This is a genomic window from Solirubrum puertoriconensis, from assembly GCF_001483135.1.
Classification (GTDB): Bacteria; Bacteroidota; Bacteroidia; order Cytophagales; family Hymenobacteraceae; genus Solirubrum; species Solirubrum puertoriconensis.
Genome location: NZ_LNAL01000008.1, coordinates 1,088,329 through 1,145,999 on the forward strand (window position 1 = coordinate 1,088,329; position 57,671 = coordinate 1,145,999).

Annotated in this window: 49 protein-coding genes (2 of these 49 only partly in view); 24 read left to right on the forward strand and 25 right to left on the reverse strand. The window is 58.9% G+C overall.

The window, feature by feature from the left end; translation table 11 throughout:
• Positions 1-28 carry the start of a glycosyltransferase family 9 protein gene (locus tag ASU33_RS18930; RefSeq protein ID WP_059072367.1) on the reverse strand. It extends 1,019 nt beyond the left edge of the window, so 28 of the gene's 1,047 nt are visible here — the first part of the coding sequence; the start codon lies at positions 26-28; its stop codon lies off the left edge, out of view.
• 280 nt (positions 29-308) lie between these two features.
• Here ASU33_RS18930 and ASU33_RS18935 point away from each other — a divergent pair, with 280 nt between their 5' ends.
• Together ASU33_RS18935 and ASU33_RS18940 are read left to right on the forward strand one after the other, a co-directional pair.
• On the forward strand, positions 309-1,601 hold the full coding sequence (locus tag ASU33_RS18935; protein ID WP_059072803.1) for an aminopeptidase P N-terminal domain-containing protein: 1,293 nt from the start codon (positions 309-311) through the stop codon (positions 1,599-1,601).
• A gap of 281 nt (positions 1,602-1,882) precedes the next feature.
• Positions 1,883-3,361, forward strand: coding sequence for an OmpA family protein (locus tag ASU33_RS18940; RefSeq protein ID WP_059072368.1), 1,479 nt, complete (start codon positions 1,883-1,885; stop codon positions 3,359-3,361).
• 548 nt (positions 3,362-3,909) lie between these two features.
• On the opposite strand, the gene ASU33_RS18945 is transcribed toward ASU33_RS18940, so the two are convergent.
• The 4 genes from ASU33_RS18945 to ASU33_RS18960 all read right to left on the reverse strand — a co-directional run bounded on the left by ASU33_RS18945 (position 3,910) and on the right by ASU33_RS18960 (position 7,030).
• Positions 3,910-4,473: a DUF4252 domain-containing protein gene (locus tag ASU33_RS18945; protein ID WP_059072369.1), complete on the reverse strand. Its 564-nt coding sequence runs from the start codon at positions 4,471-4,473 to the stop codon at positions 3,910-3,912.
• A 63-nt stretch (positions 4,474-4,536) separates the two neighbouring features.
• Positions 4,537-6,024 carry a hypothetical protein gene (locus ASU33_RS18950; protein ID WP_149867307.1) on the reverse strand — a complete coding sequence of 496 codons (1,488 nt, stop codon included), beginning with the start codon at positions 6,022-6,024 and terminating at the stop codon, positions 4,537-4,539.
• An 81-nt stretch (positions 6,025-6,105) separates the two neighbouring features.
• Positions 6,106-6,513, reverse strand: a complete 408-nt coding sequence (locus tag ASU33_RS18955) for an EVE domain-containing protein (protein ID WP_059072804.1) — start codon at positions 6,511-6,513, stop codon at positions 6,106-6,108.
• A 121-nt stretch (positions 6,514-6,634) separates the two neighbouring features.
• Positions 6,635-7,030 (reverse strand): hypothetical protein, encoded by a 396-nt coding sequence (locus ASU33_RS18960; RefSeq protein WP_059072371.1) that lies wholly within the window; start codon positions 7,028-7,030, stop codon positions 6,635-6,637.
• A gap of 98 nt (positions 7,031-7,128) precedes the next feature.
• On the opposite strand from ASU33_RS18960, the gene polX reads away from it, so the two are divergent.
• The 5 genes from polX to ASU33_RS18990 all read left to right on the forward strand — a co-directional run bounded on the left by polX (position 7,129) and on the right by ASU33_RS18990 (position 12,266).
• Positions 7,129-8,901 (forward strand): DNA polymerase/3'-5' exonuclease PolX, encoded by a 1,773-nt coding sequence (polX, locus tag ASU33_RS18965; RefSeq protein WP_059072372.1) that lies wholly within the window; start codon positions 7,129-7,131, stop codon positions 8,899-8,901.
• 55 nt (positions 8,902-8,956) lie between these two features.
• Positions 8,957-10,024, forward strand: coding sequence for a glycosyltransferase family 9 protein (locus ASU33_RS18970; RefSeq protein WP_059072373.1), 1,068 nt, complete (start codon positions 8,957-8,959; stop codon positions 10,022-10,024).
• A 138-nt stretch (positions 10,025-10,162) separates the two neighbouring features.
• Complete coding sequence (locus tag ASU33_RS18975) at positions 10,163-10,648, forward strand: OsmC family protein (protein ID WP_059072374.1); 486 nt, start codon at positions 10,163-10,165, stop codon at positions 10,646-10,648.
• Positions 10,649-10,875: 227 nt separating this feature from the next.
• A complete protein-coding gene (locus ASU33_RS18980; protein ID WP_059072375.1) occupies positions 10,876-11,532 on the forward strand; it encodes a hypothetical protein in 657 nt (218 codons plus the stop codon).
• 209 nt (positions 11,533-11,741) lie between these two features.
• On the forward strand, positions 11,742-12,266 hold the full coding sequence (locus tag ASU33_RS18990; protein ID WP_059072377.1) for a GNAT family N-acetyltransferase: 525 nt from the start codon (positions 11,742-11,744) through the stop codon (positions 12,264-12,266).
• Positions 12,267-12,346: 80 nt separating this feature from the next.
• Here ASU33_RS18990 and serS read toward each other — a convergent pair whose 3' ends face one another.
• Entirely contained in the window at positions 12,347-13,624 is a 1,278-nt protein-coding gene (gene serS, locus ASU33_RS18995; RefSeq protein WP_059072378.1) for a serine--tRNA ligase, read from the reverse strand.
• A 428-nt stretch (positions 13,625-14,052) separates the two neighbouring features.
• Between serS and rho the strand changes: the two genes are divergently transcribed.
• A complete protein-coding gene (rho, locus tag ASU33_RS19000; protein ID WP_059072379.1) occupies positions 14,053-16,179 on the forward strand; it encodes a transcription termination factor Rho in 2,127 nt (708 codons plus the stop codon).
• Between the two features lie 75 nt (positions 16,180-16,254).
• On the opposite strand, the gene ASU33_RS21530 is transcribed toward rho, so the two are convergent.
• On the reverse strand, positions 16,255-16,899 hold the full coding sequence (locus tag ASU33_RS21530; protein ID WP_160328241.1) for a T9SS type A sorting domain-containing protein: 645 nt from the start codon (positions 16,897-16,899) through the stop codon (positions 16,255-16,257).
• A gap of 869 nt (positions 16,900-17,768) precedes the next feature.
• On the opposite strand from ASU33_RS21530, the gene ASU33_RS19010 reads away from it, so the two are divergent.
• Positions 17,769-18,428, forward strand: a complete 660-nt coding sequence (locus ASU33_RS19010) for a DsbA family protein (RefSeq protein WP_059072381.1) — start codon at positions 17,769-17,771, stop codon at positions 18,426-18,428.
• A gap of 80 nt (positions 18,429-18,508) precedes the next feature.
• On the opposite strand, the gene ASU33_RS19015 is transcribed toward ASU33_RS19010, so the two are convergent.
• From ASU33_RS19015 to ASU33_RS19025, 3 genes are all read right to left on the reverse strand, one after another.
• Positions 18,509-19,114 (reverse strand): hypothetical protein, encoded by a 606-nt coding sequence (locus tag ASU33_RS19015; RefSeq protein WP_059072382.1) that lies wholly within the window; start codon positions 19,112-19,114, stop codon positions 18,509-18,511.
• Between the two features lie 70 nt (positions 19,115-19,184).
• On the reverse strand, positions 19,185-20,093 hold the full coding sequence (locus tag ASU33_RS19020) for a UbiA family prenyltransferase (protein WP_059072383.1): 909 nt from the start codon (positions 20,091-20,093) through the stop codon (positions 19,185-19,187).
• Positions 20,094-20,100: 7 nt separating this feature from the next.
• Positions 20,101-20,889, reverse strand: coding sequence for a hypothetical protein (locus tag ASU33_RS19025; RefSeq protein ID WP_059072384.1), 789 nt, complete (start codon positions 20,887-20,889; stop codon positions 20,101-20,103).
• A 190-nt stretch (positions 20,890-21,079) separates the two neighbouring features.
• Between ASU33_RS19025 and ASU33_RS19030 the strand changes: the two genes are divergently transcribed.
• The 5 genes from ASU33_RS19030 (at position 21,080) to ASU33_RS19050 (ending at position 27,566) form a co-directional block, all read left to right on the forward strand.
• Positions 21,080-21,781 (forward strand): hypothetical protein, encoded by a 702-nt coding sequence (locus ASU33_RS19030; protein WP_059072385.1) that lies wholly within the window; start codon positions 21,080-21,082, stop codon positions 21,779-21,781.
• 87 nt (positions 21,782-21,868) lie between these two features.
• A complete protein-coding gene (locus tag ASU33_RS19035; RefSeq protein ID WP_059072386.1) occupies positions 21,869-22,168 on the forward strand; it encodes a winged helix-turn-helix domain-containing protein in 300 nt (99 codons plus the stop codon).
• 135 nt (positions 22,169-22,303) lie between these two features.
• Positions 22,304-23,866, forward strand: coding sequence for a DUF4153 domain-containing protein (locus ASU33_RS19040; RefSeq protein WP_059072387.1), 1,563 nt, complete (start codon positions 22,304-22,306; stop codon positions 23,864-23,866).
• Positions 23,867-23,977: 111 nt separating this feature from the next.
• Positions 23,978-24,748 (forward strand): ferritin-like domain-containing protein, encoded by a 771-nt coding sequence (locus ASU33_RS19045; RefSeq protein ID WP_059072388.1) that lies wholly within the window; start codon positions 23,978-23,980, stop codon positions 24,746-24,748.
• Positions 24,749-25,259: 511 nt separating this feature from the next.
• Positions 25,260-27,566, forward strand: coding sequence for a transglycosylase domain-containing protein (locus ASU33_RS19050; protein ID WP_059072389.1), 2,307 nt, complete (start codon positions 25,260-25,262; stop codon positions 27,564-27,566).
• 306 nt (positions 27,567-27,872) lie between these two features.
• Here ASU33_RS19050 and ASU33_RS19055 read toward each other — a convergent pair whose 3' ends face one another.
• The 4 genes from ASU33_RS19055 to ASU33_RS19070 form a co-directional block, all read right to left on the reverse strand.
• Positions 27,873-28,814: a hypothetical protein gene (locus ASU33_RS19055; RefSeq protein ID WP_059072390.1), complete on the reverse strand. Its 942-nt coding sequence runs from the start codon at positions 28,812-28,814 to the stop codon at positions 27,873-27,875.
• 117 nt (positions 28,815-28,931) lie between these two features.
• Positions 28,932-29,861: a TIGR01777 family oxidoreductase gene (locus tag ASU33_RS19060; protein ID WP_059072391.1), complete on the reverse strand. Its 930-nt coding sequence runs from the start codon at positions 29,859-29,861 to the stop codon at positions 28,932-28,934.
• A 130-nt stretch (positions 29,862-29,991) separates the two neighbouring features.
• The gene (folE, locus tag ASU33_RS19065) at positions 29,992-30,657 is read right to left on the reverse strand and encodes a GTP cyclohydrolase I FolE (protein WP_059072392.1); all 666 of its coding nucleotides are present in this window, start codon (positions 30,655-30,657) and stop codon (positions 29,992-29,994) included.
• On the reverse strand, positions 30,650-31,057 hold the full coding sequence (locus ASU33_RS19070) for a 6-pyruvoyl trahydropterin synthase family protein (protein ID WP_059072393.1): 408 nt from the start codon (positions 31,055-31,057) through the stop codon (positions 30,650-30,652). The genes folE and ASU33_RS19070 overlap by 8 nt, the downstream gene beginning before the upstream one ends.
• 265 nt (positions 31,058-31,322) lie before the next feature.
• Between ASU33_RS19070 and ASU33_RS19075 the strand changes: the two genes are divergently transcribed.
• Positions 31,323-32,027, forward strand: coding sequence for a hypothetical protein (locus ASU33_RS19075; RefSeq protein ID WP_059072394.1), 705 nt, complete (start codon positions 31,323-31,325; stop codon positions 32,025-32,027).
• 135 nt (positions 32,028-32,162) lie between these two features.
• Here ASU33_RS19075 and ASU33_RS19080 read toward each other — a convergent pair whose 3' ends face one another.
• Together ASU33_RS19080 and ASU33_RS19085 are read right to left on the reverse strand one after the other, a co-directional pair.
• Entirely contained in the window at positions 32,163-32,654 is a 492-nt protein-coding gene (locus ASU33_RS19080; protein WP_059072395.1) for an inorganic diphosphatase, read from the reverse strand.
• Positions 32,655-32,766: 112 nt separating this feature from the next.
• Positions 32,767-35,766 carry a M1 family metallopeptidase gene (locus ASU33_RS19085; protein WP_059072396.1) on the reverse strand — a complete coding sequence of 1,000 codons (3,000 nt, stop codon included), beginning with the start codon at positions 35,764-35,766 and terminating at the stop codon, positions 32,767-32,769.
• A gap of 139 nt (positions 35,767-35,905) precedes the next feature.
• Here ASU33_RS19085 and ASU33_RS19090 point away from each other — a divergent pair, with 139 nt between their 5' ends.
• A complete protein-coding gene (locus ASU33_RS19090) occupies positions 35,906-36,307 on the forward strand; it encodes a hypothetical protein (protein ID WP_059072397.1) in 402 nt (133 codons plus the stop codon).
• Positions 36,308-36,399: 92 nt separating this feature from the next.
• Here ASU33_RS19090 and rplS read toward each other — a convergent pair whose 3' ends face one another.
• The 8 genes from rplS to ASU33_RS19130 all read right to left on the reverse strand — a co-directional run bounded on the left by rplS (position 36,400) and on the right by ASU33_RS19130 (position 44,738).
• Positions 36,400-36,756, reverse strand: a complete 357-nt coding sequence (gene rplS, locus ASU33_RS19095; protein WP_059072398.1) for a 50S ribosomal protein L19 — start codon at positions 36,754-36,756, stop codon at positions 36,400-36,402.
• Positions 36,757-36,848: 92 nt separating this feature from the next.
• Positions 36,849-37,586: a tRNA (guanosine(37)-N1)-methyltransferase TrmD gene (gene trmD / locus ASU33_RS19100; RefSeq protein ID WP_078063257.1), complete on the reverse strand. Its 738-nt coding sequence runs from the start codon at positions 37,584-37,586 to the stop codon at positions 36,849-36,851.
• A gap of 67 nt (positions 37,587-37,653) precedes the next feature.
• Complete coding sequence (gene rimM, locus ASU33_RS19105) at positions 37,654-38,235, reverse strand: ribosome maturation factor RimM (protein WP_059072399.1); 582 nt, start codon at positions 38,233-38,235, stop codon at positions 37,654-37,656.
• A 119-nt stretch (positions 38,236-38,354) separates the two neighbouring features.
• Positions 38,355-38,891, reverse strand: a complete 537-nt coding sequence (locus ASU33_RS19110) for a 30S ribosomal protein S16 (protein WP_059072400.1) — start codon at positions 38,889-38,891, stop codon at positions 38,355-38,357.
• A 233-nt stretch (positions 38,892-39,124) separates the two neighbouring features.
• Positions 39,125-39,886 (reverse strand): acyl-CoA desaturase, encoded by a 762-nt coding sequence (locus ASU33_RS19115; protein ID WP_059072401.1) that lies wholly within the window; start codon positions 39,884-39,886, stop codon positions 39,125-39,127.
• A 173-nt stretch (positions 39,887-40,059) separates the two neighbouring features.
• Positions 40,060-40,773, reverse strand: coding sequence for an RluA family pseudouridine synthase (locus ASU33_RS19120; protein WP_059072402.1), 714 nt, complete (start codon positions 40,771-40,773; stop codon positions 40,060-40,062).
• Between the two features lie 279 nt (positions 40,774-41,052).
• A complete protein-coding gene (gene panB / locus ASU33_RS19125; RefSeq protein WP_059072403.1) occupies positions 41,053-41,868 on the reverse strand; it encodes a 3-methyl-2-oxobutanoate hydroxymethyltransferase in 816 nt (271 codons plus the stop codon).
• Between the two features lie 158 nt (positions 41,869-42,026).
• Positions 42,027-44,738: a putative LPS assembly protein LptD gene (locus ASU33_RS19130; protein WP_149867309.1), complete on the reverse strand. Its 2,712-nt coding sequence runs from the start codon at positions 44,736-44,738 to the stop codon at positions 42,027-42,029.
• A gap of 158 nt (positions 44,739-44,896) precedes the next feature.
• Here ASU33_RS19130 and ASU33_RS19135 point away from each other — a divergent pair, with 158 nt between their 5' ends.
• From ASU33_RS19135 to ASU33_RS19165, 8 genes are all read left to right on the forward strand, one after another.
• Entirely contained in the window at positions 44,897-45,730 is an 834-nt protein-coding gene (locus ASU33_RS19135) for an N-acetylmuramoyl-L-alanine amidase family protein (RefSeq protein WP_078063258.1), read from the forward strand.
• Positions 45,731-45,805: 75 nt separating this feature from the next.
• Complete coding sequence (locus ASU33_RS19140; RefSeq protein WP_059072405.1) at positions 45,806-46,846, forward strand: MlaD family protein; 1,041 nt, start codon at positions 45,806-45,808, stop codon at positions 46,844-46,846.
• A gap of 141 nt (positions 46,847-46,987) precedes the next feature.
• The gene (locus ASU33_RS19145; RefSeq protein ID WP_059072406.1) at positions 46,988-48,652 is read left to right on the forward strand and encodes an acyl-CoA carboxylase subunit beta; all 1,665 of its coding nucleotides are present in this window, start codon (positions 46,988-46,990) and stop codon (positions 48,650-48,652) included.
• A gap of 3 nt (positions 48,653-48,655) precedes the next feature.
• Positions 48,656-49,090, forward strand: coding sequence for an FEKKY domain-containing protein (locus tag ASU33_RS21350; RefSeq protein ID WP_160328243.1), 435 nt, complete (start codon positions 48,656-48,658; stop codon positions 49,088-49,090).
• 143 nt (positions 49,091-49,233) lie between these two features.
• Positions 49,234-50,958, forward strand: a complete 1,725-nt coding sequence (gene poxB, locus ASU33_RS19150) for a ubiquinone-dependent pyruvate dehydrogenase (RefSeq protein ID WP_059072806.1) — start codon at positions 49,234-49,236, stop codon at positions 50,956-50,958.
• A 213-nt stretch (positions 50,959-51,171) separates the two neighbouring features.
• Entirely contained in the window at positions 51,172-54,330 is a 3,159-nt protein-coding gene (locus tag ASU33_RS19155) for a beta strand repeat-containing protein (RefSeq protein WP_059072407.1), read from the forward strand.
• A 36-nt stretch (positions 54,331-54,366) separates the two neighbouring features.
• The gene (locus tag ASU33_RS19160; RefSeq protein ID WP_059072408.1) at positions 54,367-55,806 is read left to right on the forward strand and encodes a T9SS type A sorting domain-containing protein; all 1,440 of its coding nucleotides are present in this window, start codon (positions 54,367-54,369) and stop codon (positions 55,804-55,806) included.
• A gap of 344 nt (positions 55,807-56,150) precedes the next feature.
• Positions 56,151-57,041: a transglutaminase-like domain-containing protein gene (locus ASU33_RS19165; RefSeq protein WP_059072409.1), complete on the forward strand. Its 891-nt coding sequence runs from the start codon at positions 56,151-56,153 to the stop codon at positions 57,039-57,041.
• 91 nt (positions 57,042-57,132) lie between these two features.
• On the opposite strand, the gene ASU33_RS19170 is transcribed toward ASU33_RS19165, so the two are convergent.
• A protein-coding gene (locus ASU33_RS19170) for a redoxin domain-containing protein (protein ID WP_059072410.1) crosses the window boundary here: on the reverse strand, positions 57,133-57,671 show its 3' portion. 70 nt of this gene lie beyond the right edge of the window; the window shows 539 of its 609 coding nt (coding positions 71-609); its start codon lies beyond the right edge, outside the window — the gene reads right to left on this strand; the stop codon is at positions 57,133-57,135.

Here is a 57,671-nt window from a genome sequence, read left to right on the forward strand (position 1 = left end):
TGGCTCGGTTGGCAGCGGGGCTTTGCATAGGATAAAGCAAGGATACAAATATACCCGCAGGCTGCTTTGCTGCAACTGATTTTGTACAATCTGTGCAAACAGGGTAATGCAGCAAGGCGTATCCTCTATGGCTATAACACGCTTACGAAGCCAATTAGCTCCCGGCTGCCTCTGTTTGCTCACGTTGCCCTAGGTGCTGCCAACTTCCAACATGTGCCTTGGTACCTAGGCCCAAAACCTACCGCCTAAAACCTAACTTGCAACCGGCCGCGCAGGCGGCCGTTATTCCGCACGCTAATACCCACTACATGCGCTACGGCTCAATCTCACCCGAACTCTTTATCCACAACCGCCGCAACTTCGAGCGGCAGCTGCTGCCCGGCTCGTTGGCCATATTTCACTCCAACGACATCATGCCCACCAACGCCGATGGCACCATGGCGTTCCGGCAAAACAACGACCTGTTCTACCTCTCGGGCGTCGATCAGGAAGAAAGCATCTTGCTCATTTTCCCCGATGCCAAGCTGCCGCAGTATCGCGAAATCTTGTTTCTGAAGGAAACCAGCGAGCATATCCTCGTGTGGGAGGGCTACAAGCTCACCAAAGAGCAGGCGCGCGAGCAGTCGGGCATCAAAACCATCCTGTGGCTCGACTCTTTCAAGCAGGTGCTGCACGCCCTCATGAACGAGGCCGAGCACGTGTACCTGAACACCAACGAGCACATTCGCTCGGTGGTGGAGGTGCAAACCCGCGACGCCCGGTTTATCCGGGAAATCCGGGAGAAGTACCCGCTGCACAACTACAAGCGCGCCGCGCCCATTATGCACCAGCTGCGCGCTATCAAGAGCCAGGAGGAAATCCGGCTGATGCGCCGCGCCTGCGAAATCACGGGCAACGCCTTCCGTCGCTTGCTGGGCTTTGTAAAGCCCGGCGTGATGGAGTACGAAATTGAGGCCGAAATTTTTCACGAGTTCTTGAAAAGCGGCTCGCGCGGCCCGGCCTACGGCAGCATTATCGCCTCGGGTGCCAATGCCTGCATTCTGCACTACGTAAGCAACGACCGCGAATGCAACGACGGCGACGTGCTGCTGCTCGATTTTGGGGCGGAGTATGCCAACTACGCCGCCGACCTTTCGCGCTCCATCCCCGTCAACGGCAAGTTCACGCCGCGCCAGCGCGAGGTGTACGACGCCGTGTTGCGCGTAATGAAGTTTGCCAAATCGCAGCTGGTGGCCGGCAACAACATCGAGGATTACCACGCCGCTGTGGGCCGCACCATGGAGCAGGAGCTCATTGGCTTGGGCTTGCTGAGCCAAGGCGACGTGAACAACCAGGACCCCGCCGCGCCGCTGTACAAGAAGTACTTCATGCACGGCACCTCGCACTACCTAGGCCTCGATGTGCACGACGTAGGCGCCAAGTACCGCACCTTCGAGCCGGGCATGGTGTACACCGTGGAGCCGGGCATCTACATCCGCGAGGAGGGCTTGGGTATTCGTCTCGAAAACGACGTGGTAATTACCCGCTCGCAGTGCGAAGACCTGATGGCCGACATTCCGCTCGAAGCCGACGACATCGAGCGCATCATGGCTCAACGCTAGCACCACTTCATCTTGAAGTAATACAAAACGCCGCTCTGCACGAGAGCGGCGTTTTGTTTTTTTATCGGCGCAAGTAAATAAGCGTTTGGGCTTGGCTAATGATGTTGCCAACTGCTGTGAATGAGAGGCTAACGAAACTTGATGGCACGGCTGGACTGCAAGAATATGCCCGAAAACACAACTAAGTAGGGCTTTGAAAAGTATAGTGTGGCGTTAATGTATGGGATGCAATTACGTATTTCGCGCCCCAAACTGCTTTTCCTCACTTAAGCGTTTCGCACATGAAACATCTTATAACCACATCTGTCCTGGGTCTGGCGCTGCTGGCGGCGGCCCCGCGCGGACAAGCTCAAAATGCCGACCGGCGCTGGGGTATTGGCCTCAACGTAAGCGCCTACCAGTACAAGGGCAACTTCGGCTCGGAGTACTGGAAGCTCGACCAAGCCGAGTACGGCCCCGGTCTCAGCATCAATCGTTACATCTCACCGGGCCTCGACATGGGCCTGCACCTGAGCTACGTGGAGCTGAAGCACACCACGGCGCAGGGCAACCCATACTACGGCTCAAGCTTCGAGACCAACGTAGTAAACGCCAACTTGGGCTTTAAGCTGAAGCTGAACAACGGTTGGGCCCTGAAAGAGGACGCCGTGGTGCAGCCTTACCTGCTGGTTTCGCCGGGCCTGGCCTTTGCCAGCGCTGGTGGTACCCTCAACCGCGACAACCAGTCGCGCAACTTCGACGAGAGCAAGACTTACTTCGATGTGCACGGTGCGGCGGGCATCAACTTCCGCCTGGGCGACGCCGTGGGCCTGTTCGTTCAAACGGGCCAGCACTTCCCGCTAGGTGCTAACCTCGACAACCAGCCCAACCGCGACGACAACAGCATCGACGACCGGTACCTGCAACACACCGTGGGCCTGAACATCGGCCTGGGCAAAGCCAAGGATACCGACGGCGACGGCGTACGCGACAAAAAAGACAAGTGCCCCGATACCCCCGCCGGTGTGCAGGTTGACGAAAACGGCTGCCCGCTCGACGGCGACAAGGACGGTGTACCGGATTACCAGGATCAGTGCCCCACCGAAGCCGGCAAAGCTGAGCTGCAAGGCTGCCCCGATAAGGACAACGACGGCGTACGCGACAAAGACGACGACTGCCCCGACCAGGCTGGTACGGCTGCCCTGCGCGGCTGCCCCGATGCCGACGGCGACGGCGTAGCGGATAAGAACGACAAGTGCCCCGACACGCCGAAAGGTGTGCAGGTAGATGCCAACGGCTGCCCGGTTGATGCCGACGGCGACGGTGTGCCCGACAGCGCCGACCGCTGCCCCAACACCCCCGCTGGTGCCAAGGTAGATGCCAACGGCTGCCCCGAAATCCCGCAGGAAATCCGCAAGCTGGAGCAGCCCATCCGCTTCCGCACCAACAGCACGCAAATCCTGCCCTCGTCGTACCCGACGCTGGATAAGATGGTACGTGCCCTGCAGGAGCACCCCGAGTACAGCATCCGCATCGTAGGCCACGCCGACTCGCGCGGTACCGACGAGTACAACCAAGGCCTCTCGGAGCGCCGTGCTATTTCGGCCAAGAACTACTTCACCCAGAAGGGTGTAGATCCGAGCCGCATCCCGACACTGGGCATGGGCGAAAGCGCACCCGCCGCGCCCAACACCTCGGCCAAGAACATGTCGCAGAACCGTCGCGTTGAATTCCGCTTCGAGTTCTTCATCCCCGACCAGCAGCCGGCTCCCCAGCCCTAAGCCCTAGGTGGTGATTTGATAAAAAGCGGCGGCTCGGCAACGAGTCGCCGCTTTTTTTGTGCTCCCAGCAGTGCATTTGTCATCCTCATGCGCCAGCCGAAGGCCCTTGTCACGCACGAACGACCTAGGCAAAGACCTTCATATCGAGGTTATCGAGGCACCTCGCTTGATAGTACTGTCATTCTGACGAAGGAAGGACCTTACCACGTTGAAACCTCACGGGACTCCTCGGGGCAAGCTTTTCTTCAAAAGACGGGCGGTTAGTATCTAACGTTAGCACGCGGGATGTCTCGACTTGCTGCCCTATGTGCAACATGCTCGAAATAACGACCCAGGGAGTGCCGTGCAGGCGAGATAAGGGCTTTTGCTTAGATCAGGATGACAGAAAAACCCAGGAGGACCAAAACTGCTGTGAGCTTACTCGGCGCGCCCTGGCTCTGCCCATTAGGATGATGTACCTAGGGCGTGCTGCTCAGGTGCAGGGCGCCTTAACAAAAAGGCCGGGGCAGCACTGCTGCCCCGGCCTTTTTTGGGTATGGCTACCTAGGCTATTTGGTGATTTCGCCCGTCATGCCTGGCAAAATTTTGGTTAGCTGATCTAGCTGCGCTTGCGTGAAGTCGCCGCTGATGGCGAGTAGGATAAATGAGTCTGGGACATCCTGCACGCGGCTGGTGGCTACTACCTCGCGCACACGGTCGCCGGTGCGGCGCACGGAGTAGCGGTAGGTGTTGCCGGCTGCGCCCTCGGCGGCTTGCGTGTTCAGGGGCTCGTACCGTTCGTTGCGAAGCAGGCCATCTACCTCGTTCAGCAAGCCTCGCTCGGTGAGGTTGCGGGCACCGGCCGACGTAGGCGTGAAGGTGAGGGCCCGAATGCTGCGCACCGCGGTAAGCGCCTGCACGGCATCGGCATCCGACATGCGGCTTACACGGCCCAGCACTATCCGCGTCAGGAAGTTGGGCTCGTAGGTAGTGGCCCGAAAGCCGGGGCGGTTTTCGTATTTGTTGAAGAACTCAGCAACAGTGCGAGCCGGGTTTTCGGGGCCGGCTGCCCGGCAGGCACCTAACCAAAGCAGGACCAGCAGGGGCCAAAGGCGAAGCAGTGAATGTCTCATGAAAGCGAAGTAAGGCGTTTAGCGAAATATGCACGCCTGTACGCACCCCGCAAGCCACAAGATTTATTCGAAAGCCACCACGTTCAGGAAAAATACCTCGCGGCTGCTGCCGTGCTCGGGGCGCACGCGCTGGTAGCCGTAGGCCAGAAAGCGGCTGCCGTACCAAGGCAAAATGCCGGTGCGGTTCGTCGAAACGGATTTTTCGCGCAAGCCCTGGGTATTGGTGGCCAAGGGTACGTGCAGGTCGTTAGGCGAGGGCGTGGTGCGGTCCACGATTTTGTACCGAATCTTTTCCTCATCCACGTACGCCAAGGCCAAGCGGCGGCCATCGGGGAGGGGGCGGGCCCGCACGGTTTCGGTGAGGGTAGGCCGCTCGGCGTTTTTCAGCACAAAGGTGTTGTCCCAAAGCAGGGTGCCGTTGCGGTCGAAGCCACACACGATGGCGTGCGACGAACGGTAGCCATCGAAGGTGCGGTTGGGCGAAAACAGCACGAAGCCGTACGAATCGTAGCGGTAGCGCGGGTAGTAGATTTCCGCCATCAGCACATAGCCATCATCAAAGGGCAGCATGCGGTGGGTAAGAATGCGGTAGCGCAGGCGCAGGTCGCGGCCGGCGGCCCGGCGTTGGGCACTGCGGGCCCGCAGGCGCTCGGCCCGGCGGGGCTTCATAAAATCGAAGAAGTGCTTGAGCACCGTGAAATCGTAGAAGCGCAGCGGCGGGCGGGCCGTGGGTCCTCCCGAAAGGTCGGTAGCAAACAGGCCTTGCGAGTACCTAGGGTCGCGCAGGGTATAGGTGCCCGTGAGCAGGCGCCGGATACTGTCGCCGGGGCTAAGCTCGGCCGTAACCAGCCCGCGGCCACTTTCGGCCTGTATAAACTGCGAAGCCAGCAGCTGCCCCCGCGCCGAAAGCTGCTTTACCTGCAGGCGCGACAAGCGGCCGTTGGTTTGGCTGAGCACGTAGCCTACGCGCTCGGTGGCCGAATCAGCCAAGAAAGTAAGCTGCGTGGGCAGCGGCTCGTACACCGAGGGCAGCAGCCGGAACTCCTCGCCGTCCATATCTACGTGCATCACGGTGAGGTGCTGCGCTACCTGCACCGTGGCAAACAGCTTGCCGTTGAGCACCTCCAGGTCGTAAATGTCGTTGACGACTTTGGTATCGAAGGCAAAGCCCTGGGTTTCGCCGGTGCGCAAATCGAGCCGGAACACTTGGAACCGCGCGCCTATGTAGCCCGACTGGAACAGCGCGTAGGCGTAGGGCGCTTCGGCGCAGGCAAACTGCAAGTTGAACTCGGTGGGCACTTCAACCTTGGCCTCGCGCGCCAGTTGCAAGTCGCGGTTGAAGTGTAGAAAACGGTAATCGAGCTTAAAGGAACCGTTGGCCTCGTTCTCGACAAACAAGACCACTGTGCTATCGGGCAGCGGCACTACCTGCACATCGCTGTAGCTGGGCTCAAGCTTAAGCTCCAGCCGCTTGGGCTGCGTGGGTGCGGGCTGAGCACACAGGCCCAGGGGCAGCCACAGCAGCAGCAACAACAGTAAAGCGCGAGGCATAAGCGGAGGAGTAGGGGTACGATTGATGCAGCTTTCTAAAAATACAACAAAGCCATGCCAAAAGACATACCCCTAGGTGGCTTAATGCGCCAACTCCAGCAGCACGTCGAACTCGGCCGGTTGCAAAGGCATTACGGACAAACGCGACTGGCGGAGTAGGCTAATTTGCCGCAGGCGCTCATCGGCCTTAATAGCAGCCAACGATACGGCGCGCGGCAGGCGTTGCTGCGGGCGCAAATCAACGGCTACCCACGGCGTGTTGGGCTCGGCGGTGCGGTCGGGGTAGGCGGCGCGGGCTACTTCGGCAATGCCCACTACTTCTTTGTCGGTAACACTGTGGTACACCAGTACTAGGTCGCCGGGCTGCATTTGGGCCAGGAAATTGCGGGCTTGGTGGTTGCGTACGCCGGTCCAGTCGGTTTGGCCGTCGCGCTCGAGGTCGGAAAAGCTGTACGCGGCAGGTTCGGATTTAACGAGCCAGTAGTTCAAAGCAGGGAACAGGTAACAAGTGACAAGTAGCACGTTGCAGGCAAGCAGCACGTGCAAGTCAAAAGTAGCACGAGCAGCGCAACTCAACCTAGCCAGATGAGTTTCGACCTGTCACCTAGGACTATTTCTGCCGCACCTTTAGCACGTCGTTTTCGAGCGACACGATTTCGAGCTGATAGTCGGGGTCTTTCTTGTCTTCGAGGCTGATGCGCAGGGTGTTGTCATTTACCGGCGTCCAAGTGCCTTTGCGGCCCTCTATGCCATCGGTAGGCGCAATGTCGTACTGCGTAAATAAGCCGTTTTGCTCGAAAGCAAAGCCCGTGCGGCCGCGCGAGGGCGGAAAGTTGTAAGTGTTGGGGCGGTACACGCGAATGTCGCCTTGGTCTTCTTCGTGGGCGTGCAGCCAGGTACGATACAGCATCTTCATCTTGAGCTCGGTGGCACTGCCCGAGTCGTTACGGCAGGTGCTGGAAAGCAGCAGCACACAAAGGGAGAAAAGCAAGGCAGAGAGTCGCATAGCGGCTAACATACGTAACCTAGGTGGCTTTTGCCGTAACCCAACTACGTTGCCCTGCGGTTTTGCGTATAGCTTTACTGCTTCAAACGATACTTGCCTTGGAAAACCGCGCCCTCATTCGCGCCTTTCGGCTGATGGCCCAGCTGCTGGAGCTGCACGACGAAAATCCTTTTAAGGTGCGCGCCTACGAAAGCGCCGCCGCTGCCATCGACCGCCTTGAGCAGCCTCTGGCCAACCTCGAACCCAGCGAGTTTACCACCGTGGCGGGCCTAGGTAAAGGCGCTGCCCTGGCCGCGCAAGAGCTGCTGCGCACGGGCACTTTCCCCGAACTGGCGCGCCTGCAAGAGGCCACCCCGCCGGGTGTGGTGAGCATGCTAGGCATCAAAGGCTTCGGGCCGAAGAAGATACGGGCCCTGTGGCGCGAGCTAGGCGTTGAAACCATTGATGCCTTGCGCGAAGCTGCCGAGCAAAACCGCGTGGCTAGCCTTAAGGGCTTTGGCGCCAAAACCCAGGAGGCGCTGCTGCAGGCTTTGGAGTTCACGGCCCAAAGCCAAGGCAAGCTGCTCATCAACCAGGCGCAAAACCTGGCCGCGCAGTTAGTGGCCTTGCTGCAGGAAGCCCTGCGCACCGAGCAAGTGGCTGTGGCCGGCGAAGTGCGCCGCGCCCTGCCAGTGGTCGAAACCATTCGGGTAGTGGTGGGCACCAACCAAGCTTGGGCCGTGCATGAGGCCCTAGGTGCCATTGAGGCCTTGGTTGCCGATGAGGCCAACTCGGGCCCATTTGTATGGCGCGGCGCAGCGCAGGAGTCGGGCGTAAAGGTAGAGGTGCAGATTGCTCCCCCCGAGAATTATACCAACTGCTTATTTCTGCAAACCGGCTCCGATGCCCACCTTGCGGCGCCTCTAGGTGCCAAAGCGCCGGCGGCTACCCTGCGCCAGTTGGTGCGGCAAACCAAGTTTTTCAGCGAAGCCGCCATTTACGAAAAGGCTGGCCTGCAGTACGTCGAGCCCGAAATGCGCGAGGGCGCCGGCGAGGTTGAGGAAGCCGCTGCGCACAAATTGCCCGCGCTGCTCACCGAGGCTGATTTGCGCGGCTCGCTGCACAACCACAGCACATACTCCGACGGCGCCCACTCGCTGCGCCAGATGGCCGAGTTCTTGCGCGACAACGGCTACCAGTACCTAGGCATTTGCGACCATTCGCGCGCCGCGCACTACGCCAACGGCCTCAGCATCGAGCGGGTGGAGCAGCAACACCAGGAAATTGAGCGCCTCAACCGCGAGCTGGCGCCCTTCCGCATTTTCAAAGGCATCGAGTCAGATATCCTTTCCGATGGCTCGCTCGACTACCCCGACGACGTGCTGGCGTCCTTCGACTTTGTGGTGGCCTCGGTGCACTCGGGGCTGAAGATGGACAAAGAGCGCGCCACCGAGCGCCTGCTGCGCGCCATTGCCAACCCGTACTGCACCATGCTGGGCCACCCCACCGGCCGCTTGCTGCTGCGCCGCGAGGGCTACCCGCTCGATTACGAGGCCATCATCGACGCCTGCGCCGAGCACAACGTGGCCATCGAAATCAACTCGAACCCCTGGCGCCTCGACCTCGACTGGCAGTGGGTGCGCTACGCCCTAGGTAAGGGCGTGCGCCTGAGCATCAATCCCGATGCCCACCACACCGATGGCTACGCCGATATGCGCTACGGCGTGCTGCAGGGCCGCAAAGGTGGCCTCACGGCTGCCATGACGCTGAACGCGCTGACGGTGGATGAGCTGGCTGCGTATTTCGAGCAGCGCCGCGCCCAGGCCGTCAAATTTTCGGGGCCCAAAGCCGCTGCCAAGAAACCTGCCGACTTCGGCCCGCTGTTCGGATAAGGCAACCTAGACCGCCGTGGCCTGGGTGCTGGCATCAGAGAAATAACCTTAATCAGTGAAGATTTTAGTCTTGCGCTTTTCCTCCATCGGCGATATTGTGCTGACTACGCCGGTGGTGCGCTGCCTTAAGCAGCAAGTGCCCGATGCGCAGGTGCACTACTGCACCAAACCTGCGTACCGGGGCATGCTCGAGGCCAACCCCTACGTGGATAAAGTGCATTGCCTTACCGGTTCGCTCAAAGAGTTGGTGCGCGAGCTGCAGCAGGAGCGGTTCGACTTCATCGTTGATCTGCACAACAACCTGCGCACCTTCCTGATCAAGCTGCAGCTGGGGCGGCCGAGTGCCAGCTTCAACAAGCTGAACTTCCGGAAGTGGCTGCGCGTGAACCTAAAGTGGGATGTGCTGCCGCGCGTGCACATTGTGCAGCGCTACCTGGCCGCTGCCGCGCCCCTCGGCGTGCACGACGATGGCCGCGGCCTCGATTACTTCATCCCGGCCGACCAACGCATCAACGCCGAACAAACCCTGCCCGCCGATTTCCACAACGGCTACGTAGCGTTTGCAATTGGTGCCCAGCACGCCACCAAACGCCTGCCCGTGGAGCGCATTATTGAGCTGTGCGGGCAGTTGCGCCGTCCCGTGGTGCTCCTAGGTGGCCCCGAAGACGAAAGCACCGGCCACGTGGTGGAGCTGCACTTCGAGCAGCACCAACCCCGGGAGCAGGCGAGTGCGCTGCCGCGTACCATTCCGGCTTCGCCCTACTATTTCGATAAAACCGCGCTGCCGCCTTCGCGCACTACCATTTACAATGCCTGCGGGCGGTTTTCGCTGCACCAGTCGGCTTCGTTGGTGAAGCAGGCGCAGCTGGTCATCAGCCACGACACAGGCCTGATGCACATTGCAGCCGCTTTCCGCAAGGAAATATTTAGTGTGTGGGGCAATACGGTGCCCGAGTTTGGTATGTACCCCTACCGCACCGAGTTTAAGGTGCTGGAGGTGGAGGGGCTTGCTTGCCGGCCGTGCTCCAAAATCGGATACGCAAAGTGCCCGCAAGGCCATTTCCGCTGCATGCGCGATATCCGCTTCGACCTCGACCTGCCGCCCGCTCGCGACGCCCGTTAGGCATCACCTGCATGGCAATCCAAGCCCACCTGCTAATCTGGGTGGGCTTTTTCGTGCCGGGCTGCAGCGGGTTTGTGCCAAGCAACGTAATTAAGCCAGCAAGCACTTGCCCAAGCGCGTTGCACAACCCGTTGCCGCATGACTGAAACCACACCCGTTACCAACCCGCCGCAACCCGCCGCCCACACCGTGCTGGTGCGCGTAGCCGCCGATGCGCTGCTTGCCGATGTGCAAGCCGGCCGCCATACCTTCATCATCGACGAGCCCGTAGCGGTAGGCGGCCACGACCGCGGCCCCACGCCCTACGATATGCTGCTCTCGGCCCTAGGTGCTTGCACGGCTATTACGCTACGCCTGTATGCCAACCAAAAACAATGGCCGCTTGAGGGCGTGGAGGTGCGCCTTTCGCATGGCCGTGAGCACAAGCTCGATTGCGAACAATGCGAACAGGAGGGGGCCGGGTCGTTGGAAGTAGTGCGCAAAGAGCTGCGCCTGCTAGGGCCCCTAACCGCCGAGCAGCGCCAACGGCTGGAGGTAATTTCGGCCAAGTGCCCCGTGCAGAAAACCCTGGGCAAAAGCTTACGCATCGAAACCACCTTGGTGCCGGCCGACGCTTGGGTGTAGCCCTAGGTAGCTGCCCAGCGAAGCCACACTGGAACACCTGTTGAACTAGCGTAGCAGCAGTTTTCCTTGCGAAGCCGCGCGTATACGTGCGACCTGGGGATAATGTTGCTAATGCGGGCTGATTTTTTTGTGTTTTACAGCAAAGTTTGGATTGTGCAGGTTAGTTTTGTTGCCAGTGCGTGCCACAAAACAGGCCATCTATTTTCTTCTTTTCCTCTCTTTGCTCTATGCGTAATTCTACTCTCAAGCTGCTGGCGTTCTTGATGCTGGCGGTGTTCTTTACGGCCTGTGGTCCTTCGATTTACCTGGCTAAGGATTTTCGCGCCTATGCACCTAAGCACAAAACCGTAGCCATTCTGCCGGCTAGCGTAACCATGCAACTGCGCCCCAACGAGGCAAAGCGCATCAGCGCCGACCAACACCGCGACATGGAGCAGAAAAGCGGCGTTGATTTTCAAGGCAAGATTTACTCGTGGCTGCTGCGCCGCGGGCAGCAGCGCGGTTACACCGTGGAGTTCCAGGACGTAGCTCAAACCAACGCGTTGCTGGCCAAGCAAAACGTTAACTACGCCGACCTAGCCAAACACTCGCCGCAAGAGCTGGCCAAAATGCTCGGCGTTGACGCAGTACTGACCACCAGCGTACGCACCACCAAGCCGATGAGCGACGGTGCTGCCGTAGCGGTTGGTTTGCTGGTAGGCGCCTGGGGTGCTACCAACCAAGCGAACATCACCGTGAATATCCACGAGAACGAAGGTGGTAAACTGCTTTGGAAGTACGACTATGTAGCTGCCGGCTCGGTTTTCTCTTCCACCGAAACCATCGTGGATGCTCTGATGCGCAACGCTTCCAAGAAATTCCCCTACACGCCGGTTAAAGGTTAATTACCTAGGCTTGTAGCTGGCACACTAGCAACACGGCCGCTGCTCGTTCGGGCAGCGGCCGTGTTGTTGTTGCCTAAAGCCAAATTGCCAAGTACGCAGCGCAGCAGCTGCGGCAATACCAGGCAGAATGCCTCATAGGGCTTGCAGGGCGAGGTTTTTACGACACCTTTGCGGCGCATTTTCGCAGGCCCTTTGTGGGCAACACATGTATGCCGATTACCTCCATTGCCTACGCGGAGCTGCCCGCCGCTACGCAAAGTACCCTAGGGCAACTAACACACGCCGAGTTCGGGCACGTGCCTATTGTGCAACAGTACCAGTGGGCCACGCCCGATTGGTCGATGCTGCTGCACGACGACCAAGGCCAGCTGATGGCCTTTTATAACCTAGTGCTGCGCACCGTCACCTTCGATGGGCACCCGGTGCAGCTTGCGGGCCTCAACAACGTAATTACGCCGCCCGCCTTACGTGGCCACGGCTACGCCAAGCAACTGTTGCTGGCGACCGAGCCGCAGTGGTGGGAGCCGCTGGGCGCTCAGCACGGCCTGCTGGTGTGCGCCGACCACATGATGCCGTATTACCGCAAGCTGGGCTGGTATCCGGTAGAGGCCGCCCTGTACTTCAGCCAGCCCGATGGCCAGCACCACCGCTTCGAGTCGAACGTGATGCTGCGCAGCCCCAGTGCCCTGCAAGTGCATCCTGCCGAAATCGACCTAGGCGGTTTGCCTTGGTAGTTGGCAGGCACAAAACCCGCAAACAAAAAGCCCGGCTGCTCGGCAGCCGGGCTTTTTGTTTACCTAGGACGCGTGCTGGGCTAGCCCAGTTGCGCGAAGCCGCAGTAGCGGTGCAGCACCTCGGGCAGGCGAATGGTACCGTCGGCTTGCTGGTTGTTCTCGAGCAACGCGGCCACGATGCGCGGCAAGGCCAAGGCCGAGCCGTTGAGCGTGTGCAGCAGCTGCGTTTTATTGTTTTCGTCGCGGTAGCGCAGCTTCAGGCGGTTAGCCTGGTAGGTTTCGAAGTTCGAACACGACGATACTTCCAGCCAACGCTGCTGCGCCGCCGACCACACCTCCAGGTCATAGGTAAGGGCCGACGTAAAGCCCATATCGCCGCCGCACAGGCGCAGCACGCGGTAGGGCAGCTCCAGCTTTTGCAGCAACTGCTCGATGTGGCCTAGCATGTGCTCCAGCGTTTGGTAGGAGCGCTCCGGCAGGTCGATTTCAACAATCTCAACCTTATCGAATTGGTGCAGGCGGTTAAGGCCGCGCACGTGCGCACCCCACGAGCCAGCCTCGCGGCGGAAGCAAGGCGTGTAGCCGGCATTGCGAATGGGCAGACGCTCCGCCGCTATGATTTCGTCGCGGTAGAGGTTGGTGATGGGCACCTCCGCTGTCGGAATCAGGTACAGGTCGTCGGCGGTGGCGTGGTACATCTGGCCCTCCTTGTCGGGCAGCTGACCCGTGCCGTAGCCCGAAGCCTCGTTGATGAGAATGGGCGGCTGCATTTCGGTGTAGCCCGCGGCCATGGCTTCATCAAGGAAGAAGTTGATGAGCGCACGCTGCAAGCGGGCCCCCTGGCCTTTGTACACCGGAAAACCGGCACCCGTAATCTTATTACCCAGCTCGAAATCAATGATGTCGAGCTTTTTGATCAAATCCCAGTGGGGGAGGGCGCCACCGGGCAGCTCGGGTTTGTTACCTACTTCGCGCACTACCTCGTTGTCGTCGGCCGAGCGGCCGGCCGGCACGCTATCGTGCGGCACGTTCGGAATGCGGTAGAGCGCATCCTGCAGCTCCTTCTCCACGCCGGTTAGCTCCTCGGCAGCGGTTTTGGTTTGCTGCTTAAGGGTTGCGGTGCGGGTTTTTAGCTCCTCAGCACCGGCCTTGTCGCCGCTTTTCATCAGCGCGCCAATTTGCTGGGCAAGCTTGTTGGCTTCGGCCTGGGCCGAGTCGTGCTCGGTTTGCAGCTGGCGGCGGCGCTGGTCGAGTTCGAGCACGCGCTGCACCTCGGCCTCGGCGTTGGGGAAATTCCTTTTGGTGAGCCCGGCCAATACCCGGTCGGTTTGTTCTTTCAGGACGGAAACTTGCAGCATACTTCGGCGACAAAACGCGTGGAAACGCGGCAAAAGTAGCGGTTTTCGGGCGCCGCTGGCAGTTCTTTTGTTGAGCTGGCCCGGGCAGGCACCTAGGAAAGCAGGAAGAAATAGCTAGGTCGGAACTTCGTTAATCTGCGAAAAGTTAAATTCTCAGGCACTACTCATAAAATCAGTGCATCCTATTGGCCCTTTTGGCCGTATTGCGTAACATTGCGAAAGCAAGCCGGCGTGTGATGCCGGGCCCAGCCCTAGGTGGTTTCCGGCCCGATTGGTTCCAGCGCCCAGAGTCTCTAGCTTTTCTGACATCCTGCCCGCGCTTTTGCGCTGCTTATCTGTAGGGTTTGTGCCGTGGCAGCTCGCCAAAGGGCCGCGGCGGCATTTGCCGGGCATCTCCACCCCGATTTCTCTCCCTCCCGTACCCATTTATGTACACTATTGACGAGCTCAAGGACCGGTTGTTGTCCGAGCTGAAGGAAATAGCCGAATCCCTTAACGTGGGCAATTTCCGCCGCCTGAGCAAACAGGACCTTATCTATAAGATTCTGGATCAGCAAGCTATTACGCCGCCCGATAAAATGCCCACCAAACGGGCTCCGCTGGCCGAAACCATCGATGCTGCTCCCGCACCTGCCGTTAACGGCAACGCCGCCCCCGCTGTGGTGGCCCCAGCAGGCCGCCCCGAGCGCCGCGGAGGCCGCAATGCTGCGGCACCTGCGCCGGTTGTGGCCGAGGCACCTGTTGCCGATGCCGAGGTAGCGGTAGCCGAAGCACCCGCTGTTGAGGCACCCGCGCCGGCCGCTAACGGTCGCCAGCCGCGTGGTAACCAACGAGGTGGCCGTGGTCGGCGTAACGAAGCCCAGCCAGCAGTAACTGTTGAGCCCGGCGAAGACGGCAATACCACCGCTGCACCGCTGCCCCCCGTGGAAGCTCCGGCGCCCGATGCGCCTGTTATTACGCAGCCCGTACCCGAGATTCCGCAGCCTGCTGAGGCACCCCGCCCAACCGAGGAGCAGCCCCGCGAGCAACGCCCGGTGCGCTTTGTGGTACCGCAACCCGGCCGCGAGCCGCGCGAAATTCGCCCAGCCGATTACCGCCGCGATGCGCCGCGCCCCAACCGCAACGAGCCCCGCGAGCCGCGCCCGATGCCAGCCGCACCTGAGCAGGCACCGCAAGCACCGCGCCCCCTAGGTGAGCAGCCGCGTCCGCTCAATGGGCAGGCCCAACCGCTGCGCGACGAACGCGAAGTGCGCGAGCCACGTGAGCCCCGCGAAATGCGAGATGGCCGCGAGGGACGCGAACCCCGCGACCGAGACCAGCGCCGGGAGGACCGCTTCAACCGCGACAACCGCGAAGGTCGTCAACCGCAGCAAGGTCAGCGCCCCGCCGGCGAGCAGCCCCAGCAGCGTCAGCCGCAGTTGCCCCGCGTCGAGTCGCTTGACATTACCATTCCGAGCGAAGGTGCTCTGGAAATGATGCCCGACGGCGGCTATGGTTTCCTTCGTTCGCCGTACTACAACTACCTGGCCTCACCCGACGACATTTATGTGTCGCCGCAGCAAGTCAAGCAGTACTCGCTGAAAGCCGGCGACACCGTGAAATGCACCGTGCGTCCTCCGAAAGAAGGCGAGAAGTACTACGCGCTGGTAACGGTAGAAAGCGTAAACGGCCGCTCGGTAGAAGACGTGCGCGACCGGATTTCCTTCTCGCACCTTACGCCGCTGTTTGCCGAGGAACGCCTGAAGCTGAGCACTTCGCCCTCGCAGTACAGCACCCGCATTCTGGATTTGTTTGCCCCCATTGGCAAAGGCCAACGCGGCCTGATTGTGGCGCAGCCGAAGGTAGGTAAGACGGTGTTGCTGCAGGAAATTGCCAACTCCATTGCCGAAAACCACCCCGAGGTGTACCTGATGATTCTGCTCATCGACGAACGCCCCGAGGAAGTAACCGAGATGCAGCGCACGGTGAAAGCCGAAGTGCTCAGCTCAACCTTCGACGAAACGGCCGACCGCCACGTAAAAATCGCCGGCATGGCGCTCGATAAGGCCAAGCGCCTCGTGGAGTGTGGCCACGATGTCGTAATCCTGCTTGACTCGATTACGCGCCTGGCCCGCGCCTACAACACGGTGCAGCCTTCGTCGAGCCGCATCCTGTCGGGTGGTATCGATGCCGGTGCCCTGCAAAAGCCCAAGCGCTTCTTCGGTGCAGCTCGCAACGTGGAAAACGGCGGTTCGCTTACCATCATTGCCACGGCCCTGACGGACACCGGCTCGAAGATGGATGAAGTAATCTTCGAAGAGTTCAAGGGTACGGGCAACATGGAACTGCAGCTCGACCGCAAACTGGCCAACAAGCGCATCTTCCCGGCCATCGACGTGCCGGCTTCGGGCACCCGCCGCGAAGACCTGCTGATGGGCAAGGAAGAGCTCAGCCGCGTGTGGGTTCTGCGCAAGTTCATGTCCGACATGACCTCGACCGAGGCCATGGAGTTCCTGAAGGACCGCATGAAAGGCACCCGCGACAACATGGAGTTCCTGGTGTCGATGAATGGCTAAGCGCCAGCAGCAATGCCAACAAAAAAGCCCCGCCGTGCTGGCGGGGCTTTTTTGTTAGCTTCTACCTAGGGCAGGTTAGTCCTGCTTGAAGAACTTCTGCACCGAGCGCTGACCACCCGTGCTAACTTCGAAGAAGTACACGCCGGCACGCAGCGAAGACACGTCGACCGACGAGCTGACCTGTGCCGAGCCTTGCTTCATCAGCTGACCCACCGAGTTCACAATGCGCCATTGCAGCTCGCCGCCGGCATATTCAAAGCCAAGTTGGCTGGTGGCGGGGTTCGGCGTCAGGTATACTTGTTGGGTGCTGTTGCGAACTACTGCAACTTGCGAGTAGGTAGCAGTACCATCAAAATCAACCTGGCGCAGGCGGTAGTAGCTGGTACCTGCCAGCGGCTTAGCATCGGTGGCAGTGTAGCTGGAAGCAGTGGAGGTGTTGCCCTTGCCTCGTACGGTTGCCACAAGCTCATACCGCGTACCATCGGTACTGCGCTCAACCTCGAACCGGTCGTTGTTCTTCTCTTGAGCAGTAGTCCAGGTTAGCTGAACATTTTGGCCGTTGGCTGCAGCAGCGAAGCTGGTTAGGGTTACGGGAAGTACCGAGCGGCAGGTAGGGTCGTTGTTAGCACCTGCTGGCGGAGTTTGCTCGGCTTCAGGAGTAGTGCTGCCAGGAACAGTACAGCCTGATACAGTTCGGTTAAGCTGAGAGCACGTTACCAAGGTACCGGTGTATACGTTGTTTGTACCACCGCCAACACCTCTAAACAACCCTATTACACGAATACCGGCTGGTTCGCCAGTTGCCGGGCCATTTACTAGACCGTTGCCATTGGTAACTGTCAAGTCACGGGCTACGTTGATCAACGCGTTGTTGCCTAGAGTAACAGCTCCTTGGTTGTCCAGGGTGAAGCATCCAACCTGAATAGCAGAGTTGGCACCAATGGTTGCAGTATTGCGTGCAAGTATCAACTGCGAGACAGTCAACCTAGGTACTGTACGATCAGCCACTGCTGCTATGGAGAGTGTGCCTCGGTCAATAGTCAGAGTCTGAGCAACGGAGCCCTCTATAAGCGAACCTGTTGCGTTAATGGTGAGAGTACCGCCGTTGCCAACTGTAAAGCTGGTATTCAATGTAACCTGGTGATTGATAATAATCGTGGAAGAGGAAGAAGGAATAGTTGGGCAGCCGCCCGTCCCTGTTGGCCCTGTTCCGCCCGTTCTCACATAAATGTTAGGATCATTGAAGTTGCCGGCGCTTATCGTGGTGAAAGTGCACTGAGCCCAGGATAACTGCGCCATTCCCACCAGGAAGACGAGCAGAAATGTAAATTGCTTCAGCATAGTTGAAGGTTGTAAGCGTGTTGCATAGGCGTGTGCAACAAATATATTAAAATAGAAATTACACCAAAGAAGATTGGACCAATGCAGCTTATTTGTTTACCTATGTTAGGTATAATACACTGTCCAGCTGGTTTGTGCATGGGTCATAGTTTATCATAAGTTTCTCGTGTATTGCATTATGTTGAGCTTTCAAGGCGGTATTCATGTATTAATATGAGCACAAGCCTACGTTCGCCAACTTTGCACGCATGCAACAGCAACTTCCCGATACCCAACTGCTCTACATCTTCGATCCGCTGTGTGGCTGGTGCTACGGCATGAGCCCATTAATCAAACGCTTGGCCGAAGAATACGCCGAACGAGTGCCTTTCACGGTGCTGAGCGGCGGTATGGTTACGGGTGATGATGTAGAACCCATCGGCAAGAGATGGGACTACATCAGCCAAGCCCTTAAGCAAGTAGAGCAGGTGACTGGCGTTGAGTTCGGTGCCGCGTTTCACGCGTTGGGCGCAGAAGGCAGCTACGTGAATAACTCCGAGCCGCCCAGCCGCGCCCTGATGGTTTTCAAGCAGCTCGACCCGCTTAACCGCGAGGTTGCCTTTGCACACGATATACAGCGGGCACACTTCGCCGAAGGCCGCGACCTCAACGCCCCCGACACTTACGAGCAACTGGCCAAAGCCTACAGCCTCGATGCCGGCGAATTCAGGAGATGGTGGGAAAGTGATGCTACCCGCGAAGCCACCCAGCACGAGTTTGATATGGTGCGCCAACTGGGCGTGCAGGGCTTCCCTACCTTGGTGTTTGTGCACGGGCACCAAGGCTATGTGCTCACGCGCGGCTACCAACCCTACGAAGAACTGAAGGCGGGCCTTGAGCAGCTGCTAAACGAAACGGCCCATCAGTAAACCGCCGATAAACCCCAACGCGAAGGCCGGCCCTAGGTATCTAGGACCGGCCTTCGCGTTGGGGCAGAGCAGGAGCTTGATTACCCGCCAAACGAAGCGTAGCGCACTACTTGCTTTTTGAGCGGCGACCATGCAATGCGGCGGCCGTCTTCTTTGCCCACCTTGTACTCGAAGCCGATGGCGTCGGGGCGGCGGCGCAGGTCATCCCAGGTGGCGCGGTCGGTGGTGTTGGGCTGAAATGTATCGTTGGGCCGAACGGCGGGCTTGCGGAAGTTGCGCTCGGCAAAGAACTCATCCATGCGGCGGCGCAAGTACGCTTCGCGCTCTTGGCGGGTAGCGCCGGGTGTTTTCATTTCGTACACCATGGCGGCTTCGAGGTCGGCTGAGCTCAGCGACTCGCGGAAGATGACGGTGCCATCGGCAGCAGTGATGCTGAAGGTGGCTTCGCTGCTCAGGAGCGAATCGCCGCGCAGCACCAGCTGAAACAGATCGGGCGACGAGGGCGAGGAAAACAGGTGCCGCACACGTACGGCCTTCAGCGTATCGGATTGGGCATCGGCCACGGAGGCAGCCGTGGTATCCATGGGTTCCAGTGCGGGGCTGTCGGTGGTGTCGGCCGAGGCGGGGCCGGGCGGTGCGGCGGCGCGGTCGGCGGGGGCAGAGCAGGCCAGGGGCAGTGCCACCACTAATGAGAGTAGAAATGGGCGCGTCAACATACCCTCGCCTACGAAAGCCGCTGCGGGCAAGTTGGGGCAGCTAGCGCGGCCAATGGCGCAGTACCAACATCAGCACAAACGCCACGCTCAGGCACACCGACGATACCTGATTCATGCGCATGGTGCGCCGGAAGTCGGCCGCAACGGGATTGTGCCACACCTGCCAAACCCAGCGGCCGAACAACGCTACGATGGGCAGCGTGGCCAGTGCAAATACCAGCAGAAATTGGAGCTCATCGCGCCCTAGGTAGGCAGCACCCAGCACCACCGCACCAGCCAGCAGACCTAGGGCTGCAAACACAAACGTGCCGCGTACGCCCAGCAGCAGGCTTAGGGTACGGTCGCCGCGGCGGGCGTCTTCCTGGTGCTGGTACACCTGCGTTAACGGGTAGGAGCCGCACAAAAACAAGCTGCTCACCAGCGCAATAAGTAGGTTGTCGGGGGCAAATACCTCGCGCTGCGCTGCCCCAACGCCAATTTGCGTCATTAGGAAAGTGTAGGCGCCCTGAAACAGTACCACCACAAGCGTGCTGACGATGGGGTATTTTTTGAGCCGGATTCGATCGTAGCTGTAGGCTTTGGAAACAAGCAGGTAACCCGCGAGGAGCACGGCAAATAGGGGCGAAATAAGCAGGGCACCTGCTACGGCCAGCACATCAAAAGCCACTACCAAATGCCACAGCTCGGAGGTTACCTGTGGCGGCCGCTCCAAGCCGCCAATGCTGCCCTCGTCGCGGTCGAACCAGGAGTTGTAGCCATTGGAGGCCGGGTAGGCCAGCAAGTGCAGCACCACAAACACCCCTAGGGCTCGGCCCACCGAAAAAGGCTCGCGCAGTGTGCTCAGGCCAAACCAGTACACGGGCATCAGGTACACCGAAAACGGAATGCGCAGGAGCGGCAGCGCCCGGCGATAAGCGGCCAGTGTGGGAGTTGAGGAGGCGTGTTCCATAGCAGCGTTAGGGTTTGGGCCAGCCCACCAAGTACGTAACCTCGGGGCCCCAAGCGTGGCGCACTTTGCCCGCTTGCCAATGGTAGCGCTCGTGCGGGTCGGCCGCCCGACCGAGGGCCATCAGCTGCTCGGGTGGGTACATACGCAAAATAGAAATCACGCCATCCCAGATGGTGCAGAGTGGGATAAGCGGTACTAGGTACGTAAACAGCAACCGATTTAAGCTGAAAGGCCGGATAAACGGCGTGATGATTAATTGCGCTACCGGCAGCACCGTAAGCGCCAGCAATATTTCCCACCAGTGCTTGCCCGCGCCCTCAAACACGCCAACGCCGGTTTGGGCTTGCACGGCATCGCGCAACAAGCTTTGGCCCATAGCCGGGCTGAAGTGGTGAAACGCCGAAAACACCGCCCGAAAACCTGGTAGTTGCTCGGGTACCTGCAGCGCATTTACGGACGTGGGCTCGTAGCCAATGGCGCCGCGCGTTTGCTCGCTGATGTGCTGCCACGCGGCCGGTTGGGGGTACAAGTCGGTAAGGGTGAAACGTGCGTTCGGCAAGTTTTCGGCGTGCAATGCCTGCAGTACATCCTCGGTGCCGCCGCCCGCCCCGGCGCAAAGCTCCAGTACTTGTTGCTGGCCGGTACGGCGCAAGGCTTCGGCCAACAGCGGGGCAATGGGCCGGTAGGTGTGCAGGTGGGTAATCATGAAGCGGAGGTAGTCCATCATGCCTGCCCGCACCACGGCCGGAAACCACGGCTGATCTTCGAACTCAAACAGCTGCAAACGAAGCTTCATGCTGTTTGTGGCTCTTCGTGACTGGTATTGATGTAATCATGTGCTGGAGGTGTGCTGAATGCCCGAGTGTGGAGAGAAGTCGGTTGACAAATTGCTGTGCGGATTAGGAGCAGAACGAAGAAAAATTACAACGGTTGAATACAAGTCCGGAAACTCTTGGTAGCTTTGCTCTACAAAGTGCTCTGAATACATGAAGCCTGCTGTCGACCCCTTAGCCCAATTAGCCGAAATTCGCTCGATCATGGAGCGCTCCTCGCGGTTCATCTCACTGAGTGGTTTGTCGGGGATAGGAGCTGGGGTGGTAGCGCTGGCCGGTGCAGGCCTAGGGCATTGGTACTTGCATCGGCTGCTGGGCGGCTCGCTTGGCACGAGCCAGTACGGCAGTTCGTTCGGCAGCGCATCGGGCCTTATTTCGTTGCTCGAAGAATCGCCCACGGTGCGGTTTGCCGTACTGCCTTTTTTGCTGGTTTTGTGCCTAGGTATCATTGTGCTGGCAGGCGGCGTGGCGGTGTTCTTTACGCGCCGGCGTACGCGCCACGTGGGCGGTTCGCTGTGGGATGGTGTAGCGCGCCGCTTGTTCTGGAGCATGGCCTTGCCGCTGGTGGCCGGCGGGCTGTTTTGCCTGCAGTTGTACCTGCGCGGCGCGGCTGGGCTGGTGGTACCGGGCATGCTCATCTTCTACGGCGTGGCCTTGCTCAACGCCAGCAAGTACACCCTGCCCGAAATAAAGCTGCTGGGTATCTCGCAGATAGTGCTGGGCTTGGTGGCCAGTTTGGCCGTCAACTGGGCCTTTCTGTTCTTTGCAGCGGGTTTCGGGTTGTGCCATATCGGTTACGGGTTACTGATGTACAACCGCTACGAGCGCGAGAGCAACGTGGCGCCAAGCAAGTAATTCCTGCCTTACCCGAACCTGCAGCTCCGTCCCTAGGTTCTTCAACCTTCCGCGGCGCAAGCAGCGCCAGCGTTTTTCAACTCATCCGTGAAGCACGTCATCCATCAGCTCAACAAAGCCTTCGACCACCGCGTGCGGCTGGGCGTTATGGCCGTGCTCATGGCCAACGACGAGGTGAGCTTTAATGAGTTAAAAGAAACCCTCGACCTCACCGATGGCAACCTCGCCAGCCACGCCGCCGCCCTCGAGAAAGCCGGCTATGTGCAGGTAAACAAGCAGTTCGTTGGCAAAAAGCCCAACACCACTTTCACGGCTACCAAAGAAGGCCGCCAAGCCTTTCAAGAGCATCTTGATACGCTTGAAAAGCTGCTGAAAGGGGCGGAGTAAATTTTTTTTTGGACTTAAACTTTGAAACACAAAGTACTTTAAAACATCATGAATGTACTTCCTTTGTTTTCAACTGCTACAGCCCGAAGCACTGCCAAGCAGCCCCACGCGTCTGCTTGGTATCCTGTAACGCTAGTGCTCAATACTACCCAAAAATGGCTTTTGCCGGTAGGGCTGGTGTTGTTTGATGTATTGTTCTGGGAGCAGCACATCGGCCTCAACTTGGCGCTGTACACGCTAATGGCTGTAGCCGTACTGCTGGCCAGTAGGCCGCAAAGCGCGTGGCGTTCCGGGTACTTTCGGCTGGTATTGTTGGGCACTGTGGTATCGGCAGGGGCGGTGGCCTGGTACGGCTCGGGGGCGGCGGCACTTGCCTGCACGGCTTCGTTGCTGATGTTGTGGGGCTACGCCAACCAGCCGCCGCTAAAGCAGGCGGGCTTGGCTTTGCTTACGGGCCTAGGTGCTGCAGCCGAGGTATTAGCTGGCTTGCCCAACCTGCTGGTACGCGCACTGCCCAGCCGGCAAACCAAAGTAGGCCGCTTGGGCTGGTACGTGCGGCTGCTGGCAATGCCACTGCTGGTGCTGGGTATTTTTCATGTGCTCTTTGCTTTGGCAAACCCGCGCTACCGCACGCTGGCCGATAAGGTGTGGGCAAGCGTTGCGGCGTGGCTGGCGAAGTATTTCGAGCTGTTGTCGTGGGGGCACTTGCTGTTTTTGCTGGTGGGGCTGGCCAGCACAGCCGTAATGTTGTTGCGGGTGCCGCTGCCCGGCTTGGCGCAGTGGGAGGCGCGTTTTGCCGAGGTGGTGCTGCGCCGCCGCGACGGGGTGGCTTCGTTTGCGGTGCGCCACCCCGATTTTCGCCGGCGCACGTTCCGCTCATCCGATTTACGAAAGGAGTACCTAGGTGCTTTGGCCGTGTTTGGGTTGGTTAACCTGTTGTTGCTGGCCGTAAATGCCATCGATATTCAGTGGTTGTGGTTTGGGTTTAGCCCCGAGCCCAGCTTCAACCTAGCGCAGTTTGTACACGAGGGTACCTACGTGCTCATCTTCAGCATTTTGCTGGCCATGGGCATTGTGCTGTGGTTTTTCCGCCGCAACCTCAACTTTTATCAGCCGGGCTTGCCCTTGCTGCGCTGGGGTGCTACGGTGTGGGTGGTGCAAAATGCAATACTGGCGGTGTCGGTGGGGCTGCGCAACTACTACTACATCTCGCACATGGGCTTGGCTTACAAGCGCATTGGGGTGTGCTTTTTCCTGCTGCTTACACTGTTTGGCCTGGTCACCATCTTGCTGAAAATCTGGCAGCGGCGCTCGGCATTTGCATTGGTGCGCCTGAATAGCGTAGCGGTCTATCTGGTGCTACTGTCCCTGGCATTGGGCAACTGGGAAATCTGGATTGCGCGCTACAACCTTACTTCGGGGTTCCGGCAAATCGATTACGGTTTTCTGCTGAACATGCCCGGCCGCGTGCTGCTCGAACTCGTGCGGCACCGCGCTGCTCTGGCAAGCACGCTCAGCATAACCACGGAGAAGACTTACAGCAGCTACGGCACGCAAACAATAAAAGCCGACGCGGCCCAACGCATGCTGGATACACGCATAGCCAACTGGCGTGCTTACTACCAAGCCACGGCCAGCTGGCAGGATTGGACTTACGCCGATTGGCAGGCTTACCGTCAGCTCAGCCAGCGCCGCTAACTCCTGCGGCCCTAGGTGCTGCCGTGCTTGTGCGGCACCTAGAGCCAGCTAAGCAACGATTTATCACCCCTAAAACCCGCGTGCTCTGCTGCTGAGCGCGCACCCACCGCCATGACGTTTGCTGACTGGGCCGAGTACTTCCGCGCCAACCAAAACCACCTGGCCGAGTTGAGTTGGGACGATACCCACCGCCTCACCGACCGCGAACGACGCGCGGCAGGCCGCTCGCTGCAGCATTTTCAGCGCGGCGAAAGTTCGGAGGGGCATCACCTCTACCACCACGCCCAAGCCAGCCACGACGCCGATTATCTCGCGGCTATGCGCTTGTTTATTGCCGAAGAGCAAGGGCATGCGCAAGTGCTAGGTCGTTTTTTGGATATGCAAGGCCTGCCCCGCCTGCGCGCTTGCTTTACCGATGATGTGTTTCGTTGGCTGCGGCGCTTCAGCGGTTGGGAGCACACCATCCGGTTGCTGCTCACGGCCGAGATTATTGCCGCGGTGTACTACCGGGCTTTGTACTACGCTACCTACTCGGGGCTGCTGCAGCAAATTTGCCTGCGCATCATGCGCGATGAGCAACAACACATTGCCTTTCAGTGCAGTACCCTGCGCTATCTGCGCCCGCGCCGTAGCGGCCTCGGGTGGTGGCTAAGCCAGCAGTTGCACTGTGCGCTGATGATTGGGACCACGGCGGTAGTGTGGGTATGCTACAACCGTACATTGTGGGCTGGCGGCATGGGGCCCGTAGGCTTTGCAGCCAGCGTGGCGCAGGAGTGGGGTCGGGCCCAAGCATTGCTGCGCGCTTCGGCTGCCGCCGTTACGGGGCCCCGGAATGGATTTGCACACCTAGGGGGCACCAACCTGCCCGCGCTTGGGCAATGATTAGCTTGTTGGTGAAAGGCGTAAAAGCAGCGCCACCAACTATGTGGTGGGGTTTGCTCGCGTCAGTATTCGCTCTGCTAAACTTAGTAGGGCAGGAGGAGCTATGGCCTAATACGCCCGCTGCCGTGCCGGCTTGCCAGGCGCTGCTTGCAATAGGAGCAGGTTGCATGGTGGCTTCGGCGCCAATTACGGCGTGGCGGTGGGCCGCTGAGTTGCCTGGCTCGGTGCTGCCGGCCACTATGCGGGTGCTGGCAATAGTGGCAGGGGTAGTTGCCTTTCCGGTAATAACAGCACTGCTGTGCGGCTTTGTTTGGTGTTGCGTTGAGGCAATTAGCCGTTATTGAACCTTCGGCCGGCTGGCAACTGGTATATTTGTATTTCAGCCGGAGCGTTTACGTGCCAGCTCCCCGGTTTTTTCTGCCCGATGCCCTCGACTGAAGCTCAGCATATTAACGCCGCTACTTCTCCCAAACCCCGGCCTAAGCGTTCTTGGCCCAATCGCCTTTCGCGAATGGCATGGGCTGCGTTTGCGGCCGCGGCTGGTTTTTTCCTGCTGCTGCCCATTCTGGTAGCTTCCAACTTCTTGTTCCTATTTGGCAAATCGCCGAGCCTGGAGGAACTGGAAGACCCCAAAGTGGAGCAACCCTCCGAGGTGTATACTTCCGATGGAGTGCTGCTGGGCCGCTACTACCGCGAAAACCGTTACCCCGTGCCGCTCGATAGCATGTCGCCGTGGCTGGTAAAGGCGCTGGTCGCTACCGAAGACATTCGCTATCAGGAGCACTCCGGCATCGATCCGCAGGCACTGGTGGGCTCGGTGGTGGCAGCGGCGCGCGGGCAAAAGCGCGGGGGCTCTACCATCACGCAGCAACTGGCCAAAAACCTCTACAAAACCCGCCGCGGCGAGCAGGGCCTCCTAGGTCATGTGCCCGTGGTGAGCACCATCATAGCCAAATTAAAGGAGTGGCTAACGGCCGTAGAGCTGGAGCGCCGCTACACCAAGGATGAAATCCTGCGCATGTACCTCAACACCGTCGACTACGGCTCGCAGTCGTACGGCATTAAGGTGGCAGCCAAAACCTTCTTCAGCACCACGCCCGATAGTCTCCGGCCCGAGCAGGCGGCTGTGTTGGTAGGAGCACTTAACAACCCTACCGCGTTCAATGCCCGCTTTCACCCCGAGGCTGCTACGCGGCGGCGCAACCTGGTGCTGGAGCGCATGGGGCAAGCAGGCGTGCTGCCGGCCGAGCAGGTGAAATTGCTGCAAAGCCAGCCCATCGTGCTGAACTACCAAGTGGAAAAGCACGTCGATGGCCCTGAGAATTATTTCCGTTCGGCCATCAGCCAATTCGTAAACGATTGGTGCGAGAAGAACGGCTACGACATGTACCGCGACGGGCTGCGCATCTACACCACCATCGATTCGCGCATGCAGGAGCACGCCGAAGAGGCCGTGCAGAAGCGGATGAAAACGCTGCAACGCACGTTCGATAACTTCTGGCGCAACCGCGGCAAAAATCCGTGGGTGGACGAAGACGGTAATGAAATTCCGAACTTCATCGAGACGCAGATTAAGCGCACGGAGCTGTACAAGGAGTTGGCTGCGCGCTACAAAGGTAACCCTGCCGGCCTCGATTCGGCCCTGAACACCAAGCGCCCCATGAAGGTATTTACCTGGAAGGGCGACGGTGACACTACGTTGCTGCTTTCGCCGCTCGATTCGCTGGCGTACTACAAGCACTTCCTACACGCCGGCATGATGTCGATGGATCCGTACACCGGGCACATCAAAGCATGGGTGGGTGGTCTGAATTATCGATTCTTCCAGTACGACCACGTGAAGCAGGGCAAGCGCCAAGCCGGCTCTACCTTCAAGCCGTTCGTGTACCTCACTGCCATAGACAAAGGCTACGCGCCCTGCGACCGGATTCGGGACGAACGCGTGACCATAAACTACGTGGAGAACGGCAAGCCCATGGAGTGGAAGCCCGACAACGTAACGCGCGAGTACACCGGCATCAACATGACGCTGCGCCATGCCATGGCCCGCTCGGTAAACTCCGTAACGGCCCAGCTAACCGAGCGCGTGGGCTGGAACGAGGTAGTCAAGTATGCCAACAAAGTAGGCATTCGGAGCAAGCTGCTGGGCGTGCCGAGCATCGGCCTGGGTTCGGCCGGCGACGTGAGCGTGTACGAAATGGTGAATGCCTACAGCACGTTCGTGAACGGTGGCTTCCGGCCCGAGCCGCTTATTGTAACGCGCATTGAAGACCGCAACGGCAACGTTATTAAACAGTTCGATCCGCAGCAGAAGCGCGTGATTCCGGCCGAAACCGCTTGGCTGATGGTATACATGCTGCGCGGCGGTATGGAGGAGCCAGGCGGCACCTCGCAAGGCCTGTGGGACTACGACCTCTTTAAGAAAAACAACCAGATCGGCGGCAAAACCGGCACCACCTCCAACTACTCTGATGGTTGGTACATGGGCATCACAAAGGACCTAGTAACCGGGGTATGGGTTGGTGGCGAAGACCGTTCCATTCACTTCTTCCGCTCGGAGCAGGGCGAAGGCGGCCGCATGGCACTACCAATCTTCGGTATGTACATGGAGCGTGTCTATAAGGACAAGGAATTGGGCATCACGCCCGGGCCGTTCCCGAAGTACCCCGGCAAAATCAACCGGAAGTACATCTGCTATTCCGAAGACTCACGCCCGCGCCGTAAGAAAGTAGAAGTGGACTCGATTGTGGTAGATAACCTCCTCGATCGTATTAACGAAGGAACTATCGAAGTGCCCGACAGCCTGAAGGCGCAATAGCTTAGGCTAGCTGTTGGCTTCCGGCGCTAGGTCCATTGCGCCACAGCCAAAACAACACACCTAGGAGCATTGCGGCGCCTGCCAACGAGTACGCTTGAAACTCAAGGGGCCAGCCCGAAGGAGAAATCAACGGGGTATGTGGTTGCCAAGAGTTACTCCAGGCAATAAAGGCATCGGCAATTGGCAGCGTACCAAACAAGTAGCACTTTTGCCCCCGGCTTGCCCAAGGTATTCCGAAGGCCTCGATGCTATTACGCAGGCGAACGGCCAAAAGCGTATCGCCATATTGTTCCGCCGCCCGACGTCCTACAATCGAAGCAGCGCCTCCGATACCCACACAACAGGGCCGGAGTCGATGTCGCTTGCGCCGTCAACGCCGTGCGGATGCTCTCGAAACCCTGGCAAACCCAACCGCTCATCAGCAAAGTGCTGTTTATACAGCATGTAATGCGGCCGGGCATACGCCGGATCAATCTCGTAGAGCATGCTTAGTAATAAGCTTTGCGAAGAGCCACGGGCACTTTCAAGCACTTTGCCCGACTGGGCTTCTACCGAGTGTGGAATCATCCCGCGCATATCAGTGTGAGTGGCTACCCGTTGTAGCCAAACTTGCAGCAACTCTTGGTATAGGGGAGTGAACACCCGATCGTGCGTGGCTAACGCTGCGGCGCATACTGCTGCATCGGCTGGCCAAGCACCTCTGGCGTAGGACTCCGGAAAAGGTGTGCCTGCATCCGCAAGTACGGCGGCAATTTGCTGGCATGTGCGCCGAAACAACTCCACATCGCCAGGCCTACGCTTAGCCGCTGGCTGACTCAGCAGCAACTTACCTAGGGAGTAACCCAACCAACCGTTGTAAAAAGCGCCATGTGGCAGCGGCAGCGTGGCATCAAACACCTGCTGGCCAGCAGGCGAAGCAATTTCCTTCACTGCCCAACTACTTTCGGCGGTTGCTTCTTGGTGCAACATTGTTTGTGGAGAAGCGGCGGCGGCTACCTCACTCCAACAAAGGCTGTAAAAGGCGTTCAGGAATACATGTCCTTCGGGATATATTTCTTGCATGTCATGTGCAGCACCGGCATGCAACTGTGCTTTCAAATGGCGCAGTTGAGCTAGCAAATCAGCATTCATGGAGTTCGTTCCACCATCTGTGTTTGGCTGATGATACAGCCGAACATTGAGGGTGATTATGTACAGAAGTATGCTCCCTAACAACAAGCTGGCTGTTAGCCGTAATAGCTTTATCATGATGATTGTATCTGTTAAGCAAACCAGCTAATAAGTAAATATGGAAACAGCAGGGCCCGCATATGAAGGTATGCGGGCCCTGCTGTTTGGTATGCTTGTTAAAAACAAATAGCTCAGCTACTCTTCTTCACGTTGGTAGAAGGACTCCAACGCTTCGCGTAAGTCGGGGTGCTCGAACCGGAAACCTTGCTCCAGCACTTTTTGTGCACTAACGCGCTGCGAGGCCAGTACTATCTCGCTCATTTCGCCCATAAGCAACTTCAGGCCAAACTCTGGCACTTTGGGTAATACCAGCGGGCGGTGAAGTACTTCGGCCAGCGTAGAAGTAAACTCTTTATTAGTGACAGGGTGCGGCGACACCGCGTTGTATGTACCCTGCCACTCGGGCTCTTCCATCATCTGGATAAGCAAGCGGCAAAGGTCGTCGATGTGCACCCACGACATGTACTGGCGTCCGCTACCTAGGGCCGCACCAGCCATCAGCTTTACCGGACGGGCAATGCTGGGCAGTGCGCCGCCTTCGTCGCTGAGCACAATACCGATGCGGGTAATCACAGTACGAACGCCTAGGTTTTGCACCTGCTGCGCAGCACGCTCCCACTGTGTAGCCACGTCGGCCAAGAAATCATCGGCCGGGGCAGGAGGGGTATCCTCGGTTAACACTCGGTCGTCGGCGTCGCCGTAGATGCCGATAGCCGAAGCCGAGATGAATGCTTTCACGTGGTGCGGCCGTTCGCGCAACTCGCGCGCGAGCAGGTTAGTGCCTCCCACGCGGCTCGACATGATTTCGTGCTTCCGCTCCTCCGACCATTTTTCATCGGAAACGCTGGCGCCAGCGAGGTTCACAATAAAATCGGCATACCCAATAGCGGCCTCGTCGATCTGATCGGCAGCGGGGTCCCAGCGGAAACTGCAGTAGCGTCCACGTCCGGTTTGCCGGCTGAGGTGGGCAACTTCGTATCCGGCATCAATCAGCATTTCGGAGAGGCGCATACCAATAAGGCCGCGTCCTCCCGAAATCAACACTTTGCGCAACGATGGTTTCATTGTATAAGCACTACGAAGAGCCCGTATACTGCCGATAAGCTCAAAAGGGGCTGCAAGTTAAGGGGCTGGCTTCACATCCACCTTTCAGGAACGATTGGGGTGGCAATTAGGTGCGTTATGCCGATGGGAGTTACTTCCCAATCAGTCGCAAAAACTCGCGTCGCAATTGTTCGTCGCGCCCAAATGCGCCGCCGTACTCCGCTGTAATGGTAGAGCTGCTGGTATCGTTTACGCCGCGGCTCATTACGCACAGGTGGTCGGCTTCGATGAGTACGGCCACGTCGTCGGTACGGAGGCTCTGCTTTAGCTCCTCGGCAATTTGGCGGGTCAGGCGTTCCTGCACTTGGGGGCGGCGGGCATAGTATTGCACTACGCGGTTCAGCTTCGAGAGGCCTACTACATGCTCGCCGGGTAGGTAAGCTACGTGCGCCTTACCTATAATAGGTACGAAGTGATGCTCGCAGCACGAAAACAGCGTAATGTCGCGCTCAACCAATATGTGATTATACTGGTAACGATTCTCGAACAGGCGCACTTCGGGCCGATGCTGCGGATCGAGGCCGCGGAACCATTCGTTCACGAACATTTTGGCCACCCGGCGCGGAGTACCGTTCAGGCTGTCGTCGGTGAGGTCGAGACCGAGCAGGTGCATGATCTCGCGGAAGTGCGCCGTGATGCCGGCAATTTTGTCTTCTTCGCTAAGGGCGAAAGCATCGGGCCGCAAAGGGGTGCGCAGCTCGGCATCCAGGCGGTCGTCGGCTCCTGGAAGGGCTGCTGGGTCGGGCTGTTTAGCCATGGTATTCTACAAAGTTGCGGTCCGTTTCGTGAAGCGTGACCGATAAGGCCAGGTTGTTGGCCAGGTGAGGCCGCAGCCGCTGCCAGCACACGCGGGCAATATTCTCGGCCGTGGGGTTGAGCTGGCGAAAATCCTCGGTGTCGAGGTTCAGGTTGCGGTGGTCAAAGGTATTTAGAATCTCGCGTTTGATTAGGTCGCTCAGCTCCTTCAGGTCATACACATAGCCCGTATCGGGGTTAGGTTCGCCCGTCAGACGCACCGTTAGCACATAGTTGTGTCCGTGGTAGTTAGGGTTGTTGCAGAGGCCAAATACCCGGTCGTTCTCCTCGTCCGACCAGGATGGGTTGAAGAGGCGATGCGCCGCGTTGAAATGCTCAGTGCGTCCTACGGTTACTTTCATGAGGTGCTTAACTGCTAGTTTGGGCGGTTTGTTTCGGTATTTGCATCCTACTCAATAACAGCACTTTATCAAGTATATATTTTTTGAATCTTGAACTTAACAAATATTTCAAAGGATATATCTAATAAAAATTATATGGAGTAAAAAAAATCTAGGTCCTACTCTGGCGCTTTGTGTAGGGGTGGTTAAATTTGGTGAGTTGTTACCCGCAAATAGCGAGCGGCTGCACCTCACACTTCGTTTTCACACACTTATTTCACACTCTATGAAATCAGGCGTACTCCTCTCTCTGTTGCTGTTCGTCCTGACGACTGCAGGCTTCGCTCAACGCTCGCCGGTAGACGAAACGGAAATGGCAGTAAAAGGCATCCCTCGTAAAGGTCAGCGCGTGACTATCCAGCTGGATAGCAAGCGGGTTGAAGATTCGTGGGTAAAGCTCATCAACGAAAAAATCGGCAAAGTTAAAGCCGATAAAGGTGTGTACTCGATGGATGGTGTAGTGGTTGAGTCGATTTCTAAGACTCCGATCCGCATCATCTCGAAAGTTGACGCCGTACCGACCGGTACTACCGTTTGGTGGTCGATCGACTTGGGTAACGCTTACCTGAGCAAAGACGCTACTCCGCAGCAGTGGAAGTCGGCCGAAAACTACCTGAAGGATTTCGCTCGCCAACTGTACCGCGAAGACATTGCCCTGCAGGTACAAGAAGCTGAGCGTGCTCTGATTAACTCGCAAAACAACCACATGGCTGTAATTGCGAAGCAGGATGCCATCAAGAAGGACATCGAGCGCAACAAGCAGAAGAAAATTGAAATTCAGCAGCAGCTGGCCGAAAACGCTGCCGAACTGGTGAAGCTCAACAACATGGTTGACTCGAACCTGAAGGAGCAAGAAGCCGCTCGCGCCGACATTGTTAACATGCGCGTGCAGCTGGAGTCGGTTAAGGAGCGCATGAACAAGATCGAGTAGTTCTGTTCGCGGCTTTCTAATACAAAAAAGCCCCGCCACATTGCTGGCGGGGCTTTTTTCTTTTGTAGTGCTTCAGAAGTTGTGCATAGTATGGCCCCCTTTCGGGACTGAGTGCACCGCTGACCTAGGTCGTAGCTACGGCTTAAGCACGGCGCGTATTTGCTGCTCAGCGGCTTCGGGGCCGCGCCACCCAACCACGCGTATCTGCCCCGGTTCGCCGGTGTGCTGGTACCAAAGGCGCAAGGTTTCGCGTGCGGCCGGGTAGCGCGTGACCAACTCTTGCCACGTGGTAACGGGCAAGTTGCGCAGGCTGGGCCGAGCCGGAACTGTGAGCACCACCGATTCCATTTCGCCGCCGTTGTCGAGGAGTAGCAGGGCCAGCGGCAACACCTCGAGCACGGTGCCCGATGGCTGACCCTCTGCCAGCACAATAGCTGGTTGCGGCCGCCCTAGGGAATAGCGTTTGGAGGCAGGGAGGTGCGTGGAAGGAATAAAGCCTGCATTTACTGGGAAAGGCAGGAAATCGATGCGGCGCTCAATGCCCGCGTGCATCTCCGGCTTGAAATCGTTGCTGCGAGGTTCGTAGCGTAGCACACGGTTTGAGCCGGCGGGCGTTTCTACCACCACTTGCAGCAGGCGGCGCTCTTCGGAATAGGCAGGCAGTTTATCAAAACGCTCCTGACAACTGGTAAGCCCAGCCGCCAGGAGCGCGAATGATACAGTAACTGCAGAACCTGAATTACCGAAGTGCCTGATCGATGAGGCGCAGCGGGTTGGCTTTTTGCAAATTGAGAACAAAGCGAATGTTGTCGGTGAAGTTCTTGCGGCTGCTAGGGAAACCGTTGTCGTACTGCGAGCCTGCTATCGGCAAATAAAGCCGGAATGCATCATTCAGTAAAGGCAAAGCCAGGCCGGCATCGTAAAACAGCCGTTGGTTTCCGCCGCCGGGCAGCGTAAAGCGACGGTTGGCTGCGCCTAGGTCGGCAAATACTACGAAGGCCGTTTTGGGCAAATCGGCTTCTAAATTGAGGGTGGTAAGCCACTTATCAGCATACACTGGCAGAAATGCTTTGAAAGCGCCGTCGCGGTCGTCGGTTTGGTGCACCTGAGCCGTAAGGGCATCGGAGATTTGCCGGCGGTCCAAGAAGGGAGTTTGCCGGCGGTAATCGGGGCTGCCGCTCAGGCCAATAACATACGGCGACTCGGCTGCCTGCGACAGGAACCGACCACCAAACAGGCGCACTCGGAAGCTACGCTTCTCGGCGTAATGCTGCTCGTAGCGCAAAGCGGCACGCAGCAACTGAGGCGAATCGTAAGTAGTGCCTGCGCTCCGTGGCGTAAAGGCGTTGAGCTCCACATCGGCTCCGTAGCTGCGGGCGGCATCGCCACCTAGGAGCTCGTAACGGAGAGTAGGAATGATGTTGCCCGTCGAGGAAGGGTCTTGCTCGGTGCGTACGATGGTGTAAGCCAGCTGCACTTGCTGGCGCAGGTTGCCCCACTGCGTGCGGCGCAGCTCCAACGACAAGCTCGGCTCGAGCTTAGTATACCGTTCAAAGCTCGACATGTGGAAGGAGGTAGTAACACGCTGCAGGTAGCGGCTGCTCGGCAGCGCGGTCAGGTTTAGCTGGCCAATGCCTTTCAGGTCGCGGCGGTTAAAGCTGAACATCGGCATGGCCACGTAGCTCAGCTTGTTCAGCACCAACGGGTTGTTGTAGAAAGCAGCACCTAGCATAAACTTATCGTAGGTGTTGGCGCCTACAACTGGTAGCCAGTAGAAGTCGGTACGGTCCCAACGCTCTACGCCTGCCAGCGGCCGGAGACGCAGTGGCTCAAGGGTAGGAAAAGTGCCCTCGAGCAGGCGCTGCTCGTCGCGGCGGTTGAGCTGCGGCGTAATGTACTCGGGGTCCACAACGACGGCTGCCACCTCGGGCGTGCGGCGGAAGTTGAGCTGCGTTACGTCGGTGTCTTCGTCGCCGGTAGTGCGGTCTTCGGCTTCGCGGCCGCCAAATACGGGCGTCCACTGCAACTCTAGTACTTTGCCTTGGGCATCTACCGTTGCTACCGGCACCGACCAAGGGGCCGTCGATTCGTTACGGACCAGCACTTTCACCTGGTCACCAGCCTTCAGCAGGTTCGACACGGTAGCGTTGTAGCGCGTAGTGGTGCCAAGCATCTGCTGGAAGAACCAGTCGAGTTTCTGACCGGTTGCTTCTTCAAATGCCACTTGCATATCGGCCGGCGAGGGGTGGCGGAACTTCCAACGGTCGTAGTAGAAGTGCATGGCTTTGTCGAACCTTTCCTGCCCTAGGTACCCAGCGAGGTAGCGGAGCAGGGCAGCGGTTTTCACGTACACCACTGCGCCGTAGTTGTAGCTGGTATACTGGCCGGCAGCTAATCCAGCATTGGGCTGATCGTAGCCACGGCTGGCAGCTGCCTGCCACTGAGCTTGGGCTACTGCCGCGGGTGGTACGCCCGTCAGGCCAAGTTTCTGGGCTACGGTTGGGTTGTTGGCGGCCTTCGCCAAGGGGTCGGAAGGGGTCTGATGAAACGCCTCGAGTACCCGGTTCTCTAAATACGAATTCACCCCTTCGTCCTGCCAAGGATGCTCGCGCTCGTTGGAGGCCAAAATACCGTAGAACCAGTTGTGGCCAACTTCGTGCACGATGGCAAACGGATCGGTAACCGTAACCATCGGATACTCCATGCCCGAGCCGGCACTCAGCGCGCCATCAACGGCGGTTGCGGCCGAATAGGGGTATTCGCCAACCCAGCGCGAGTAGCCCTCCAGCGCATACCGAATGTCGTTGCGATGCTTCAGCCAATCGGCGGCGTTGCGGTTGGTAAAGAGCATCCACGCGGTTACGCTCCGGCCTGAGTTGGGCAGTTGCACTACGTCTTTCAGCACGTTAAAGCGCTTATCGGCAAACCACGCAAAATCGTGTACGCGGTCTTGGGTGTAGCGCAGCGTTTTGCTGTTCGACGACGAAGCTGGAAATTCCTCGCTGGTGCCAAACTCCTCGGGCTTGGTTTTGCCCGCCGAAGAAGTCGCCAGTTGGTTGAGACGCTGTAGCTCGTCGGGGTTCTGCAGCTCGCCCGTCGCTCCTACCACGTAGTTGTCGGGCAGGGTAATGCGCACATCAAACGAGCCGAACTCCGAGTAGAATTCGCCCTGATCGAGGTAGGGCATAGGGTGCCAGCCGGTGCGGTCGTACACGGCGGGCTTGGGATACCACTGGGTTATTTGGTAGCTCTGCCCTACGTGGCCCATGCGCGAAAAAGAATCGGGCAGCTTTACACGGAAGGGCGTGCTAATGGTAATGCGCTGCCCCGGCTGCACCGGTTGCGGCAACACAAGCTTGGCAATGTCGGGGTTTTGCGCATCGAGCTCGAAGCGCGCCGATTGCCCATCGACTTTAAAGTCGAGCTGATCGATGTATCCGCGTGCTTCGGGCTTTGCAAACTCAAACTTCAGCTTACCCACTTGGCGCTGTTGCCGCGCAAAAGCCGTGGAGTTGTCGCGGTATGCGTTGGGCCATAAATGGATGTAGATAAAAGGCAGCGCGTCGGGCGAGTTGTTGACGTACTGCATTTCCTCGCGGCCTGTCAGCACGTGCTGCTTGTCGTCGAGGGCAACGTCGATGGAGTAGTTAACCTCCTGTTGCCAATACGGGCGCTCGGTTTGGGCAAGGGCTGCCAGCGGCAGCACTACCAGCGCAAGGCTGGCTATTAATTTTTGCATAGAGTAAAGGCGAATGCGTGGCGAAAGTACGTGTTCGGCACGTATGGCGGTTGCCTTGCCATAACCTAGGTACTACCGCGGCCGTTAGCCTGTGCACGGTGCCGCTTGGCGCCAATGCTTAACCATACACCTAAGCCCGATGGAAAAGAAGTATGTACAGCACGAGGTGCACCTCGATGCAGCCGCTAAGCTACTCAGCGGCGACTTGCAGGAAGAAGCTAACCGCGCTGGCCTCGACAACCAATTGCAGCGCTGGATTGAAGACCTAAAGGATGGCGGCCACCAAGATTTCCACGAACTCATCGTGGATCTGCAGGCGCTAAAAGCCCACTTCGGCGGCGGGGCCATCGATGGCAAGTTGGTGGGGCAGTTGCTGCACCGCCTAGGTGAGAACACCGCTAAGGTGGCGCACCTGGCCGAAGGCAACGTTAAGCCCCGGGTTGAGAATTTAAGCCAAGCCTTGCTGGAGGCTGCACGCCAAGTAGCGGGTGGCCGCACCAGCCCCGATGAAGATTTGCGGCAAGACTCAGCTCAGCGCTAAGTCTAATACAACAGCCGCATCAACGTGTATGAAACAAAACAGGGCCTCTACCGCTAGGTAGAGGCCCTGTTTGTAATAGGGAGCTAAATGCCTTAGGCGCGCTTCTCCTTGATACGAGCTGCTTTGCCCGACAGGCCGCGCAGGTAGAACAGGCGGGCACGACGAACTTTACCGCGACGGATCAGTTCGATCTTGTCAATGTTCGGCGAGATAATCGGGAAGATGCGCTCCGTACCGATCTGGTTCGACACCTTACGTACAGTGAAAGTTTCACCGTTCGTGTTAGCATTCCGGCGCTGAATAACTACGCCTTGGAACTGCTGGATGCGCTCCTTGTTGCCTTCGCGAATCTTAACGTGTACGTTAACGGTATCGCCGGGTGCAAACTCGGGGAAGCTGGCGCGGCGCTCTTTGGCTTCCTGGTTGATGAGGTCGAGAAGTTGGCTCATGACAGCAAAAAATCTTGAAAGGACGGCGCCGCCGCCCAAGTGGTTTCGGTAAGGAGGCGCAAATATAGCTGTTGTAAAGCTTAGCTACAATACTAAGCGTTAGGTTTTTTGCGACGCCGCTTGGGTTGCGGCGCCTCAAAGGCTTCGGCAGGCAAATCGGACAACAAATCCGGGCGGCGCTGGCGGGTACGCTCCAGTGCTTTTTCCTGCCGCCATTCGTCTACTTTGGGCGTATCGCCCGATACCAGAATGCTCGGAACCTCGCGGCCGCGCCACTCCGCGGGGCGGGTGTATACGGGCGGGGCTAGCAAACCATCCTGAAAAGAGTCGCTTAGCGCCGACTCCTCGTTGCCCAACACACCCGGCAGCAGACGTATTACGGCATCTACCACCACGGCTGCGCCTAGCTCGCCACCGCTTAGCACAAAATCGCCGATGCTGATTTCCTCGGTGACATACTCTTCCCGGATGCGCTCGTCGATGCCCTTGTAGTGGCCGCAAAGCAGAATGATGTTCTGCGTTAACGAGAGACGGTTAGCCGCTGCCTGCCGAAAGGTTGGCCCATCGGGCGTGAGGTAGATGACAGCGTCGTAGGTGCGCTCTGCCAATAACCCATCGAGGCAAGCAGCAATGGGCTCGGGGCGCAATACCATGCCGGCTCCGCCACCAAAGGCATAGTCGTCGATCTGGCCGTGCTTGTTGATGGCAAACCGACGCAAATCGTGCAGATGAATTTCGGCCAAGCCTTTGTCCTGTGCCCGGCGAACAATAGAGTGCGCGAAGGGGCTGGAGAGCAACTCGGGCTGACAGGTTACGATATCGAAGCGCATGGGGAATACTAGTGGCGCAGGGCGTGGGGCCTAGGTGGGCAAACGCTCCGCAGCAAACGGCAGCTGATTACGGCTCGTCGAATTCGTCGGGCTCGTCACGCTCGCGCGACGTGGGGCTGAGGTAGACATCGAGCAAACCCTCGGGCAGCGTTACGTGCAGCTCGCGAGCTTCCTCGTCGGCGTGCTGTATCAACTCATCTACCACCGGAATCAGTACTTCCTTGCCTTGATAACTCATGGCGAGTAAGTCCTGCTCGGGCATTTCGTAGAAGCTTTCCACAATGCCCAGCTTGCCTAGGTTGGCATCAATCACGGTGTAACCAACAACCTCATGGAAGTAAAACTGATCTTCTTCCAGTTCCGGCAAATCGGCAAGCGGACGGTAGAGTTTCAGGCCCCGAAACAGCTCGGCATCTTCTAGCCGGTCCACGTTTTTAAGCTTGAGGAGCACGCGCGTACCCGCCTGCACCGACAGGCGCTGCACCTCGAAGCGGTACAGTTTACCCGAGCCCACGGGGCGCTCTACGTACACTTCTTCCACATCAAGATACTCCTCGATGTTGTCTACGTCGAACTCGGCCACCAGCTGGCCTTTCAGGCCGTGGGCTTTCACCACAAAGCCCAGTTCGTAGCATTCGTCGGTAGTCATGGCTGTTTGTGAAGTAAAAAGTTTAGGAGTTTTTGAGCTTGCGGCTCGAGAATTTCCGGGGGAAACTCCCAAGCTGCGCAACTCAAAAACTCCTAAACAGAGAAGACTCCTAAAATGAATTAGGCGTTGGCTTCTTCAGCGTTTTCGGCCGGAGCCTCAGCACCTTCGGCTTCAGCTTCGGCAGCCGGAGCGGTTGCAACGGCTTGCTTCTGACGCAGAGCTTCGGCGCGGGCTTCGCGAACTTTGGTTTCAGCAGCAAGCTGCTGCTTGCGAGCCTCGTCCTTGGCGCTGCCTACGTTGGTGCGCTTGCTCTCGATCTTGGCGTTTTTCTCGTCGAGCCACTGGGTGAAGCGTTGGTCGGCTACATCCTGCGTGATAGCGCCCTTGATAACGCCGAGTTGCAGGTGCTTGCGGAACAGCACACCGCGGTACGACAGCATAGCACGCACCGTGTCGGTCGGCTGAGCGCCTTTCATCAGCCAATCGAAAGCCTTGTCGGCATCGAAGTTGATGGTAGCCGGGTTGGTGAGCGGGTTGTAGGTGCCGAGCTTCTCGATGAAGCGGCCGTCGCGAGGCGAGCGGGAGTCAGCAACTACGATGTCGTACATAGCGGCCTTCTTGCGGCCGCGACGGGCGAGGCGGATTTTAACTGCCATAAACCGTGTCGGTTAGGTGACGGAACTCGTCCGTCGGATGAAAAATGATTTGGAGGCGCAAAGGTAAGGGAAATCTGCCACTTTGCGGAATGCCGCTGCCGATTTATCGATGCTTGCTAACCGACCTGCAACCTATTTCCTAGGTGACAACTGGCGCAAGAGGTTAAAGCTTGATAAAAGCACAAGGCCATTCCGCAGCTGCGGAATGGCCTTGTGTGATGATGCGAATGGACTTAGGCTGCAAGGCGCTCGGGCTCTTGGGCCGCTACTTTGCGCTTCAGCTTGATAATACCTACTTTATCCAGCGTCCAGATGACGGGGTAGGTGGGGTCAACTTCCCACCACTTCACGCCGAAGTTGACGCGCATGGGCAGCTTGTGGTGGTTGTTCTGGAATAGCTCGCCGCCGGTGAGGAAATCGAAGAACAGAGAGTTGCGCGACTTGTCGTTGTTGTCGAAGTTCTGGTAGCCGTACTTGTGCCCGCTCCAGTTGACGATGGCGCCGTGGATGGGGCCCATTAGGAAGTGCAGGGGCAATAGCAGAAACTGCCACCACGCTGTGGCAAACGCCACGTAGAACAGCACATAAGCGGTGCCCCAGCCCACGCGCGACATCCAATTGTCGCCAATGCGCTCCAGCACATTCCAAGTGGGGTAGTCGCCCTCGAAGCGTTTGGCCAGCTCGTAATCGTTGTTCAGTACCGAGTTGTAGATGTTTTTCGTCTTCCACATCATCGTAAAGGCATTAGACGAGAAGTGGGGCGAGTGCGGATCCTTTTCCGTATCGGAGTAGGCGTGGTGCATGCGGTGCAACAGCGCGTACGCCCGCGGCGACAAGTACGAGGAACCTTGCGCTACGTAGGTTAGCGCAAAGAAGAACTGCTCCCAAAATCGGTTCATGGTGTACATTTTGTGCGCTGCGTAGCGGTGCAGATAGAACGTCTGCACGAACAGCGACAAGTACCAGTGCCCGACGAAAAACAACAGAATCGGCATGGATGATATTGAAAAAGATGTGGAAAAGCCTTGAACGCCTAAACACGCTCAAGGCCGTTTGGTTCAAGCCAGTGCGCAAACGTACGACAGCTTTAGCGGCTAATAAAAAGTGACTTTTGTCAGAATTCGCTACTGCTTGTTCGGGCGTTGGCTGCCTAAGATTTTGTGCTGCTTTAGGCAAACGCAAGCTCGCGCGCGGGGTCCCACACCTCGGCATCGGGGAGTGGAGCCATCACGTCCATCTCCTGCTGCGTAACGGGGTGCTTGAAGCGCAGCCGGCGAGCATGCAAGGCAATGCTGAGGTCGGGGAGAGGAGCCATGGCCCCGTACTTTACGTCGCCGGTAATGGGCGTACCCAGGCCGGTAGAAAGCTGTACCCGGATTTGGTGCGGGCGCCCGGTTATGGGGTTTACCTCGAGTAAGTAGCGGTGGCCTACTTGGGCCAGCACTTTGTAGTGTAGCTCGGCGCGCTGGCCCTGTGTGTGCTTCTGCGCATAGGCCTTGGTTACGTTGCGCATGGGGTCTTTCACCAGCCAATGCACCAGTGTGCCTTCGGTTTGCTGGGGTGCCTTGCCCACCAATGCCCAATAGGTTTTGTGCATGTGGTTGTCGCGGAACATCTCGTTCAGGCGGCTTAGGGCTTTGCTGGTTTTGGCCAGCACCACCACGCCCGTAACGGGCCGATCGAGGCGGTGGCACACGCCCACAAAAGCATTGCCGGGCTTCTTATACTTCAGGCGCAGGTATTCGGCCGCCTTCGACGAGAGCGGTTCGTCGCCGGTTTCGTCGCCTTGTACCAAGGTACCAGCGGTTTTGTTGAGCACCAGCAGGTGGTTGTCTTCGAACAGAATTTCCTTCTGCTCCGACCAGATAGCAGGTCTATTCACAAGTGGAATCCAGAAAAGGTATGTAAGCGTTGGGGGCGGGCTCGGAATAATTCAACACGCTGCAAATACCGCTCCGCAAAACAGAAGCCGGCTGCCGTGCCTACCAACGATCTGCACAAATAAACGACAGAGTTTGGAAACTGATGCGGAATTGCGAATTAAAAGCGGATTAGGGCCTTGCTACGCGGCGGGCTAGATAGCAGCTGCCGCGGCACGCACTAGTAATGCCTAGGTGGCAGTAGCTAGTGCGTGCCGCGGCAGCAATGGGTAAGCTTAGGCTTAGTAAGCCTCTTTTTCGTTCGGAAAGTCGCGGCCCTTTACGTCTTCAATGTACTGCGTTACGGCTTGGTGCATCAGGTCGCCGAGTTCGGCGTAGCGGCGCAAGAAGCGGGGTTTGAACTCTTGCGTAATGCCCAGCATGTCGTGTACTACCAGCACCTGGCCATCTACATCGGGGCCGGCGCCAATGCCGATAACCGGAATGGTGAGCTGCTCGGCCACTTGTTTGGCCAAGGCCGACGGAATTTTCTCGAGCACCAACGCAAAGCAGCCCAGTTCCTCCAGCAGCTTGGCATCTTCGATCAGCTTCTGCGCTTCGGCTTCTTCTTTGGCCCGCACGGTGTAGGTGCCAAACTTATAAATGCTTTGCGGCGTGAGGCCTAGGTGCCCCATCACCGGAATGCCGGCTGTGAGGATGCGGATAATGCTGTCTTTGATTTCGGCGCCGCCTTCGAGCTTTACCCCGTGCCCGCCCGATTCCTTCATGATGCGGATGGCCGAACGCAAAGCCTCCGACGAGTTGCCTTGGTACGAGCCAAACGGCATATCAACCACCACAAACGCCCGGCCTACCGCGCGCACTACCGAGGCGGCGTGGTAAATCATTTGATCCAAGGTGATGGGCAGCGTGGTTTCGTGGCCGGCCATTACGTTGGAGGCCGAGTCGCCGACGAGCAGCACATCGATGCCGGCGCCGTCGAGGATTTTGGCCATCGAGTAATCGTATGCGGTGAGCATCGAGATTCGCTCGCCGCGCTGCTTCATGGCCAGCAGTTGGTGCGTGGTTACCCGTTTGATTTCCCTGTGCTGCGACATCGGAAGAAAGCTTGTAGGCTGATGGTGGTTGATTGCGGAACAGCGGCAAAGCTGCAGGTTTTTTGGCACATCGGCCACCTGTTTACAAAGCAAAACCGCTCCTTGGCAACGTGGCTGCCGAGGAGCGGTTTTGGTACCTAGGGCTACCCGCGGAGGCGCTAGCGGTTAAGGAAGGTACGGTTGCGATTGAGCTTCAAATCCTGCAGCAGCGCCGATTTAGCCCCGATGGTTACGCTAAACCCTTGAATTTGGCCGACGGGCGTCCAGCTACCGGTAATCTGCCAGCAGTGCAAGTCGCGGAAGAAGTTGAGCTGCGTGATGGTTATGCGGTTCGCCACGAAGTCGTAGCCCGAGGTGTAGCTCAAACGCATTTTATCCGTCAGCTTCACCTCGCCGCTTACGTTGAGCGCCACGGTTGGCCACGAGCGTTGCCGCTCAAAGCCTGGGCGCGGAGCCCTAGGTCCGGGGTCTTGGTAGAGGGCGCCCAGCGAGGCGTTCAGCGTCCACGGAATGGTGAAGTCGAGGTAATCTACGTAGGAGTCGGGCTGGTTGGGGTTGCCCAGCACGGGGTCGTTGGTGGGCGCTACCCGCTGTTGGCGGTTGCCCGGCTGGCCTGGGCGCCTGTTGCTGTCGAACTGGTACGTCAGCTGCACCGAGGCGTTATCGAGGCGAGCTAAGCGCTTGGCTTCAAACAGGTAGCGGTCGATTAGTCGGCCCGTGGAGTCGCGCTGGTAAAAGTTGAGCGAGGAAGACACCAGGAAATTCAACTTCTGGGCTACTTGGGTGCGGAAGCTAACCGACAGTGGCGCGAGGCGCAGCGAGTCGGCCGCAAAGTTGTAGCCCGAGCTCAGATCAAAGCCGTCGATCAGGCTAACCTTTTTGTAGGGCTGAGTGCCGGTGGTGTCCTGCTTGTTGCGCACCTTCATTTCTACCTGGTTTTGCAGGCCAAAACTAACTTGGCTTACGCGCCCACCTGCCGGAATGGCAAACGGGAAACCAGCATAGCGCGAGAAGGCACGAGTATCATTCAGTGGCGTTAATAATTGGCCGGAGGTGTTGCGCAAATCACCTAGCCGTAGCTGATCATACAGTCGGCGGCTCCCTTGGTAGTTCGGCGAGCCGGTAAAGTTGATACTCGGCGCGAGACGGTGGCGGATGGCCTGAATTTTACCACCTGGCTTAAAGTTGACAGTGCCGTAGAGGTTTGTAGATAGCGAGGCACCGTACGATACATTGTGTACAATGTTGAATCCGCGAACGGTGTCGATACGCACCGCCCGAGCGGCCGGTACATAGGTGTAGTTGAGTTGCTTGTTATACCACGTTTGTCCGTAGTTGACCGTTGGCGTAAGCGAGAAGTGTCGGAAGAGATTGTACTGACCTAGGGTGATATCGAAGCGGTTCTGAACGGCGGTTTGGGCGTTGCGCAAGAACGGGCGCAGGTTATCGAAGCGCACTGGAATGGTACGCGACTGCGCTTGGCCACCGAGTAGCGGAATGCCGGCTTCAAGCACCCGCGCCTGCTCCACGTTGGTCAGGCGGTTTTGGCCCGTTAGCTGGTAGGCTACCGCAAACTGCTCGTACCAGGCGCCGCGCGTGGGCAGGCCCAGCAAACGGTAGAAGTTTTGGCGCTGCACGCCCACCGTTACGTCGGGCAGGGTTAGGTTCACGGTGCCGGTAATGGTGTTCAAATCCTGCGCGGCCTGAACCGAGTAGTTGATGGGCAGGTTGCGCAGCTGCTTCTGGTAGCTGATCGTAGAGTTGAACGCCGGCGTGAGGTAGTTGCGCACATCCAGCGTGTTCTGCTGGTTGAACTCGGGGCTACCCGTGCGCACGTTGGCCGAGAAACGGCCACCACCAGGCCGCGGCGTGGGGTTGTGGCTCCACGACAGCCAGAAAGTGCGCGGCTTGAAATTGCGCCGCACGTTGGGGTCGGTATTTACCGCCTCGGAGCGCAGCAGCTGCCCAGCCGGGCGGCGCGAATAGCTAAAGTCGAGGCGGCCATCGTAGCGGTAGCGCTTGCGGTAGGTAAGGTCGGTATTTACGCCGAAGCCGCCGAACGACACGCCGGCACCTGAATACACGCTGCCCGTTACCCGTAGCCCTAGGTACTGGTTGATGGCCCAGTAATAGCCACCGTTGGTGAGGTAAAAGCCGCGGTCGACGGCTTGCCCGAACGTAGGAATAATCACGCCCGAGGCGCGGCTTTTGCCGGGGCTGGGAAAGTAACCGAATAAGAAACCTAGGGGCGTCGGAATGTCGCCAATAACCAGGTTAAAGGGCCCGGTAACTACCTGCTTGCGGGGTACCACCTTCATCTTGCTGGCGTTGATGAAGAAGTGCGGGTGCTCGAGGTTACACGTGGTGTAGCGGCCGCGCAGGCCGTAAATCTCGTTCAGCTCGTTTTTCTTCACCACCTCGGCATGGATGTAGCCTTCGCCCTGCTGGGTTATGGCCTCCGAAATCTTGCCTTTGCGGGTTTTGAAGTTGTAAGCAATGCGACCGGCCTGGTAGGTTTCGGCAGCGTCCTTAAACACCGGCTTGTCGCGCACGCGGCCCGTCGAGTCTTTCAGCCCCTCGGCCGTCAGCACGTTTTGGTTGTAATCGACGGTGATAACGCCCGCTTTCAGCGACATTTCGCCGTAGTCGACGTTGGCTTTGTCGTAGAGCGTGGCTTTTTTCTCCTGCACATTAAAGCGAATGGAGTCTTTGGCCTGGTACTTAACGGTGGTTTCAATGTCGCCCTTGCGGGTAACTACGCGCACTGTATCGAGCGTGCGGCGAATGGTATCGGGCGGAAGGGCAGCGGGCGTAGTGCGGCGCGGGCCTTGCTGCGCCCATGCGGCCGGCAAGCCTACCGAACAGAGCATAAACAACAAGCCAAACAAGAGCAGGCAGTGCTGCGCCCGTTGGTTGCGGCATAGCGTTTGAATATGCGCCCCAGGAAGAGTCACGTAGAGCAGAATTGCTTTATTTTGTGGCTTAAGTGTGCAAAAGTAGCGGGTAGCCGCCCCATCTAACGAACTCTGTGCGGAATATTGTCCTTCTCGGTACGGCGCTATTGGCGCTATTAGCCGGTCCGGCGGCCAGCGTACAGCAGGTGCCTGGCCAGCCAACTGATACGACCCGAACCACTGGTTCGGCTAACGTTTTTCGGCTGCGTACGGTGGTGCTCGATGCCGGCCACGGCGGCAAAGACCGGGGCTGCGCCGGCCAATCGGCCCGCGAGGCCGATGTGGCCCTAAAAATTGTGCTGGAGCTAGGTCGGCAGATAGAAGAAAACATGCCGGAGGTGCGGGTGATTTACACGCGCAAAACCGACGAGTTTGTGGAACTGGCCGACCGCGCTGGCATTGCCAACAAGCACAACGCCGACCTGTTCATCTCGGTGCACTGCAACGCCGGCCCCACGGTAGCGCGCGGTACCGAAGTGTGGACCATGGGTGCGCACAAAACCGAGGCAAACCTGGCTACGGCCAAGCGCGAAAACGCCGTAATTCTGCAGGAAGACAATTATAAGGAGCGCTACGCCGGCTTCGATCCCAGCTCACCGCAAAGCCACATCCTGTTCTCGCTTTACCAAAGCGCCCACATCGACAACAGCCTGCGCTTCGCGGCCAAAGTCGATCATGAATTTCGCACCTCGGTGGGGCGGCCTTCGCGGGGCGTAAAGCAGGCAGGTTTTCTAGTGCTCTGGAAATCCACGATGCCTTCGGTTCTCATTGAAGCTGGCTTCCTTACCAACCCCGCCGAAGAACGATATCTGAACGATAAAGCCAACCAATCGTATATGGCTTCGGGTATCTACCGGGCGTTCCGCAAGTACAAGCAAGAGCTTGAAGCGGGCAGTGCGGGCAATTAAATGGCCGCTACTTGCCATCTTGCGCCGCCGGCACGCCGGTAGTCCGCATTATCTCTCGTCCTTCCCGCCATCTCCGTGTCCAAAGAAGCCAAAGTTGCACTGTTGGCCGTCGTTGCCCTAGTGGCACTGTTTATCGGCTTTCGTTTTCTGAAAGGCAGCAACGTATTCTCTAACGACCGCACCTTCTACGCCACCTACGACAACGTCGATGGGCTGAACCTCTCGGCGCCTGTGATGCTGAACGGCATTCAGGTAGGCCAAGTGAAAAACCTAGAGCTGCAGCCCGAAAAAGGCAACCAGATTCGCGTAGCCATCGAAATTCAGAAACGAGTAGAGGTAGGCGACTCCACCGTGGCCAGCCTCTCCGGCTCGCTCCTAGGTTCGAAAACCATTACGCTGCTGCAGGGCCGCAACACCAAGGTGTACGAAGGCGGCCAAGAGTTGCGCTCTTATCACGCGGCCAGCCTTACCGACGCTTTCCAGGCTAAAGCACTACCCGTACTCGGTACCGTCGATAGCACGCTCATCAAGGTAAACCAGTTCCTGAGCAAGGAAGCGCGCCTGAGCTTGCAGCAAACCCTGCAAAACACGCAGGCCTCCACGGAAGCCATGAAAAACCTGCTGGTGATGAACCAGCGCAACATCAACGAAATTACCAGCAACATGGCCACGCTTACCCGTTCGCTGAACGCGACGGAGCGCAAGTTTGACCGGTTGGCCACTAACCTAGCCCAGATTACGGATACCCTGAAGGGCGCGCCGCTGGCCGGCACCGTGCGTAAGCTGAACACGACCGTGGCGGAAGCGCAGGTAGCCATGAAGCAGCTAAACCAGTCGCTCACGAGCACCAAAGGCTCCCTGGGTAAGCTGATGAACGACGACTCGCTCTACACCAACCTCAACAAAACGGCGGCCAGCTCCAACGCTTTGCTCGTCGACCTGAAAGCCAACCCCAAGCGCTACGTGCACTTCTCGGTGTTTGGCGGGGGCGGTAAGGAGAAAAAGAGCAAGCAGAAATCCGAAACGGAGCAAAAGCCCGACGGCACGATAGAGCGCGAAACCAAAACCGTGACGCAGCAACAAGCCGCGCCGGTTGATACGGCCGTGAAGCCCTAGGTGGCTGCCGCCTCGCTCAGCACTACAACTTTACAAAACCTAACGGGCTACGAACGCTCGTTAGGTTTTTTGTTTTCCTACCTTTGAAAGCGGCCCCACGTAGGCGGCACATTCGCTCCCATCTGCATTCCCACTTACCCCGTGAATCAACCCGCTTCTCCTCAGCCCGACCAGAAGGTAAACCTGGAGTTCAACAAGAACGAAGACAGCAACAAGCAGCTCGTGTTTCAGCTGAGCCAGCGCCTGAAAAAGGTGCACCTAGGCGGCGGCGAGAAGCGCATTGCAGCCCACAAAGCCAAAGGCAAGCTTACGGCCCGCGAGCGTATCGAGTACCTCATCGACGAGGGCTCGGCTACGGTTGAAATTGGTGCCTTTGCTGGCGAAGGCATGTACCCCGAAGAGGGCGGCTGCCCCTCGGGCGGCGTGGTGGTGGTAATTGGCTACGTGCAGGGCCGCCAGTGCGTGATTGTAGCCAACGACGCCACCGTGAAAGCCGGTGCGTGGTTTCCCATCACGGCCAAGAAAAACCTGCGTGCCCAGGAAATCAGCATCGAGAACAAGCTGCCGATTATCTACCTCGTCGACTCGGCGGGCGTGTACCTGCCCATGCAGGACGAAATCTTCCCCGATAAGGAGCACTTCGGCCGCATCTTCCGCAACAACGCCGTGATGAGCAGCATGGGCATCGTGCAGATTGCCGCCATCATGGGCCCGTGCGTGGCCGGCGGCGCCTACCTGCCCATCATGTCCGACGAGGCCATGATTGTAGATGGCACCGGTTCGGTGTTCCTGGCGGGTTCGTACCTCGTGAAATCGGCCATCGGCGAGAGCATCGACAACGAAACCCTAGGTGGCGCTACCACCCACTCCGAGATTTCGGGCGTTACGGACTACAAGTTCGCGAACGATCAGGAGTGCCTCGACCACATCCGCAACATCTTCGACAAGATGGGGGCCACGCCCTCGGCCGGCTTCGACCGCAAAGCTCCCGCTGCTCCGGCCGAAAACCCCAAGGAGATTTACGGCCTGCTGCCCTCCGACCGCGTGAAGCCCTACGACATGATGGACATCATCAAGCGTTTGGTGGATAACTCGGAGTTCGAGCCCTACAAGGACCTGTACGGCCAGTCACTCATCTGCGGCTTGGCGCGTATCGATGGCTGGGCCGTGGGCATTGTGGCCAACCAGCGCAAAATTGTGAAGACGAAGAAGGGCGCCATGCAAATGGGCGGCGTTATCTACTCCGACTCGGCCGACAAGGCCGCGCGCTTCATCATGAACTGCAACCAGAAGCGCATTCCACTGGTGTTCCTGCACGACGTGTCGGGCTTCATGGTAGGCTCGCAGTCGGAGCACGGCGGCATTATCAAGGACGGCGCCAAAATGGTGAATGCCATGTCGAACTCGGTGGTGCCCAAGTTCTCAGTGATTGTGGGCAACAGCTACGGCGCCGGCAACTACGCCATGTGCGGCAAAGCCTACGACCCGCGCCTGATTGTGGCCTGGCCCTCGGCCCAGCTAGCCGTAATGAGCGGTGCCGCCGCGGCCAACACGCTGCTGCAAATTCAGGTAGCCGCCGCCGAAGCCAAAGGCGAAATGCTGACCGACGAGGCGAAGAAGGAGATGTTCGACAAGATCAAGGCCCGCTACGACGAGCAGCTCTCGCCGTACTATGCCGCCGCCCGCCTGTGGGTTGATGCCGTGATTGACCCGCTGGAAACCCGCAAGGTGATTTCGGAGGGTATTCGGATGGCTAATCATGCGCCGATTGAGAAGCCGTACAATGTGGGCGTGATTCAGGTGTGAGTAATGACTGCCAGGAAGCTAATAATTGGTGCCTTGCTGATGCTGTTGCCGGTACTTGGCTTTTGCCAACTACCGCAACGCGCCGATAGCATCTTTTATCCTGGCGGTGCAAGTAATATGGCTCTGCTATTAGCCTTTTCAGAAAACCAAGAAGCAGAAGCTGCCTTGCTGGCTGAGCGTGATATCGCGGCTGGTCGTTTATTCTTGATACTTAAGAGTGGTATCGCACCGGTTGTTTACTCCTCTGATAGCGTATTTGAGAAGAAGTTTCGCGTTACATACTGGGAAGAAGGCTGTTCAGGACCAAACTATGCTTGCATGCAAGCATACAACAGCCGAATGTTCACCCATTTGACCAGCTTGTATGGGAAAGCTTGGCGGCGAACTGTTAGGCGTGACGTGGTTGGCTATAAACAATGGAGGAAAGCATCTAAGTGACATGGAACGTTGCATTTGGACTGACTAGCAGATTCACAACGCGCCGCTCAGCATTGCTGAGCGGCGCGTTGTGTTTTGCAACAACTTATGGGCGTCCGACAACCTAGGTGCCGCGTATAGCCATCTTCAAACTCCTGAAGAAGATGGCGAAGAAAAGCGTAGCCGAATGGCTGGTTGATGCCTTGGAAGCCGCGGGCGTGCGGCGCGTGTACGGCGTGGTAGGCGATTCGCTGAACGCCTTTACCGAAGTAATCCGCCAGCGCGGCACCATCGAGTGGATGCCGGTGCGGCACGAAGAAGCCGGGGCCTTGGCGGCCGGCGCCGAAGCCCACCTAACCGGCACCCTGGCCGTGTGCGCCGGCAGTTGCGGGCCGGGCAACACCCACCTCATCAACGGGCTGTTCGATTGCCACCGCAGCCGCGTGCCGGTGCTGGCCATTGCTGCCCAAATACCCAGCGCCGAAATCGGGAGCGGGTATTTTCAGGAAACGCACCCCGAGCGGCTGTTTCAGGAGTGCAGCCACTTTTGCGAGCTGGTGGCGCAGGCTGGGCAAATGCCGCACGTGGCCGAAACGGCCATCCAAACGGCATTGTCGCGCGGCGGCGTGTCGGTGCTGGTGATACCGGGCGATGTGGCCTACCACGAGATAGAAGGGAAGGAGCTGCGCCGCCAACCCCGGCCACCGGCAGCCGCGCTGGTGCCCGCTGAAGCCGAGGTGCGCCAAGCCGCCGATATGCTGAACGCTGCGGCAACCGTAACCATACTGGGCGGCGCCGGCTGCGCGGGTGCTCATGCCGAACTGCTGCAAGTGGCCGAAGCGCTGCAGGCGCCCATTGTGCACGCGCTGCGCGGCAAGGAGTTTATCGAGCCCAACAACCCGTTTGATGTGGGCCTGACCGGCCTCCTAGGTCAGCCGGCCGGCTACCACGCCGTGAAGGACTGCGACCTGCTGCTGATGCTGGGCACCGACTTCCCATACCGCCAGTTTTACCCCGACGATGCCCAGGTGGTACAAGTGGATAACCGCCCCGAGCACCTAGGGCGCCGCACCCGCATCGACCTGGGCTTGGCCGGCGACGTGCGCGCTACCCTGCAAGCGTTGCTGCCGCACCTTGCGCCCAAAACCGATGGGCGGCACCTGGAGCGGGCTCGGCAGCGGCACCAGGAAGATCAGCAGGACCTTGCCGAAAAAGCTACCGCCGAAGCCGGCCAAGCGCCGCTGCACCCGCAATCGGTGGTGCGGCTGCTCGACGAGCTGGCCGCCGACGATGCCATTTTTACCTGCGACGTGGGCACGCCTACCGTGTGGGCCGCGCGCTACCTCAGCATGAACGGGCGCCGCCGGCTGATTGGCTCCTTCAACCACGGCACCATGGCCAACGCTATGCCGCAAGCCCTAGGTGCCCAGCTGGCCTACCCCGAGCGGCAGGTAATTGCCCTGTGCGGCGACGGTGGCCTGGCCATGCTGATGGGCGATTTGCTTACCCTGCGCCAGCTGAATGTACCCGTGAAGCTGGTGGTGCTAAACAACGGCTCCCTGGGTTTCGTGGACCTGGAGATGAAAGCCGCTGGCCTGCTGCCCTTCGGTACCGAGCTGCACAACCCCAACTTTGCCCTGCTGGCCGAAGCGGTAGGGCTGCGCGGCATCAGGGTGAACGACGGCGGCCAACTGCACGACGCGCTGGCCGTAGCCTTGGCGCACCAAGGGCCGGTGCTGGTTGATGTGCACGTAAGCGCGTTGGAGCTGTCGATACCGCCGACCATCGACCCCAAACAGGCCGTGGGCTTCGGGCTGTACACGCTCAAAGCCATCATGAGCGGCCGCGGCAACGAAGTACTCGACCTGGCTGCTACCAACCTGCGCTAGGGGTTGCAGCGCCGATGAGCTAGGCGAGGTAGGCGGTTGATGTGTGTAGCTACAGCTATACTCACATCAAAAAGGGATTGTGCGGTAAGCTCGGCAGTAGTGCGCCCCGAAATAGGTGCATATACATGCGATACCGCCGCGTAGGGGGCGCAAGGACCTTTGTGGAGCCTGATTGTGGCAAACAGCCTAAGCAACACTCCACCTAACAAACTTATGCTTTCTCCCTTTTCACTGCGGTGCCTCGGCCTGCTCACGGTCTTTGGCCTAGCCGGTGCATTTGCTACGCCAGCCCTCGCGCAAACTGCGGGCGTGGGCATCGGCTCCGCATCCTTCACTCCCGATGGCAGCGCCCTGCTCGAGCTGCGCTCCACCACCCAAGGCATACTGGCCCCGCGCATGACATCGGCGCAGCGCACGGCTATTGCCAACCCGGCGCCCGGCTTGCTTGTGTACCAAACCGATGGCATGCTGCTGGGCCTGTGGCAAAACCAAGGCACCGCGGCAGCCCCCAACTGGCAGCGCGTAGGCGACGGGCTAGGTAACCACGCCGCCACTCAAAACCTGAACCTGGGTACGTACAAACTGGTGAATGGTAGCTCCAGCGGCATTGGGGTGAGCAGCATGGGCGGCCTGGAGCTCGGTACGAGCACCGGCAACAACATCCTGATCGGCTCCAGCGCCGGCCTCAACCTGAGCAGCGGCTTGTACAACCTCTTCGTGGGGCATCAGGCCGGGGCCAATAACACCACGGGCTCGGCCAACCACTTCAACGGTTTTGCCAGCGGCCTCAGCAACACCACTGGCTCGGTAAACTACTTCAGCGGCTACATGACGGGGCAGGACAATACCACGGCCTCGGGAAACCATTTCGTGGGGTACCAGGCCGGCTGGCGCAACACCATTGGGGTGCAAAACCAATTCAGCGGCTTTCAGAGCGGCTACAACAGCACCACCGGCAGCAGCAACTATTTCGATGGCTACCAGAGTGGCTACGCCAATACCACCGGCAGCAACAACCACTACAGCGGCTACCTAAGTGGAACGGCCAGCACCGGTGAGTACAACCAATTTGTGGGCAACAAAAGCGGTTGGCAGAACACCACGGGCAGCCGGAACTACTTCAGCGGTTACCAAAGCGGCGACGCAAACACCACGGGCAGCAACAACCTGTTCGTTGGTTTCGCCGGCGGATACCTAAATACCACGGGCAGCAACAACACGGCCCTAGGTTACGAGGCTGGCCCAACAACGGGCAACCTGACGAACGCTGGCGCCATTGGCTACCGGGCCAAAGTAAGCCAGAGCAACTCGCTGGTGTTGGGCGGCACCGGCGCCGATGCGGTGAAAGTAGGCATTGGCACCACAGCGCCCTCGCAGGCGCTGGAAGTAGCCGGCAACGTTAAGATCAGCGGGGCGAGTAACGGGCTAACGTTTCCGGATGGTACCGTGCAAACCACCGCGGCCACCGGCAATGGCAGCGCTGCCACGGCCAGCAACGGCCTGACGAAAACCGGCAACGACATTGCCCTAGGTGGCGCCCTCACCGCCGCCACGCAGCTTGCCATCGATGGCAACAACCTGAGCTTCGTTAGCGGTAATGGAGCCAGCGTAGCAGATCAGGTTTCGCACGCGGCCACGGCGGCAGGCAACCCCAGCACCCCAACCTGGCAAACCTTTACGCCCGGTGCCACGGGGCAACTCACCCGACTGGAGCTGCCCATGCGCAGCATCTCCGGCGCCGCCATCACTACCGACGTGACGGTATCGGTGTACAGCGGCGCGACTACCAGCGGAACACCTCTAGCCGTGGCTACCAAAAACGCCACCTTGCCCTCTACCACGGAAGGAGCCACAGTGGTGTTTGATTTCTCGAACGCTCCGGCGTTGGTGGCGGGTAGTACCTACACCTTCCAGCTGACTTCGCCCACGGCCGTGAGTGCCCGGCAAAGCTGCGAGAATATTTATGCCGGCGGCCGCGACGCTTTCGGCGCCAGCTGCGACCTGCTGTTTCGCACGTACATGCGCTCCGATGCCTCCACGGTGCTGGCCCTGAACGCCACGGGCAACGTTGGGGTGGGCACCGCCGCCCCAACGCAGAAGCTGGAGGTAGCCGGCAACGTAAAACTCAGCGGCGCGGGTAGCGGCTTGCACTTCCCCGATGGCACCGTGCAAACCACGGCCGCTACCAGCGGCAGCAGCACCACCGCCAGCAACGGCCTTACCAAAACCGGCAGTGACATTGCCCTAGGTGGCACGCTTACGCAAGCCACGCGGGTGATTACCGGCAACAACCAGCTCTCGTTCCTCAGCAACGATGGCACGGCCGCCTTCATCGATCAGGAAAATACGATCGGCAGCGCGGGAGCTTCGATGGGCGGTTGGCAGTCGTTTACGCCCAGCGTAACGGGCGAGCTGATGACCTTCGAAACGGGGTACAACGGCTCGGGCTCTACCACCTTTACGGTGGCGCTACACGCCGGCACGGGCACCGGCAGCACGCCGCTGTACAGCTTTACCCAGCCGACGACCATCCCGACGAACGGCTCCATGACTGTATTTACTTTTCCGGCGCCGCCAACGGTTACGGCTGGCCAAGTGTATACCGTGAGCGTGATACCGAACACTGCCCTAGGTAGCTGGCGCCTGAACTATGCCAACAGCTACGCCGGTGGCCGCAGCTTTAATGCCCCCGATTGGGACTTGGTATTCCGGACCACCATGCGCACCGGCGCCGCTACCACGCTGGCTCTTACCGGCACGGGCAATGTGGGTGTAGGCACGGCCGTGCCCACCCAAAAGCTGGAGGTAGCCGGCCAGGTGTACAGCAGCAGCGGCGGTTTCCGCTTCCCCGATGGCTCGGTGCAAACCACGGCCGCCACGCCAGCTGCCAGTACCACGGCCAGCAACGGCCTCACCAAAACCGGCGACGAGGTGAAGCTGGGCGGTACGCTTTCCGAAAACACCGTGCTGATTCAGGCCAACCGTTCGTTCAGCTTTACGGGCGGCAACCTAGGGCTGGCCGTAAGCTCCTCGGCCGAAGTAACCAGCCCCGTTACGGTGGGCGGCGCCCTGGCAGTACCGTTTACCGAAACCACTGGCACCAGCTTCAGCCTGAACTCGCTGCACCAAACGGTGCGCCGCATCAACGCGTGCACTTCCGTTAGCCTGCCCGACCCGGGCACTTGCCGCGGCCGCGTGTACACCATCATCAACTCCACCTCGGGCGGCACCTACACGCTCAGTTTGTCGGCGGTAAACAACGCCAGCATCTACGACGACGTGCTTGGCAGCAGCGTAACCAGCCTGGCCAGCGCCAAGCGCCTCACCGTGCAAAGCAGCGGCTCCTCGTGGATTGTCATCAGCCGCGACTAACCAGTCTTTCGTGTGCAATACTCAATGTGTATTCCGATGAAACGGCTCGTGGCAGTAGCTACCTTGCTGGGCCTCGGCGGCCCCGCGGCGGCGCAAAGTATTACTGTAAGCGGCGCTCGGTTGTCGGTGCAAGCCGGCACTACGGTATCGGTGTCCGATTCGCTGCTTAACCGCACCGGCAGCCAGCTCAGCAACAGCGGCACCTTGCATCTAGGACGTACGCTCAACAACGCGGGCAGCTTTACCTCCGATGGGCTGCTGCGCTTTAGCGGCACCGCAAAGCAACGGCTGGTTTCCGGTGGTGCCACCGTGGCGCAATTGGAGGTGGATAACACCGCCAGTGCCGGCCAAAACCAATTGGTTGTAACCGACGACCTTGCCATTACGCAACGCTTGCTACTCACCAACGGCCTAGTGCGCACGCCCGGCACCAAAATCATCAGCTTGCTTAATGGCGCCACCCTCGAGGGCGAAGCGGCCGGGCGCTACGTGGTGGGCAATGTGCGCATTACGCGCTCGGCTGTGGCAGGCCCGGTTGACTTTGGTCATGGTGCCTGGCTCGATGCCTCGGGGCAGAACCTAGGCGACGTAACCATTACCCGCACGGCAGGCCTGCGTGCGGCCGGTGTCAGCTACGGCACCAACCTAGGGGCTACCACCAAAGGCATCGACCGTATCTGGACGATTACTGCCGCCCAAGCACCCACGGCCGCCGTGCCGCTGCGCCTATCGTGGCCCGCCGCCGACGACAACGGCCTGACGGATTTCGCGCAAGCGCAAGCGTGGCGCCAAGGCACGCCGGCGGCAGCCTGGGAGTTGGTGGGGGCGCGTAGCAACGCCAACAGCCGCAGCATCAGCACCAGCACTGCAGCCTTTGGGCGCTTTACCGTCAGCAATGCGGCCAATCCTTTGCCCGTGGAGCTGATCAGCTTTACGGCCGAGCGGCGTGGCCCCGATGCGTGGTTGCGTTGGGCTACCGCCTCGGAGAAAAACAGCTCCTACTTTGTGGTGGAGAGCAGCCCCGATGCCCGCACGTTTCGGGCGGTGGGCCAGGTGAGCAGCCGCGGCACCACCACGCGCCGCACCGAGTACCAGTTTACCGATGCCAACCTAGGGCGCTACGCAGCCACTACCGTGTACTACCGCCTGCGGCAGGTAGATGCCGATGGCGCCGAAAGCTACTCGCCGGTGCAAGCCGTGAGCGTGCCGCTCGAAGCAGCGCTGGCGGTACAAGCCTGGCCCAATCCTTTCCGCAACGAGGCGGTAACCATGCTCATTAGCACTCCGCACACCGGCCCGGCCACCATCGAGCTGGCTGATGCCGTGGGCCGCGTGCTGTGGCGGCAGCCAACCAACCTAGGCAAAGGCAGCAACACCATTAGCCTGCCGCGCACCGCGCAGCTGCCCGAAGGCGTGTACCTGGTGCGCGTACAGCAGGCCGCCGAGCTGCGCGTCCTGAAGCTGGTATGCCAGTAACATAATCGAACGTATCTAAGAAATTGCCTTGGTAATGCAGCAGGCCCGGCCATCGTTGGCTGGGCCTGCCGTTGTTTAATCCTTACCGCGAGCATTAGTAAAACCACCTAGGGCGCTACGTAAACCGCTGAAAGCTAATAATACCGATTGGTAGTACGCCTCTACAAGCTAGGTTTCCGTATTTATCAGTGGCCAGCCAGTGCCGCTGCTGCTATGGTCGGGCACCACGCGCGCGGCCACGTTTGCCGCCGTGCGCGTGGTGCCCGACCATTTTTTATGAGTTATTTTGACAACCTAAAGCAGCGCCGGCTACGTGTGTACTGCGTTTTGGCGCCGATGTGTTAATGACCAACAAAGAATTAAAAGCCCTTATCTCGTTGCTCGACGATGCCGAACTGCGGCCGCAGATCGAAGAGCGCATTCATGAGCTGGGGGAGAGCGTGATACCGTTTTTGGAGGAAGCCTGGGAGGAAAGCCTCGATTCGCAGCAGCAAACGCGCATCGAGGAGCTCATCCACGACCTGCAGTTTTCGGGCTTGCAGGAGCGCCTGCGCGTGTGGCGCGACTCGGGTGGCGAAAACCTGCTGGAGGGCATGTGGCTCATCAACTCGTACCAATATCCCGATGCCGACCTGCAGGCGCTTAACCGCGCCATTGAGCAACTGCGCTACGAAACCTGGACGATGCTGCTGCCCGAGATGACGGCCATTGAGCAGGCACGGGCCATTAACCATGTGCTGTTTCGGGTGCACCGCTTTGCGGCCAACACCCAAAACTTTCATGCGCCGGCCAACTCCATGCTGCATTTGGTGCTGGAGTCGCGCCGGGGCAATCCGCTTACGCTCTGCGTAATTTACCTGCTGGTGGCGCAGCGTCTGGGGCTGCCCATCTACGGCGTAAACCTGCCCAACCTATTCATTCTCACGTTCCGGCCCGAACAAGACGAGGAGCAGCCGTTTTACATCAACTGCTACAACCGCGGCCTTATCCTCACGCGCACCGATATCGAGCACTACGTGGCGCAGCTCAACCTGCCGCCCAACGAAATTTTCTTCGAGCCCTGCTCGCACCTCGATATTGTGCGCCGCGCCCTGCGCAACCTGGCCGTGAGCTTCGAGAAGATGCAAGAGCCGCACAAAGCCAACGAGGTAAACAAGCTGCTGGCCATTCTTACCGGCGACGATACGCCCGCTGCCTCGCCCAACGAAGAAGCCGACGACGAATCGGATCAGTAACAGGTATGGGGTAAACCCACGAAAAAGCCCGCCGCGGAAGGTACCGCGGCGGGCTTTTTCGTGAAACAGATTAAGGTGCCCTAGGTAGCGGTTAGTTCTTCTTGATCAGGCAGCCCGAAGCACGCTTTTCGGCAATGGGGGCGTTTTGGCCGGCAAGCACCGCATCAAGCGCGTTTTTGAGGTAACGGTCCTTCACGTACGCTTCCATTTGCGGGTTATCGTCGATGGCGCCGCGGTAGCGCACCACAAAGCCGCCGGTAGCAGGCTGCAATACCACGGCCTCGGGCGTTTTGCTGATGCCGAGCAGGGCCGCGGTTTTCAAGCCTTCGTCGGTGAGGTATTGCAAATCGGCGCCGGCCGAGGTTTTCACTTTCAGCTTATCCGCGTCGAGGGTTTCGGCGGTTTGCTCGATGTTGATGGGGGCCGTTACGAACAGGAACTCCACGCCGCGGCCGGCGTAGCTGCTGCTCAGGGCACCTAGGCGGTTTTGGTAAAGGCGCGAAAACGGGCAAGCCGGGTTGGTGAACACCACCACCACAGCTTTGCTGCTGGCCAGCGAGCTGAGGCTCACGGTAGCGTTGTCGGCCTTCGTTAGCGAAAAATCGGTGACCAATGCTGTTTGGGCGCGGG

Coding starts and splice junctions, on each gene's coding strand:
- ASU33_RS19130 (WP_149867309.1), bottom strand. CDS start 44,738: ATGCTCTGTTCGGTAGGCTTGCCGGCCGCATGGGCGCAGCAAGGCCCG.
- rho (WP_059072379.1), top strand. CDS start 14,053: ATGTACACTATTGACGAGCTCAAGGACCGGTTGTTGTCCGAGCTGAAG.
- rplS (WP_059072398.1), bottom strand. CDS start 36,756: ATGAGCCAACTTCTCGACCTCATCAACCAGGAAGCCAAAGAGCGCCGC.
- ASU33_RS18980 (WP_059072375.1), top strand. CDS start 10,876: ATGCGTAATTCTACTCTCAAGCTGCTGGCGTTCTTGATGCTGGCGGTG.
- serS (WP_059072378.1), bottom strand. CDS start 13,624: ATGCTGCAAGTTTCCGTCCTGAAAGAACAAACCGACCGGGTATTGGCC.
- ASU33_RS19045 (WP_059072388.1), top strand. CDS start 23,978: ATGACGTTTGCTGACTGGGCCGAGTACTTCCGCGCCAACCAAAACCAC.
- ASU33_RS19160 (WP_059072408.1), top strand. CDS start 54,367: ATGAAACGGCTCGTGGCAGTAGCTACCTTGCTGGGCCTCGGCGGCCCC.
- ASU33_RS19010 (WP_059072381.1), top strand. CDS start 17,769: ATGCAACAGCAACTTCCCGATACCCAACTGCTCTACATCTTCGATCCG.
- ASU33_RS18950 (WP_149867307.1), bottom strand. CDS start 6,024: ATGCCTCGCGCTTTACTGTTGTTGCTGCTGCTGTGGCTGCCCCTGGGC.
- ASU33_RS18975 (WP_059072374.1), top strand. CDS start 10,163: ATGACTGAAACCACACCCGTTACCAACCCGCCGCAACCCGCCGCCCAC.
- poxB (WP_059072806.1), top strand. CDS start 49,234: ATGGCGAAGAAAAGCGTAGCCGAATGGCTGGTTGATGCCTTGGAAGCC.
- folE (WP_059072392.1), bottom strand. CDS start 30,657: ATGGCTAAACAGCCCGACCCAGCAGCCCTTCCAGGAGCCGACGACCGC.
- ASU33_RS19030 (WP_059072385.1), top strand. CDS start 21,080: ATGAAGCCTGCTGTCGACCCCTTAGCCCAATTAGCCGAAATTCGCTCG.
- ASU33_RS18990 (WP_059072377.1), top strand. CDS start 11,742: ATGCCGATTACCTCCATTGCCTACGCGGAGCTGCCCGCCGCTACGCAA.
- panB (WP_059072403.1), bottom strand. CDS start 41,868: ATGTCGCAGCACAGGGAAATCAAACGGGTAACCACGCACCAACTGCTG.
- ASU33_RS19110 (WP_059072400.1), bottom strand. CDS start 38,891: ATGGCAGTTAAAATCCGCCTCGCCCGTCGCGGCCGCAAGAAGGCCGCT.
- rimM (WP_059072399.1), bottom strand. CDS start 38,235: ATGACTACCGACGAATGCTACGAACTGGGCTTTGTGGTGAAAGCCCAC.
- ASU33_RS18960 (WP_059072371.1), bottom strand. CDS start 7,030: ATGCGACTCTCTGCCTTGCTTTTCTCCCTTTGTGTGCTGCTGCTTTCC.
- ASU33_RS18945 (WP_059072369.1), bottom strand. CDS start 4,473: ATGAGACATTCACTGCTTCGCCTTTGGCCCCTGCTGGTCCTGCTTTGG.
- ASU33_RS19115 (WP_059072401.1), bottom strand. CDS start 39,886: ATGCCGATTCTGTTGTTTTTCGTCGGGCACTGGTACTTGTCGCTGTTC.
- ASU33_RS19060 (WP_059072391.1), bottom strand. CDS start 29,861: ATGAAACCATCGTTGCGCAAAGTGTTGATTTCGGGAGGACGCGGCCTT.
- ASU33_RS19165 (WP_059072409.1), top strand. CDS start 56,151: ATGACCAACAAAGAATTAAAAGCCCTTATCTCGTTGCTCGACGATGCC.
- ASU33_RS19025 (WP_059072384.1), bottom strand. CDS start 20,889: ATGAAGCTTCGTTTGCAGCTGTTTGAGTTCGAAGATCAGCCGTGGTTT.
- ASU33_RS18935 (WP_059072803.1), top strand. CDS start 309: ATGCGCTACGGCTCAATCTCACCCGAACTCTTTATCCACAACCGCCGC.
- ASU33_RS18940 (WP_059072368.1), top strand. CDS start 1,883: ATGAAACATCTTATAACCACATCTGTCCTGGGTCTGGCGCTGCTGGCG.
- ASU33_RS19050 (WP_059072389.1), top strand. CDS start 25,260: ATGGCATGGGCTGCGTTTGCGGCCGCGGCTGGTTTTTTCCTGCTGCTG.
- ASU33_RS19055 (WP_059072390.1), bottom strand. CDS start 28,814: ATGATAAAGCTATTACGGCTAACAGCCAGCTTGTTGTTAGGGAGCATA.
- ASU33_RS19075 (WP_059072394.1), top strand. CDS start 31,323: ATGAAATCAGGCGTACTCCTCTCTCTGTTGCTGTTCGTCCTGACGACT.
- ASU33_RS21350 (WP_160328243.1), top strand. CDS start 48,656: ATGACTGCCAGGAAGCTAATAATTGGTGCCTTGCTGATGCTGTTGCCG.
- ASU33_RS19090 (WP_059072397.1), top strand. CDS start 35,906: ATGGAAAAGAAGTATGTACAGCACGAGGTGCACCTCGATGCAGCCGCT.
- trmD (WP_078063257.1), bottom strand. CDS start 37,586: ATGCGCTTCGATATCGTAACCTGTCAGCCCGAGTTGCTCTCCAGCCCC.
- ASU33_RS19070 (WP_059072393.1), bottom strand. CDS start 31,057: ATGAAAGTAACCGTAGGACGCACTGAGCATTTCAACGCGGCGCATCGC.
- ASU33_RS19155 (WP_059072407.1), top strand. CDS start 51,172: ATGCTTTCTCCCTTTTCACTGCGGTGCCTCGGCCTGCTCACGGTCTTT.
- ASU33_RS19085 (WP_059072396.1), bottom strand. CDS start 35,766: ATGCAAAAATTAATAGCCAGCCTTGCGCTGGTAGTGCTGCCGCTGGCA.
- ASU33_RS19020 (WP_059072383.1), bottom strand. CDS start 20,093: ATGGAACACGCCTCCTCAACTCCCACACTGGCCGCTTATCGCCGGGCG.